The following is a 46,056-nucleotide window of genomic DNA, read 5'->3' on the forward strand; positions in this document are numbered from 1 at the left end:
GCCTCACCCCCGGCCCCGAGCCGCCCGATGACGACCCACGGACGGTCGCCGTCGGGCTGGTCACTCGGGCCGGCCGCGGGCTCTTAATCAGAGGTAGGCTGGTTCTCGGCCCGTTAGGTCTTCTCGAGCGGTAGCGTCATCGCAACTGGCTGCTGCGCACCGTCGGGCCCGAATGCGAGCTCGAGGAGCCGGTCCGCAACGAAGCGCGGCGAGCTGAAGCCGTCGCTGGCCTTGAGATCCAGGAACTTCTGCACCCGTGGGAATTGCTCCGGCGAGCAACTGCGGATCATCGCCTGCATATCGGTGTCGATGATGCCGGGTGCGACGGCATGGACGCGCAATCCGGTCTCGGCCTCCTCGAGCGCGATGGACTCGCTCATCCGGTCGACGGCGGCCTTGCCGGCGCAGTAGGCGGACCAACCGGCGTAGGCATTGCGGGCAGCGCCGGAGCTGATGTTGAGCAGCACGCCATCGCCGCCGCGCGCGTGCAGATGTCGGATGAAGGCTTGGCTGCCATGGAAGACGCCGAGGACGTTGACCTCGATATGGCGCGCGAATTCGGCCGGGTCGTTGTCGCGCAGCGGGCCGATCGGTGCCAGTAGGCCGGCGTTGTTGATCCAGAGATCGATGCGGCCGAAGCGCGCGACCGTCGCCTCGCAAAAGCGCATCACGGCCTCGGCATCGGTGACATCGGCGGCCTGGGCGAGGCCGTTCTCAGCGCCCTCGCCACCGGGCAGGCTCGGGCGCTGACGGGCACAGGCGGCGACCGCCAGCCCTTGCTCGAGGAAGCGCTCCGCCAGGCCGGCACCGAGCCCCCGGCTCGCGCCGGTGATGACGGCGACCTTACCGGTTAGATCATTCATCGGGGCCTCCATTTCACTGCGGGTCTTCGGCCAGCCAGCGCTGCAGGGCGTCGACCAGGGCCTGCGCCTGGGCGCGGCTCGAGATGTTGAATTTCGATTGCTGGCGGTATTCGCCACCGCGCTTCTGGTACCGGCGGATCGTGTAGCGCTCGGGTCCGTACGCATCTTTTGCTCGGTCCCAATCCTGGTAGCGGTAGAGCACGGTGGCCCAGCTGCCCTTGGAGAGGATGACCTTGTCGAGCTCTTTGGTCGTTTCCAGGTCACCCTCGGTGTAGGTGACGGTGAGGTCTTCTACTTTTTCGGTCATGCCTGACTCCTCGTCTTTGGAATTATCCCAGAAAGGGCCGTAGCGGAGTTCACCGTACGAGTGACGTCCCGAGCGAGTCTGAATCGCCGTCGCCGCCGGCATTGCCTGTGTTTCGGAGCGGCCAACTGCTCGTTCTGGGATTATTCGTCTCTTGATCCGGCTCCGCGTGTTCCGCCGTATTGCTCCAACAGGGTGATCATGGCTCGGTCATCCTGCTGAGCGGCGATCTCGAGCGGGGTCCTGCCGCTTGCGTCTGTGCCATTGACCTCGGCACCGGCATTGATCAGATGTTTTGCAAGCTTGACATCACCGGCCTCGACCAGGGTATGCACCGGTGGCTGGCCCTGTGGATTGCGGGCATTGATGTCGGCTCCGCGACTGGTCAGGAACTCGAGCGTATCCCGGTCCAGCGTCTGTTCCTCGGCGAGTGCGAACAGCAGCCTCTGCAGGTCATCATCGGCGCCGTGCTCGCGCAGCAGCTCGGCTGCCGGCACCTTGCCGTTGGCGAGCGCGACATGCAGCGGCGTACGTCCCTGTGCGTTGCGCACGTCGAGCTGGGCGCCGTGCTTCAGGAGCTCGCGGGCGATCGCGACCCGGCCCTGGCTGACGGCGACATGTAGCGGATAATTGCCATCCGGGCCCGGTCGATTGATGTCGGTCTTCCAGAACAGATGGCGCTTGATCTGATCGAGATCGCCGATCTGCACCGCGCGATGGAGGTTGACGGTTGGCTGCGGCGGATCATCGCAGGCGCTGAGCAGTCCGGCGGTGATCAGCGCAATGAGCAGGGCGCGAAACAGCGGCATCATGAAATCCCGGGACAGCGAATCGGCGCGACCGAGCGCCGGATGTTAAGCCGTGGAGTGGTCGACAGACAAGGATGCGCCCGGGCTGGGACGATACCAACCGTCGCGCATCCCGATGAATCATCCCAGAACGAGCAGTTGGACGGCCGTAGCGGAACTCACCATACGGGTGACACCCCGCAGCAGGCTGAATCGCAGTAGCCGCCATCTGCCTGCATTTCGGCGTGGCCAACTGCATTTTTTTGCATCGTCGCAGCGACCGCGAGGTGCAATCGGTCGCGCTGACGAAGACCCCGCCGGGGCAGGTGCCGCCAAGCGCAGACCGTCAGGCATGGTGACCGACGCTGGCACGTGATAGCTTAACGCGGCCATGTTGATGAAGATCCTCCTAACTGCCGCGGTGATCCTGGCGGGCTGGCTCGCCGTGCGCGAGCGTTGGCGCGCAGAGGATGATGCCGAGCGCCTTGCCGGTCAGGCCGGTCGGGACCGAGCGCAGGATCGCAATGTCCTGGTACCTCGCGGCGCGGTCCGGCTGGCGGCCTATGGGCTGGTCGTGATCATGCTGGCAGGAACCGGGGTCTATCTGTTCCAAGGCTGGCAACGTGATCGCGAGACCGTGGAAGTGCAGGTCGTCAACACCTACACTGGCAAGATCGAGCGCCATGAGGCGCGTCGTGGCGAGGTCGATCGTCGCAGCTTCGTCACCCTCGATGGACGCCGCGTGCGGATCGCCGAGATGGAGCGGCTGATCCTGCTGGAGCCCGAGCGCTAGCGCTTTTTTCTAGCGCTTCTAGTATCCCAGAGAGAGCAGTTGAACCGTCGTCAAGGTGCGTCCCGCGTGCCTGATCGCAAACAGGCCAGCAAGGCTCAGCGCGCGGCAGGCGCTGCACGTTACCTGCGCCTGATGCTGTCCCGGTTCTTTGTTCGAAGCCGCCGTTCGCGGTTCAGTCCGGACCGATGTTGAATGCGATCGACAGACGCTGCGTGCTGCTGCGGTTGGTCTCGACCGAGTGTTCGAGGGCAGGTGGGAACAGCAGCGTCATTCCGGGTTGCGGGCTGACTCGGGTCTCGAACGGCGGATCATGAAAGAGGATATCGCCGGCCTGCTCGGGCGCGCTGACGTAATAGACACCCGAGAAGAGCTCGTCATGCTCTTCGTGGTGATGGCGGCTCGTGGTCTGACCGGGCTGCATCGCGTTCAACCAGAAGCCGATGCGCAGTGCCTGTTCGCTGTCGGTCCCGGGGTCGAGCCAGTTGGCTTGATGGGTACGCAGTAGGTCCCGGACCTGCTCGAGCGCGAACTGCAGGATCTGCTCCACGCCGGGCAGACGTCCCGGTTTCAGGTAGAGGTTCTCGAAACGCCCGCCGATGAAGTGCGAGCGGCGCTCGAAATCCGCCTCCCCGAGCTGGTCGAAGGCGGCGATCAGCCTGGGGTTGATGGTCTCGGCATCCGGGTGTCGGCAGGCGATGATCGAACTGCTGAGGTGGGCTTGCATGCGGCAGGCTTGGGGAGACGCGGGAGGTTGCGCGGGGCTGTCGCCGCGCGCCTAGCCGGCTGCAGCAGAGAGCGCTGGGTTGGCTATCGGGCCGAACAGCCGTTCATGCTCGGTTCGGCTGCGGGTCACGCAGTCTTCGATCGAGACGCCAAGGAACCAGTTTCCGGTTACGGCGAGACGGGTGCCCCGGAGCGCGGCATCGAGTGCCTTGACCTTCTCCATATGACCGGCCCGTAACGCGGGTAGGCGGTTACGCACGTGGATGATCGCGGCGGCGTCATCCGGCCGCGCATCGATCGCCTGGCAGGCGGCCTGCTCGCGCTCGCGCTCATCGAGCTGCCCGGCGGGAAAGTGGAATGCGAACCCGCGATAATGCGCGTCCGCGAGGAAGTCGCGTGAGACGGCGGAGCGGAACGGCGCGTCCACACTGATCAAGCCGGCAATCTCGTCAACGCCGACCTTCGCGCGCTCGAAGACCATCACGAGCGTGTCGATCTCGGCGACACCGAGGTCGCGGATGGCATCCGCCGCGTCGGGTGCAACGCCAGAGAGCAGCTCATGCGCCGCGTCGGGCGGGACCGCCAGCGTCAGGCGCTCCGAGCGCAGCCTCGTCCCGTCCTGCAGAGCGATCTCGAAGCCGTCACCGTCGCGCGTGATGACTTCGGCCCGGGTGCCGAACCGGGTCGTCAGCCCCGGCTGTTCGGCGATCCCGCGTGGGATATCGGAGAGTCCGCCAGGCATCGTGAATGCCCGCAGCACGTCTTTACGGCGGGGCTTCTTCCGGAACAGGGCCTCGGCCGGGAAGTCATCCGCATCTTGGCAGACAACGGAGCGAAACGCCGGCCCGAACAGATCGCGATAGTTCTTGGACCCGAGCACCTTGCCGTAGTAATCGACGACCCGCTTGCCTTCCTTCTTGACCCGGAATAGGCCTGGCAGCGAGACCGCCAATTCGAGCGGGTGCAGCGCTGACAGGATGCCCCTGCGCTCGCCCTCGACCCAGAGCTTGTAGCTGCGCTTGGCCTTGGCCTGGGTCAGCCCGAGCAGTCCAAGCTGCTCCATGATGCCGAGGAGATTGCCATAGCTGTTGAAGCAGGTGTGTCCGCCGGCCTCGACCCAGAATCCATCGAGCTGATCGAAGGCCGTGCTCTGTATACAGCCGCCGGGACGCTCGGCAGCCTCGAGCAGGAGGGTGTCGATCCCCGCATGAACGGAGTAATGGGCGGCGCTGAGTCCGCTGATACCACCGCCGATGACGATGTGGGTATGGTCGGCCATGGAGTTCGGAACCTCTGGGCAGGGGGCAAATGGCGAATGCATACTGCGCGTCATTCTAACGATCTTGCCGCGCTTCCGGGTCAGCGGAAGCGGGGAGGAGGGGAGGTGGGGAGGCGGAGCTCAGGTTATCCTGAACGACTACAGCGATCTGGTCACTCTCCAGGCTGGCACGTCCTCCTGGTCGTGACCGTGAATCACGCGGGATTCATCGTCCGGGGTGGCACCGTGCGATGGGCGTTACAGTCACCCTCCCTGGTTTCCGGACAGGCTGAACCCATCGGTGCTGACTGTTCCGGCGCTGTCTGTTCGGCGCTGTCTGTTCGGCGATCAGGCGGAATGGCTATAGCGAGACGCTAGTGCTCAGCCTTCGCGGGTGCGCGGGGGCGGGCTGCCCGGCTCGTTCCGCTCGGTCGAGTCGGCATCGAGCGGCGCGAGCTCGTATCCATCCAGGTCCAGTTTCGGCGTATCCGGCGCCGGCGGTGCGCAGTCGGTCAGGTTCAGCCCCTCGCTGGGGGCGAGGCTGAGATTGCTTGTATCTGGCGGTGGGGGCGTCTCGGTGCTGACCTGCTCGCCGACCAATGCTCCAGCCGGTAGCAGCTGGAGTCTCGTGTCATCGTCTGGGTCTGCAGGCGATCGGGCCGGTTCTGCCTGCGCGGCGACGGTATCGGGGGGAGGGGACTGCGGTTCAGGGGGCGTCGGTGGGCGCAGCGGTCGGATCTCGGCAATCGCGCCGGCCTCGAGGAATGCCTGATGGTATCGCTCGGCAGCGGCCTGATCGAGATTGCGTTTGACGGTGACCGCTGAGCCCGTGAACAGCCGCTCGAGCTGACTGTCGGTCAGTTTGAACTGCGACTTGAGGCGCTGCCGTGCTTGCGCCTGCGAAACGCCCGATGCCAATCGGCCGGCAAAGACGAGCTGGAAGTGATCATCACTCATGCCCGTAGTCTGGGATGGGTTCAGACGCTCCGCAAGCGTTTAGGCCTGATGGCCCTCTTGCTTTGTAGCGGCTTCGCTTACAGTGGCTTCGACAGGGTGAAGGCGCCGCGGATATCGCCGGCCGAGTAGCCGGTGGCCTGGTCTTGTGGATAAGCGGCCTCGAGCGCCTCGACGACCGCGGGGTTGAGCTGCTTGCCGTGGCAGGCGAGGCAGACCTCCTGGGTCGGGATCGCTTTCATGTAGCGGTACTGCTTCTGGCCGTCCTCTTCGACCACAGCGGCGTAGCTCATCGGTTCAACCGGGTTGCCCGCGGCCTTGAGCCCCTCGAACTGTTTGAGGATCTTGGTCTCCCACGCGTCCGGGGCATTATCAGGGTTGCGTGTCTTCAGGCTGGTGCGGCCGATGGTCCAATCCGAGCTCTCGGAGAGGCTATTGGCGATCGCCGGTGCCCTGTCCTCACAGACCGCGATCGCATTGCTGGGACCGCCGGCCTTGATGGCGCTGACGAGCTCGCCCTTGAGCGACGTTGCAAATTGCTTGATCAGGATCTTCGCCTCGTCGTTCAAGTGGGCGGTGGTTTCAGCGATGACGAAGGCGGGGCTCGCGACCATTAACGTGGCCGCTAGCAGGATTCTCTTAGGCATGGTGGGAAGCTCCAAATCAGGGATTGCGTCGAGAAGCGGCAGGAGGTCGGCCACCGGATGCCGACTCGTGCTGCAGAAAAGTAGAGACAAAGACTATCGCTGAAGCCCAGGGTTCCGGGCGATGGCAAAGCGCAACGACGTGCGCTTCATTTGGCAGGTCTGCAGCGCCGGTTGGGCAACCCTGGTCGCCACGGGCTCAGAAGCAGCAGCGCTCTTGGGCAAACGCGGCTGGGGTCGAGCCGCTGCCGAAGTCGGGTCAGTCGGGCCAGACCCGACCGCGGCTGTGATAGTTGCCGGGAGGGTTTTGCGTGCCGCGGCCTGCACTCGGAGCAGGGTTCGCTGCGGTTGTCTGCACCGTTGCATGGTCTTTGGCATCGGGGGCGGCGGTGCCTGAGCCTGAGCCTGAGCCTGAGCCGAGGTCGGGGTCGGCGGCGGCTTCGGCGGGTTGAGCGTCGGCCGCATCGGCGTCGGCCGCTGTCGGATGCACATCGTCGGTTGACTTGGCCCGACGGATCGAATCGATCAATTGGCGTTCGGTTCGGGTCTTGTCAGTCATGATCGAGGATCTCGGTAATCAGCGAATCGATCTCAGCCGCCGCCGCTGAGCCGCGGCGACCGGCCTGGAAGACGGTGCGCCCTTCAAGGACGCAGTGGCGATGGATGGCGCGGCGCCGCAGTGCCGCGGTGGCAACGGGCAGGTCGAGCTCGGCAGCCGCCTCCGGCATGAGCCGGGAGAGCGTGGTGCGCGGCTCGATCTGGCTCATCACGATCAATGCGCGCAGCCTCGGATTGTCCGGCCGCAGGCGCTCCAATATGCGGGCGATGTGGGTCGTCGCCCAGAGATCCATCGGCGATGGCTGCACCGGGATCAACGCCTGCTCAGCCAAGCGTAACGCGACCTCTGTCTGCGGGGCCTTGATCGACGGTGGGCAGTCGATGACGACATGGCGATGGGTCTCGCGCAGGGCGGCGACCGTCTGCTCGAGCCCATGCGCGGCGGCGACCACGGCCGGTAGGTCTGCCCCGTCACCGCCGACCAGCCGCCACTGGTAGGCGGACTGCTGCGGATCAGCGTCGATGACGACCACGCTGTCGCGGCGTGACAGGCCGGCAGCGAGGTTCAGCGCGAGCGTTGTCTTGCCCGTGCCGCCCTTGTTTCCGACGACGGCAATGATGCTCATCCGAGGTCTCTGTTGCCAATCGGTGAAGGTGGTAGGTTGTGGTTTATCCCGCCCGTTGCCAGCCAGGCGCGCTACTCGGGGCGGTTCGGTGGGTCGAGGTCGTCAGGCGGCGTCGCCTCGTTTGCCGTCACTGCAGCGAGCAATGCGTCGAGCTCGGTGAGCTGCTGCTGTTGCTGCTCGACAATCCGTGCCAGGATGGCTCGGCTTGCGGCGATGTGCGCCTGTTGATGCGCATCCTGCAGCCGGGTAAGGGCGCAGTGCTCCCGTTGCAGGGCCAAGCGGATGAGCTCAGCGATGGCGAACGGATGATGACAGTCCTCTGGGCTGGACTGATCGAGCCTGGGGGCGAGCACGTCCGGGCATCGCCACAGGAAGTCCCAAGGGGCGATCCGCGGCAGCGCCTCGGCGGGCTGCAACCGGGCGACTGCGGCGGCTGTCGCGAGGCCGATTGCGGCGATGCGCCCGAAGAGCTCGGCGGCGGCCTCGTTGTTATGGGCGTTGAAACAGGACTGGAGCTGCTCATAACGGCTGACCGAGTCCTGGATCAGCTCGAGTGCCTGAGCGACGACCTCAGCGGGGGTCATCGCAGAGGGTGCGCCCGGCTGGGTCGGCATGTGGCTCATTGCGGTTAAACCTCCAGCTCCGCCTCGATCCGATCGATGGCCGCGGCGCGGTCGGCGTCAGCGAGCGTGTCCTTGGGGCCAGAATGGGCCTTGGGGTCGGCCTCGTGCAGGACACCGATGCCCATGCCGTCATCATCGACCCGCAGGGCCGGAACGGCCTCGGCATCGCAGCGGGCGCGGTCGGTGAAGGGGTGCACTCCCTGTTTCCAATCGGATTGATCGTCGGGACGGAAGGTCCGGCAGGGGCTGAGGACATGAACGAAAGCGAAGCCGGGATGCAGGATCGCCCGTGCAATCAGTTCGCTGAGTCCGTGCGGGTCGCCGCTGAAGCCGCGCGCGATGAAGCCGGCGCCTGCTGCCAGCGCAATCGCGGCGGGTCGAAAGACCGGGATGCCGGGGCCGTTCGGCGTGAGCGGGCTCCGGGTCCAGTCCGGTGGCGTCGTCGGTGAGGCCTGGCCCTTGGTCATGCCGTAGACCGCGTTGTCCATCACGATGTAGCAGAGGTCGATATTGCGGCGGCAGGCGTGCAGGAAGTGATTGCCGCCGATCGAGAAGCCATCGCCGTCACCACCGGCGACGATCACAGTCAGATCGGGGCGCGCGACCTTGAGCCCGGTTGCCAACGGCAGCGCGCGGCCATGCAGGCCGTGGAAGCCGTAGCAATCGAGGTAGGCCGGGAGCCGTGACGAACAGCCGATCCCGGAGATGACGGCGGTGTCCTCTTTGGGGCGCTCGAGATAGGCCAGCGCCTTCGTCAGCGCTGAGAGCACGCCGAAATGGCCGCAGCCGGGACACCAGATCGGTTTGATATCGGACAGATAGTCGCGCGCGCGCAGGGTTGGGGTCGTGGTTGCGCTCATTCAGGCTTGCCCTCCCAGCCGTCGGCTGCTGCCCGCGCCACTGATCGCGGCGGCTTCGGTCCGTTCCAGCTCTGGTGGTCCAAACAGCTCGCGCACACTGTTGAGGATCTCCGCCGGTCGCAGCGGCAGCGGACCGGGTCTCGCGAAGGAGCGGGCTGCACTCGGCAGTACCCGTTCGGCATGGAGGTAGCGAAACAGTTGTCCGCTCGCGTTGATCTCGACGACCAGCACCTCGCTATCTGCCAGCGCTCGGCGCATCGCCTCATGCTGCAGCGGTGCAAGCAAGCGCAGTGCGATGGTTTGGACCGCGACCCCCTGCTCGCGCAAGCGCATCGCGGCCTCCTGGACCGCCCCCCAGCTCGAGCCCCAGGTCACCAGGCTGATGGGCCTTGAGCCGTTACGGTGAGTATAGTCATCGCCGCGATCCCTGCGGGCCCAAGCGTCTCCATAGTCATGGCCGCTCAGTTTGTCGGCGAGCTTCGCGAGCTGGGCGCGGTGGTGAGCGGCGTTGCTCGATGGCGTTCCGCGCTCATCGTGGGCGAGGCCGTCTGCGGTGTAGGTCAGGCCGGCTTCGCCTGGGATCGACATTGGTGAGATGCCGTCGGCGCTCTGGCGATAGCGGGCGAACGCCGTCTTTGCTGGACTCTCTTCAGCGGTTCCAGCGGTTCCAGCGGTTCCAGCGGTTCCAGCGGTTCCAGCGGTTCCAGCGGTGCTGGGTGCCTGTTCGGCCCTGTCCTGGTCGATCCGTTTGCGGCCGGGAACAGGAGGGGCGGCGGCCGGTGGGTCGATCACCGCTCGGGTCTGCCCAAGTGCCTGATCAGAGAGAACGATTGCGGCTGTCTGTAGGCGCTCGGCCAACCGGCTCGCCCATTCGGTGGTGAAGGCACAGTCACCGACATCGAGTGGCGCGAGCACGAGATGGGGCGCCTCCCCGTGCAGCCCATACAGGGCCTGGTCGAGATCGGCCTGCTCGGACTTGGTCGGTAGACCGGTGCTCGGACCACCACGGGCGACATCGACGACGACGATCGGGGTTTCACTGGCGACGGCGAGGCCAATCCCTTCTGTCATCAAGCTCAAGCCTGGTCCGGAGGTAGCGGTCAGCGCGGGGACCCCGCCGAAGCTCGCGCCCACCAGCATCGAGACGGCAGCGAGCTCGTCTTCGGCCTGCACCAGGTTGCCCCCAATGCGCTCGAGCTGTGGCGCCAGCCATTCGAGCATCTCACTCGCCGGGGTGATCGGGTAGGCGGCAACGAAGTCGACGCCGGCCCGCAGGGCGCCGAGGCCGGCAGCGGCATTGCCGCTGAGGCGCCAGCGGCGCCTGGCCGGTCGGGTCGGAGCCGTTTCCGCCGCCAGCGCAGGCTTGGGATAGCCGGCGCTGATGCAGGCCTGCGTCGCGCGGACGGTCTCGACGGGCTTGTTCGCAAGGATCTCGCCGGCGGCCTCGGAGAGGGCGGTCAGTGAAAGCCCGATCGCGCTGCCGGCGACGCCCACTGCGACCATGTTCGCGCGTCCTTCCGGCTGTGCCTTGGCCTGATTGGCGAAGCGGACCCCGCGCTGCTCGGCGCCGCTGGCAGCGATGAGGTCGGGAATCGGACCGCTGTCTGGGTCGAACAAGATCAAGCTGTCTGAATCGAGCGGCAGCTCGTCGACGAAGCGCTCGATGTTGCGCCAGTCGAGCGCGGCGAGGAGGTCGACGCGATCCCCGATATTGGTGACCGGGGTTGGCCCGATGCGCAGGATAGCGACCGATTCGCCGCCCCGAACCTGGGGGCCGGCCGCGCGCATCATGAGCCCATACCGGTCGCAGCGCTGAGCAGCAGCGAGCAGGATCGAGCCGGCGGTCAGTGCGCCGCTGCCACCCGAGCCGCTGATGGCGACCGTGATCGGTTGTGAGTGGTCACTGGTTCGCCGCGTCATGCCTGTCTCCGCCGTTCGACTGCTCCGGCCGCCTCGGCCGGACGAGTGGCCGCCTTGCGCGACCTTGCCCGAAGCATAGGCGTCGAGCCGCGAGGCGCCCGCGACCTGGGCCGCACTTTGGAGACCGTCTCTTTCGGGGCGACCGTTTCTTTCGGGGCGACCGTCTCGTCAGGAGCGCCCGTCTTCTCAGGCCGGCAGATCGGCGCTGCGGAAGGGTTTGAGGCGCTCGAGCATCGCGCGGTGGACCTTGAGGCTGCCAGCGACGACATTGCAGGTGTCGAAGAAGCGATCGCCGCCGGCGAGGTCGGTCACGGTGCCGCCGGCTTCTGCGACCAAGAGCGCACCGGCCGCGAAGTCCCAGGGCGAGAGGTTCAGCTCCCAGAAGCCGTCGAGCCGGCCGGCGGCGACATAGGCGAAATCCAGCGCGGCAGAGCCGGGGCGGCGAATACCGGCGGTGTCGCGGATCATCGCCGCGAGCATGCCGAGGTAGGTGGTCAGGTGCGCCTGCTCCCGGAACGGGATGCCGGTGCCGATCAATGCGCCCTCGAGTCCGCGGCGATCGCTGACGCGGATGCGCCGATCGTTCAGCATTGCGCCGCTGCCGCGACTCGCGGTAAAGAGCTCTTCGCGCAGCGGGTCATAGACCACGGCCTGTACCATCAGGCCGCGATGCCGCAGGCCGATCGAGATCGACCATTGCGGGAAGCCGTGAAGATAGTTCGTGGTCCCATCAAGCGGGTCGATGATCCACTCGTACTCGCCACCGCTCTTGCGCCCCGCGCTGCTGCCGCTCTCTTCGGCGAGGATCGCGTGATCGGGGAATTTGCCGCGCAGCTCCTCGATGATGGCGGCCTCACAGGCGCGGTCGACCTCGCTGACGAAATCGTTGCGGCTCTTCTCGGTGATCCGCAGATCACCGCCGCGCTCGTATGAGCGCACCGCGATCCGGCCGGCCTTGCGCGCGGCGCGTACTGCAATGTTGAGCATGGCGTCCATGGCGTCAACGATAATGCATTCGCATCATCGAGAGAAGATTGACAAGGTAGTAAAACTCTGAAGAACTGATGTGGTGACTGTGATCGAGCCAATGCCTGCTGCTACGTCCGTTGATTCTCCGCCTTCGCTGGGACGGCTTGCGCGCGTGCGCGTCGTGCTGGTCGAGACCAGCCTGAGCGCGAACATGGGCGCCGTTGCGCGCGCGATGAAGACGATGGGGCTCTCGCAGCTGGTGCTGGTGCGGCCCCAACAGCAGCTCGATGCGGAGGCGCTCGCGCGTGCCGCCGGCGCGGATGATCTGCTCGCCCGTGCCCGGATCTGCGATACGCTGACCGATGCCTTGGCCGGCTGCCGGCTGGTGATCGGCTCGAGTGCGCGCGCGCGCGCCTTAGCCTGGCCCGAGGTCGACCCGGCAGGCTGTGCCGAGCGGCTCGTCGAGGAGGCCGCCGAGGGTGAGGTGGCGCTGCTGCTCGGCCGTGAGCGCTCCGGTCTGACCAACGACGAGCTGGCGAGCTGTCATTATCTGGCGCGAATTCCGGCCAACCCGGATTACAGCTCGCTGAACATCGCGGCGGCGGCGCAGGTCTTCGCCTATGAGCTGCGGCGCCGTGCGCTGACGATCGGCGCGCCGGCGAGCGGGGCAGGGGCGCCGGAGCAGGCGGCGCTGGGATCGACCCAGGCCGGGGTCCACTCGGGGGGCGATGGCTCGCCGCCGGAGGAGCTAGCGACGGCCGACGAGATGGCGGGCTTCTATGCCCATCTGGAGCAGACGCTGGTCGCGATCGGGTTCGCCGATCCGGACCAGTCGAGGACCTTGCGTCGGCGTCTACGCCGGCTCTTCAATCGGGCACGCCCGGATCGTACCGAGCTCAACATCCTGCGCGGCATCCTTTCGGCGGCAGCAGGACGCAAAGACCCCAATCGGTTTCGGCGATGAACACTGCCGAGCCATCACTGCTCAAGGAGACGGTTTGATGCTCAGCCGGTTGCGGGAGGACATCGAATGTGTATTCGAGCGCGACCCAGCGGCCCGGAATGCCTTTGAGGTCTTGACGACCTATCCGGGGCTGCATGCGGTGATGATGCATCGAGCCTCGCATGCGCTCTGGCGGCGCGGCTTCAAATGGCTCGCGCGCATGCTATCGAACGTGGCGCGGCTGCTCACCGGCATCGAGATCCATCCGGGGGCCGAGCTCGGCCGGCGTTTCTTCATCGATCACGGGATGGGTGTGGTGATCGGCGAGACGGCTGTCGTCGGCGATGACTGCACCCTCTACCATGGTGTGACGCTGGGCGGGACGAGCTGGCAGAAGGGCAAACGCCATCCGACCCTCGGCTGCGATGTCGTGGTCGGCGCCGGTGCCAAGGTGCTGGGCCCGATCACCGTGGGCGACGGCGCCCGGATCGGCTCGAACGCGGTGGTGCTGAAGCCGGTGCCGGCCGGTGGGACCATCGTGGGCGTGCCAGGGAGGATGATCGAGCAGGGGGGCGACGCCGCGGCACGCCGTCGTGCCGACACCGCCAAGCGGATCGGATTCGATGCCTACGGGGCGACCCGCGATGCCCCTGATCCGGTCGCCAATGCGGTCAATCGGATGCTCGATCATATCCACATCATGGATCGACGCATGGAGGCGATGTCGCGGGCGCTCGAGGAGCACGGCATCACGCGGCACTTCGAGCATCTCGGGGACCTCGAGGGATGCGTGCTCGATCCGGCGGCGGCGACGCCGGCGGTCGATGGCGATGACGGCGCATCGGGTCGGCAAGACCAGCATGGGCGTTGAAGCGCGGCAGTCGGGCCTCGCGCCGTTCGATCGCAGCGCCGATGCGGGTTTGCGTCTTGCAAACACAAAATTGATGGTATTCGTCGGTTATCATAGGATGACAGGTGAAGACGGTATCAGCGAGGAGGGGTCCAGGTGAGACTGACGACGAAGGGGCGCTACGCGGTCACCGCGGTGCTCGATCTTGCGATTCATCAGGGAAATGGTCCGATTGCGCTCGCGGATATCGCGCAGCGTCAGGGGATCTCCCTTTCGTATCTGGAGCAGTTGTTCGCGAAGCTGCGCAAGCGGGGGCTCGTGGTCAGCGTGCGCGGTCCCGGTGGCGGCTACAATCTGGCACGAGAGGCCGCGTCGATCTACATCGCCGAGGTGATCACTGCGGTGGACGAGAACGTCGATACCACCCGCTGCGGCGGCGCGCATAATTGCAAAGGGGATGGCCCCTGCCTAACCCATGATCTCTGGATGGACCTCAGCGATCGCATCTATGGCTACCTGAACAATATCAGTCTCCATGACCTGGTCGAGCGTGGGGCGGCGGAGCAGGCTGGGCGGAGACCGAAGCGTCCGCTCGAGGCGAAGCAAGGGGGCGGCACCAAGGTCCATCTCGATGCGTTTCGCTCGACCGATCAGGCGAATGCCTGAGGCGGGGCGTTGATCAGCACCTGAGCTCGATCGGTTCGTTACCTCTGTGAAGCCACGCCAAGGAGCTGTGCCGGTCTCGGGCAAGGCGTTTGCAACCTCCGCAGCCGGTCGTTCTCCGCGTCGCTGGTGGCAAGAGCGTGCCGCTCGGGGGTTGGTTCGCTTGCTGGCGCCGCTGCCGCTTGCGGTGCTGCATCGGCTCGGTGCTGCGATCGGCCAGCTGATCGTGCTGCTCCCAAACCGGCAGCGCCGCAATGCGCTGATCAATATTGCCCTGCATGCCCCGCAGCGGCCCGCAACGGAGCTGATACGCGCGCGCAATCGCAGCCTGCGCGAGCTGGGAAAGACCCTGTTCGAGACGGCGCTGCTCTGGATGCGGCCGCCTGAGGCGGCGGTCGGACTGATCCGCGAGGTGCGCGGCGGCGAGCTGCTGAAGCGACAGCCCGGGCGTGGGCTCATCGTGCTCTCGCCCCATCTCGGCGCTTGGGAGCTGGCCGGACTCTACCTCTCGACCCAAGGGCCGACCACGATCTTCTACAAGCCGCAGCGGCTGCTCGATGAGCTGATCGTCGATGCGCGCCGGCGCGCCGGCGCGACCCTGGCACCGACCACCGCGCGCGGTATTCGGGTGCTCCTCAACGCCCTGGAGCGCGGTGAATACGCGGGCATCCTGCCGGACCAGGAACCGCGCGAGGACAAAGGCGCGGTCTACGCGCCGCTGTTCGGGATACCCGCCTACACGATGCTGCTGGTCAATCGCCTGGCGCGCCGCAGCGCTGCGCCGGTGATCTTCATGATCGCGGAGCGGTTGCCGCGTGCACAGGGCTTCCGCATCCATTGCTTGAAGGCCCCGGACGGCATCGACAGCGACGACGACGTCGAAGCGGCGGCGGCGTTGAACCGGGGGATCGAGCAGTGCATCGCGATCTGTCCGGATCAATACCTCTGGAGCTATCGGCGCTTCCGACGCCGGCCCAGCGGCGGAAACAAGGTCTATACGGGCCCGCTGCGCGATCAGGCGGCGATCGACAGGGCCCGTCTGCTGCGCGCGGGCAACTGAGGGGTCGGCTGGATCGCTGAGGGAGGACGCCGGCATTGCGCAGACGGGCACAAAAAGGCCCCGCCGATGCGGGGCCGATTGTCTCAAGAGCGCTGCGTCTCATGAGCGCTCGTGCCATGAGCGCTGGGCCAGATTCATGCTGGCCAGATTCGTGCTGGGCCAGATTCGTGCTGGCCAGCGCGCGTGCCTGCTGATCGCAGGCGCGCGCGGCTTGCGATCAGCTGATCTCGGCCGTGCCGGTCTCGCTCTCGCCTTTGTTGTCGACCCAGGTGATCTCGATCTTGTCACCGGCAGCGCCGCCGTTGAACTTGAACGAGAGATAGGGGTTCTTCGAGACGCCGCCGCTCCAGAGTGCGGTCATCACGACCTGGTCGTTCCACTTGGCGGTGACTTCCTGGATGAAGTGAGCCGGGATCGGCTCACCGGTCTTCTTATCCTTGCGCAGACCGGTCTCCATCTCGTGGCTCATCAGCGACTTGACGGTCGTGACGCCGTTGCTGTTCTTGGCGCGGATCTTGATGTTGCCTGCCATGGTATTACCTCGGTTCGTTTGTCTGTGAAAGCTGCAACCAGTGTCAGGTCGGCATCAGCCGCCGCAGCCACCAATGGTGACCTTGACCGGCTTTGCGGCGCTAAGCAGGCCAGAATCGGTCTGCACGACCGCGATCACATCGGCGGTCTCGGCCATCTTGATCCGGGTTGAGACAAACGGGACTGCGTTCTCACCGAGCTCGAATGAGGCGATCAACGGGGTGCTGTTGCCAGCAGCCATGATCGAGATGGACTTGGCGCCCGAGACGCCGCTCTCGACGGTGACCGGCACAACAGCGCCGTTCTCGGCGATGTCGGGTGCCTTGATCTTGACCTCGTCGCTGGTTTCGGTGGCATTGCTGCCGAGCAGGTCGTTCAACGCGGCCTCGGTGTCCTTGGCCTCGAAGGCGGCCTTGGGCCAGTTGGCGAGCACCGCACTGGGGGTGAGCAGGCCGGCACCGACGGCAACGCCGACAGCGCTGACACCAAGGGAGCCCTTCAGCAGGGTTCTACGTTTTGCGTCGATCATGGACAATCTCCTCTATCGAACAGGGCTGTTAACCTTTGGGGGAGAGCGAAGAGACACACGGACCCGAGGAGGCTGCACGAGCCGTTCAGCCGGATCGAGCGGAGAGCCGATCAGGTGCGATCGGCGCGCTGGTCTCGGGAGGCGCCGGTAGACGGCCCCCTACTGACTGCCCGGGCGTGTTGAGCACGCCAGGCCGGCAGAGAACCAAGCACGTCGAGACCGATTGTCGCGGCCACGTCAAGCCTCCTGGTGTCGATCGTTCTTCTGCGTCGGTGGGCTCGCCCCTCTAGTCGAGGCGTTCGGATGTCACGGCCCTCTGCTCTCGGCAGTGGACCCGCCGATTCGTTGCGAGACGGCCTGGAAGCTGGCGCCGCGACAGTAACCCAACTCGACGATCGATGTAGCTTAGCCGATTCCTCAGGTACTGAAAACCGCGTTTATGCCTGGGCTTGCTGGTGAAAACCCGAAGTGTCGGCAGCCTGGCTTCGGTTGGGCCCGGCGCGCTCAATCACGCGCTTCGCGGGCCTTTTCCTGTGCCTGTAGCTCGCTCAGCCGCACCTGGATCTTCGAGGCGAGGTGGAAATCGATCTCGTTGAGACGCAGCGCGAGCTGCAGCTGACGGATGGCCGGCTCGAGCTCCCCGATCTGATAGAGATATTCGGCCCGATAGCGATAGTTCAGTGCGCGCTGACCGGACGTCCCGGCGGCGTCTGCCATCAACTCGTAGATCGAGGCGATGCCGGGTCGGATGGCGGCGAAGCGTTCGAGCGCGCTCAGGGCCTCAGCTGGGCGCGACGCGGACATCAATGCCTGCGCGTAGGCCTGATTGAGAGGCCAGTTGCCGGGGGCGAGCCCGACCGGTCCCTTGAGGTTGCGCACGGCACGCTCGGGCTGGCCGGCGCGGCGGTCGATCTCGGCCTGCAGCACCAGGAATTCGGTCTGAGTCGGATGCGCGTCGAGCAGGGGGGCGAGCTGTTGCCGCGCAGCGTCGAGGCGGCCGGCGCGCATCAGCGCGAGCGCGTAGCCATAGCGCTGGGCGGTCTCATCGCGGTAGCGCCCTTGCTCGAGGGTCTTCTCGAAGTGCTCGACCGCCCGTGTTGGGTTCGACTCTCGTTGCTGACGCAGGTTGGCGCGGGCCAGGTGGAAGCGGAGGCTATCGGGCCGCTGGCGCTGCCCATGCTGGCGGGCCCGGTTCAGTGCATCGGCGATGCGGCTGCTGGTCACCGGGTGCGTGCGCAGGAACTCGGGGGCCTCGCTCTTGGACACCCGGTTGGTTCTGGCCAGACGTTGAAAGAAGCCCGGCATCGCGTAGGGGTTATGACCGGCACGGGAGAGGGTGTCGATGCCGATCCGGTCGGCCTCTTCCTCGTTGGCGCGGGTGAAATTGATCTGTTTTTGAGCGGCGGCGCCCTGAACGCCCATCAGTCCGGCCGCGCCCAGGTTGGAGTCGACGGTCGCCCCCAGCACCGCGGCGGCGAGCAGCAGTGCTGTTGCCGGCAGTGCCATCTGTCGTTGCGCCTCGAAGCTGCGCATCAGGTGATCTTGACTGACGTGGGCGAGCTCGTGGGCGATCACCGCGGCCAGCTCGCCCTCGGTTTGGGCGGCGAGAATCAGCCCGGCGAAGATGCCGATGTGCCCGTCCGGTCCCGCAAAGGCGTTGACTGTCGGCTCGTCGATCAGGAAGAACTCGTAGTGGCCGGGATTGCCGCTGGCCGCAACGAGCTGTTGTCCGAGCGTCTGGAGATAGTCCGTCAGAACCGGGTCACTGGAGACCGGAAGCGCCTTGCGTACCCATTTCATGAACTCCTGTCCCAGATCGCGCTCTTCGGCGCGGGTCATCACCGTATCGGCCGAGCTGCCGAAGTCGGGTAGATCGAATGGGTCCGTAGCCGCTGGTGCAGGCAGCACCGAGAGCGTGATGGCCAGCGCCAGCCAACCGGCGCGGGTCAGGAATCGTGCGATGGGGTTGACTGCCGCCATGCGGGCGAATCGGGCCTCGTTCTGGGCCCTGGGGTCGGGGCCCGCTTAGGAGATAGGAGATCAGTTGAGCTGAACGCGTTGTCCCCAGGGCACCTCGGCGCGGCCCTTGACCAGCCAGATGACCGGGTAGGGCGGTTCGTGCTCGGGAAACGCGCCATTGGCGTCGGTGAAGTAGACCAGCAGATCGGGGCTGATCCCTTGCTGCTCGACCCATTGGAACACGGGTTTGAAACTGGTGCCACCACCCCCTTTGAGATCGCGGGGGCGTTGGAATTGTTCCCAAGGCTCGAAGCGGAACGGGGCTCCAGGGCAGAGCGCCGCATCACAGGGCAGGAGCGTCACCTGGGCCTGCACCTGCGCCTTGAGGGCATCGATCTCGTCGATGAACTCCTGCACCTCGCTGTCCTTGATCGAGCCTGAGGTGTCGAGCGCGACGACCAGGTCAATACGCTGGCTGCGCAGGCTGGGCAGGATGTGGGCGCCCTCGCGACGGGAGGGCCGCGACCAGCTGTAGTCGTGGCGCGACAATGCGTTCATGTAGCGCGCTAGCAGCATGCGCCACGGCAGCTGGGGCTGCAGCAGGTGGTCGATCATGCGCTTGAGCTCACCGCCGAGCCGGCCGGCCTGCATTGCCTGCTGGGCGGCGCCGGCCATGCGCTGCTGCCACTGCACCTGCAGCGTCTCTTGCTCGTCCGGTGTCAGCGGCTGCGGTCGAGCGCCGGCGCCGTCATCCGCCTCTGGCTCCGGCTGGGGCTCCGGCTGGGGCGCGTTGCTCGCCGGGCCCTGGGGCTCGCTATCACGCCGGGTCGCGCCCTGGGCACCACCCTGGCCTTGCTCGCTCTCCGCCGCTTGGCTGCTGCGCTGCTGCTGATCCTGGACGTCGCGCTCGTCCATGCCGGACTGCTGGCCTTGGCCCTCGCTGTCGCGGTCGTAGGCATGGGTGTCGAGGGTCTCGGACTGATCGTTGTCGTCGAGCAGCGGGTAGATCTCCTCGGCGGTCATGCCCTTGTACATCGGCATCGCCAGCGCGTTCGGCGGCGGCTTCAGGCCATCGTCGATCAGGAGCGGGTTGATCGCGTAGTCGCAGGCCAGGTCCCAGCGGTGCTTGACCCGGTGCTGGCGGCGCGCGAAGTGCGAGAGCGCGCAGTGTAGTGCCTCATGCGCGAGCATGAACTGGGTCTCGTCGAGCGACAGGGCCTCGATATAGCTCGGGTTGTAGTAGAACGCCCGCGCATCGGTGGCCGTGGTCGGGCACCAGTCGCTGCTCGCCGGGCGCATCGGCAGGCGCAACACCAGCGCGCCGAGGAAGGGTTTGTCCAGGATCAGACGGGTGCGCGCCGATGACAGTTTGGTCTCGATCGCGGCCAGGTCCTGCGCATCCAGCGGCGGCGCGGCGGTCTCGCTCGGGCATTCACCCTGCGCATGGTCCTGCAGGTCTCCGATGAAGTCAGCAGCCATAGGTCTCTATCGTCGCGGCGGTCATTCGTAGAGCATCACGTCGGCGATCGCGTTGGCCCAATCGGCGAAGGCCGGGACCTCGAACAGATCGCTGCCGATCGCGCGGTGCAGGTCCGAGACCAGCATCACGCCCATCTCGCGCTGCGGGAAGCGGCCGGCGTAGTGCAGGATGTTGCCGATGACCTCCTGCTGTTCGCCGCTCTCGCGCGCGCGGATCGCCTTGCCGACCAGCGCCGCCGCGACCGCGTATTGGAGATCGATCTCACTCGGCACCGGCACCGACTCGCCGCGGCAGATCGCGTCCAGATCCGGCATCTGGTCGATGCTGTTGACGAAGGCGGTCAGCTCGATGCCAGCGGCCGAGCCGACACAGGCCTGCAGCGTGCCCTGCAGCAGCTGCGGCTGGTCTTGGAACTTCTTGAGTGCGCGATGCGCGAACTCCCAGGAGCGCGGCGACGGGAAGGCAACCGGATTGTGGGCCGGGTCGAAGTCGAATAGCAGCTCGGGCCGGAAGCGCAGGAACGCGATCACGCGCTCGTCGATCCGGTTGCTGTAGGCCCAGGCGACCCAGTCGTCGAGGTGGGTCTCGACCTCGAAGTGCGAGAAGCGATTCGCCAGCGGCGCCGGCATACTGTAGGTGACGCCGCGATCGCCCTGGCGGTTGCCGGCGGCGAAGATCGCCCAGTGCTCGGGAACCTGGTACTCACCGAGCCGGCGGTCGAGGATCAGCTGGTAGGCGGCCGCTGAGACCGCCGGCGGCGCCGAGGTGATCTCATCGAGGAACAGGATGCCGGCCGGGCCGTGGCGCTCCGCGTTCGGCAGGATGGCCGGCGTTGCCCACTCGACATGCTGATCGACCCGGAACGGGATGCCGCGCAGATCGCTCGGCTCCATCTGCGACAGGCGGATGTCGATCGCCGGGACCTGATGACGTTCGGCGACCTGGGCGATCATCTGCGACTTGCCCACACCGGGTGGTCCCCAGAGCATCACCGGTGTGTGATGTCCATCGGCGGCACTACTGAGCTCGCGCTCGAGGACAGATAGCAGTTGGGCAGGTCGCATGATGGGCGGCTCTCCTCGACGGAATCGTCCGGGTTGAATGGGCCGGATCGCGATGAGTCCGGCGTCAGGCATCGGCCGGCCTGCGCGATGGCTGTTCATCGCCGGCCTTCACCTACTCTAGGTTGGGTTTCGTCGACGCGAATCCCAAGCTCCTGGGCGCGCGCTCGAGCGGCCGGCGCTGGCGCGTATTAGAAGGAAGCGGTATTCTTATCCGTTAAGCCAGATTCGGGTGAATGCGCGCTGTGGCGATCCCCTGCGTGCGAGGCGCATCGGCAACCGGTCCGCTGCGCTCCCGGCACGGGCTTCGATCTCGCGGTCGCCCGACGAGGCTTCCGCATCCCGATTATTTGCAACCGAATCACTAGCTAACCGGAGAGTGGATGATGAACCAGTTCTATTATGACGCTGTCACGAAGATGGAACAGCTCGGTGTCGACGACGAATACATCCAGGGCTGGCAATGCGGCTTCCTTCAGAATCCCAAGCGCGAGGAACAGCGGATCACCGAGGCCTATGAGGCCGGCTACAGTGACGGCGAGGAGAAGACGACCGATAACTTCTCCAAGTGGGTCAAGGGTTGAATCCGCAGGCTCACCCCGGCGAGCCGCGGCAGATCATGTCGGCGCGCCACCGGTGGTGGGGCTGACGGCCTGGTCGTCGAGGCGGGCTCTCCCCGCCTTTTTCTTTATGGGCACTGGATGGGGTGCCAGCGCACGTGCTGGCTCCCCTCGATTGTTCGGTAAACGCCATGGTTGCACGTTGACCGGGCCATGAGCGTGAATGGGAGGTGGCGGCCCGAAGCGGGCGGCACCTTCGGATGCGTCCATCACCTGCCCCCGGAAGCTTCTGCGACCGGGTCGCGGAATCCGTGCGGAACCTATATGGGATCTGCGCGCAGGCACTGTGTTTTGTCGAACAGCTGCTGCGATCCGTTCGTTTTGAGCCGGGATGGCGCACTCGGGATGGCGCGCCGCCATGATCGCCAGCCCAGTTGAGCGGGGTGCGTTGATGAGTGACAACAGCTATCTGAAGGACCTCGTGCTTCTTCGCAATGACCCGACCACGGTGCTCAAGGTGCGGGAGGCGGCGGCGCGCGGCGAGGTGGATGCGTTCTATGCACTAGGGCTGATCTACGCCGAAGGCCGTGGCGTGCCGATGGATCGTGCTCAGGCCCACTATTGGCTTTCGCTTGCGGTCAAGGAGGGCGATCAGGATGCCGAGCTGTTGCGCAATATCGTCGGCAGCCAAATGAGCGACGACGAGTACGAGGCCGCTAAGCGTTTGCGCGAGAAGCCGGTGCTCCAAGTGGTCGGCGCCCCGGTCGGGCCTCCCGTCAACTCGTCAACCCAGTGACGCGTCGACCCGTCCTTGATTCGGGTTGTCGGCGGCGGTGTTGTTTGGTCTCGCCGGCCCTTTGATGGTAGTTTCGTCCGTTTTCCCTGGTGCTGCTAGCGCCATGCCTGGAGGACAGCAATGCAAGTATCGGTCGAGACCGGGGACGGTCTCACGCGACGGCTGAGGGTTGATCTCCCTGCTGAGGAGATTGAGCAGGAGATCGAGAAGCGACTGCAGAACTATGCGCGCTCGGCGCGTCTGCCCGGTTTCAGGCCGGGAAAGGTTCCGCTGCGCATGTTGCGCCAGCGCTACGGCGACTCGGTGCGGATGGAGGTGTTCGGTGAGCGGGTCGAGGCGAGCTGGCCGCAGGCGATCGCCGAGTCCGAGCTGCGCCCTGCCGGCCGTCCGGAGATCGAGCCGGATCTGGATCAGGCTGCCGGGCGCTACGGCTATGTCGCCGAGTTTGAGGTGTTTCCCGATCTCGAGCTGCAGTCGCTCGACGGCCGCTCCGTCACCCGGCCGGTGGTCGAGGTCACCGAGGCCGATGTCGACGAGACCATCGAGCGGGTACGGCAGCAGCGCAAGCGCTGGGAGTCGGTGGAACGTGCGGCGGCTGAGGGTGACCGGGTGCTGATGGACTTCGAGGGCCGCGTCGATGACGAGCCTTTCGAGGGTGGCAGCGGCGAGGACATCCGGGTCGAGATCGGCGCCGGGCGTTTCATTCCGGGCTTCGAGGAGCAGCTGATCGGCGCTGTCGCCGGCGACGAACGCTCGGTCGAGGTCGAGTTTCCTGAGGACTATCAGGAATCGGCCTTGGCCGGGAAACCGGCGGTCTTTGCGGTCAAGGTGAAGGACGTTGAGGCACCTGTGCTGCCGGATGTCGATGCCGAGTTCGTCAAGGAGTTCGGTGTCGAGGATGGCGACCTCGAGCGCTTCCGCGCCGATGTGCGCAGCAATCTGGAACGGGAGCTGAAGCAACGGGTCAGGACGAGGGTCAAGGATCAGGTCATGGATGCGCTGCTCGAGGCCAATCCGTTGACCGTGCCGAGCGCGCTGATCGCCGAAGAGATCGAGTCCCTGCGGCAGCAGGCGAACCAAAACCTCAACCTCGGCGGGGCGCAGATCAGCCTTCCGGATGAGCTGTTCGCTGACAACGCCCGTCGCCGGGTCGCGCTCGGGCTGATCATCGCCGAGGTCGTCAAGCAGCACGAGCTCGAGGCGGATTCCGACCGGCTGCGTGCCGCGCTCGAAGAGATGGCAGCCAGTTACGATGATCCGCAGGCGGTGATCGACTACTATCAGGCCGATCGACAACGGCTGGCCGGGGTCGAGTCGATGGTGCTGGAGGATCTGGTGGTTGAGCACCTGCTCGAACAGCTCCAGGTTGTCGAGGAGCCGACGAGCTTCAGCGCGCTGACGTCGCAAGATTAGCTTCGGCGCGCACGCGTCATTTCCCGAGACTGAGGCGAAGACCTGATCACTATGAACATCGAAAACACTGGCACGCGCGTCGATCCGCAGGCGCTCGGTCTGGTTCCGGTCGTCGTCGAGCAAACCGCACGCGGCGAGCGCTCGTTCGACATCTTTTCGCGGCTGCTCAAGGAGCGAGTCGTCTTCCTGGTCGGTCCGGTGGACGACCATGTCGCCAACCTCGTGGTTGCGCAGCTGTTGTTCCTCGAATCCGAGAATCCGGACAAGGACATCCATCTCTATATCAACTCACCGGGCGGGTCCGTGACCGCCGGGCTGGCGATCTATGACACCATGCGCTTCATCCGCCCCGAGGTGAGCACGATGTGCGTGGGCCAGGCGGCCAGCATGGGTGCGCTGCTCCTCGCTGGCGGCGCGGCAGGCAAACGCTCCTGCCTGCCGCACTCGCGCATCATGATCCACCAGCCGCTCGGTGGCTTCCAGGGTCAGGCGAGCGATATTGATATCCACGCCCGCGAGATCCTGCACGCCCGAGATCAGCTCAACCGAATCCTTGCCCATCATACGGGCCAGCCGATCGAGCGGATCGCCGATGACACCGAGCGCGACCGTTTCATGGGCGGTGAGGATGCGGTCGAGTATGGGCTGATCGACAAGGTGCTCGATGCCCGTGACAAGCCGTCCACCTGAATCGGCGCCGATCCTGCCTATCGCGTGCGGCGCGTCACCGGGCGGGGCGCACGGATAGGCGCCCGGTGTTGGTAACGCCATTGCAATGACCTATATCGTGACCTGGGCCGCGCTGTCGATGGTGACAATCGGCCCTAAGAGGTTATGATCAGAAGGAAGTTTGCATGCATCTGACGCGCTTGACAGGCGACGCAACGCGGCGTCGCTCTGCGTCATGCGCGTCTCATGAATTCCCCCACCCCGCTTGGCCCGCAGCGCCTATCCCGGAGAGTCGACCTATGAGCGGAAACACCCATGGAAAGAGCGATGAAGGAAAGCTTCTCTACTGCTCGTTCTGCGGAAAGAGCCAGCACGAGGTTCGCAAGCTGATCGCGGGTCCATCGGTCTTTATCTGCGACGAGTGTGTCGAGCTGTGCAACGACATCATCCGCGAGGAGATGCAGGAGGGTATCGGGGAAGCGACCAGCCGGCTGCCGAAACCGCGGGAGATCAATGACTCCCTGGATCAATTTGTCATTGGTCAGGAGAAGGCCAAGAAGGTCCTGTCGGTCGCGGTCTATAACCATTACAAGCGCCTCGAGGTTGCCGATGCGAAAGAGGACATCGAGATCTCGAAGAGCAATATCCTGCTGATCGGCCCCACAGGCTCGGGCAAGACCCTGCTCGCCGAGACCCTCGCGCGCCTGCTCAATGTCCCGTTCACGATCGCCGATGCGACGACCCTCACCGAGGCGGGTTATGTCGGTGAGGATGTCGAGAACATCATCCAGAAGCTGTTGCAGAAATGCGACTACGACGTCGAGAAGGCGCAGAGCGGCATCGTCTATATCGACGAGATCGACAAGATCTCGCGTAAGTCGGACAACCCCTCGATCACCCGCGACGTCTCGGGTGAAGGCGTGCAGCAGGCATTGCTGAAGCTGATCGAGGGCACCATCGCCTCGGTCCCGCCCCAGGGCGGGCGCAAGCATCCGCAGCAGGAGTTCCTGCAAGTCGATACCTCGAACATCCTGTTCATCGTCGGCGGTGCCTTCGCCGGGCTGGACAAGGTCATCCGTGATCGCTCCAAGAAGACCGGGATCGGCTTCTCGGCCGAGGTCCATAGCCAGAGCGATGATCGGGCGATCGGCGAGCTGCTCAGTCATGTCGAGCCCGAAGACCTGATCCGCTACGGGCTGATCCCCGAGTTTGTCGGCCGGCTGCCGGTGATGGCGACCTTGGAGGAGCTCGACGAAGAGGCATTGATGCGGATCTTGACCGAGCCGAAGTATGCGCTGACCAAGCAGTACGCCCGGCTGTTCGAGATGGAAGGCTGTGAGCTCGATCTGCGCGAGGACGGGCTGCGCGCGATCGCGACCAAGGCGATGGAGCGCAAGACCGGTGCGCGCGGCTTGCGGACGATCATGGAACAGGTCCTGCTCGATATCATGTACGACCTGCCATCGATCGACGACGTCAGCAAGGTCGTCGTCGACTCCTCGGTCGTGCAGGGCGAGAATCCGCCGTTCATCATCTACGAGGGGGGCGAGCAGCCGCGTCTCGCATCGTCGGACTGACCGAACGGGCGGTTGTTTGCCCCCAGTCTGTTTGCTCCCAGTCTGTTTGCTCCCACTCTGGGCGTGTCGCCGACCTGCCCGGCTGGGGTGCCAGCCGGGGCATGTGCCGGGCTCGGGGCCGCAACAGTTCCCAAGTCCGCGCTCGCTGCTCGCAGGACTGATCTGAACTGCGACACAGGTCACTGATGATGCCACCCCTGTGGCTGAGCATGATCTCGGCGTTGTAGGCTGATCACTGGATGAATGCGCTTGCGTCGCGAGTTTGGGAGCGGGCGCGTCGTTTGCGGCGCGGTGAGGCATCGCTCGGGCTTGGGTTCTGTCGCTGGATCGCGAGGCGGTAGAACACGCGCGCCGCATTGGGCCCGCCTGGGGTCGTCAGGCCGCCCTTGACGGCGCCCCGACGCCGATTGAAGCGCTCAATCCCCGCCCTAACCTCTCTTTCAATAGGGCTCTCTCAATAGGGCGTTACTGCTTAAACAGACCCGCTGTCGCCTCGCTGTGGAGGCGCGATTCCTCCTTCGATGCGAGCGTGGCGGGCGCAAGCTTACGGGCACAGTTATATGGGTAATAGTGAGACGGGCCAATCCGGCGCTGAGATGATGACATCGGGCCAAGCCGTCCCGGTGCTGCCATTGCGCGACGTCGTCGTGTATCCACACATGGTGATCCCGCTGTTCGTGGGGCGAGACAAGTCGATCAAGGCGTTGGATGCGGCCATGACCAGCGACAAGCAGATCATGCTGGTCGCCCAACAGAACGCCGACGTCGATGATCCGACGATCAAGGATCTACACGAGGTCGGCACGCTCGCGAATGTGCTGCAGCTGCTGAAGCTGCCCGACGGCACTGTCAAGGTCTTGGTCGAGGGGCATCAGCGCGCGAAGGCGAGCCGTTTCGTCTCGACCGAGGACACCTTCAGCGCGACGGTCGCCCCGCTCGATGAGGTGCTCGAGGCCGACGAGCGCGAGCAAGAGGTGCTGATGCGCTCGGCGGTCGCGCTGTTCGATCAGTATGTCAAGCTCAACAAGAAGGTGCCACCGGAGGTGCTGACCTCGCTGTCGAGCATCGACGAGGCGAGCCGGCTGGCCGACACCATGGCCGCGCACATGTCGCTGAAGCTCGACGAGAAGCAGCGCGTGCTCGAGATGGTCGATGTGCAGCAGCGCCTCGAGCACCTGATGGGGCTGATGGAGTCGGAGAACGACATCCTGCAGATGGAGAAGCGCATCCGCGGGCGCGTCAAGCGCCAGATGGAGAAGAACCAGCGCGAGTACTATCTCAACGAGCAGATGAAGGCGATCCAGAAGGAGCTCGGCGAGCTCGAGGATGCGCCGAACGAGCTCGAGGACCTCGGCAAGCGCATCGAGGAGGCCGGGATGCCGAAGGAGGTCAAGGAGAAGGCCACCGCCGAGCTGAACAAGCTCAAGCTGATGTCGCCGATGTCGGCCGAGGCGACCGTGGTGCGCAACTACATCGACACCCTGGTCTCGGTGCCGTGGAAGAAGCGCACCCGCATCCGCAACGACGTGCGCGTCGCGCAGAAGGTGCTCGACACCGATCATTACGGACTCGAGAAGGTCAAGGAGCGCATCACCGAGTACCTGGCCGTGCAGCAGCGCGTGCGCAAGCTCAAGGGCCCGATCCTGTGTCTGGTCGGTCCGCCCGGGGTCGGCAAGACCTCACTCGGCCAATCGATCGCGCGCGCGACCAACCGCAAGTTCGTCCGGATGTCGCTCGGCGGCGTGCGCGACGAGGCCGAGATCCGCGGCCATCGGCGCACCTACATCGGCGCGCTGCCGGGCAAGATCATCCAGAACCTGTCCAAGGCCGGCTCGCGCAACGCCTTCTTCCTGCTCGACGAGATCGACAAGATGGCGATGGACTTCCGTGGCGACCCGGCCTCGGCGCTGCTCGAGGTGCTGGACCCGGAGCAGAACCACACCTTCAACGATCACTACCTGGAGGTCGACTTCGACCTGTCCGAGGTGATGTTCGTCGGCACCGCCAATACGCTGAACATCCCGCCGGCGCTGCTCGACCGGATGGAGGTGATCCGGCTCTCGGGCTACACCGAGGACGAGAAGGTCAATATCGCCGAGCGATACCTGATCCCGAAGCAGATGAAGAACAACGGGCTCAAGCGCGGTGAGCTGGTGCTTCGTGAGGCGACCATTCGCGACCTGATCCGCTACTACACGCGCGAGGCCGGGGTGCGCAACCTCGAGCGCGAGCTCTCCAAGATCTGCCGTAAGGTGGTCAAGGAGGTGCTGCTGAAGAAGCGCGAGAAGGCGATCACGGTCACGCCGAAGGCGCTCGACAAGTACCTCGGTGTGCGCCGCTTCCGCTTCGGCCTCGCCGATGAGCATGATCAGGTCGGGCAGGTCACCGGCCTGGCTTGGACCGAGGTCGGCGGTGAACTGCTGCGTATCGAGGCGGCGCTCGTGCCGGGCAAGGGCAAGTACACCTTCACCGGCTCGCTCGGCGACGTGATGCAGGAGTCGATCCAGGCGGCGATGACGGTGGTGCGCTCGCGCGCCGAGGCGCTCGGGATCGATAAGGATTTCCACCAGAAGCATGATCTGCACATTCATGTGCCCGAGGGCGCGACGCCGAAGGACGGCCCGAGCGCCGGTGTGGCGATGTGCACCGCGTTGGTCTCGGCGCTGACCCAGGTGCCGGTGCGCTCGAGCGTAGCGATGACCGGGGAGATCACGCTCCGCGGTGAGGTGCTGCCGATCGGTGGGCTGAAGGAGAAGCTGCTGGCGGCGCATCGGGGCGGGATCGATCAGGTGCTGATCCCGCATGAGAACGAGCGTGACCTGGTCGAGATCCCAAAGAATATCAAGCAGAGTCTCGATATTCGTCCGGTGCGCTGGATCGATGAGGTGCTGGAGCTGGCACTGGTGGCGCGTCCGGAGCCGCGTGCGGATGATGTTGATGCGGCACAGGAGGCAGCGCCGCCGGTTGACGAGTCCAAGAAGCCCGAGACCGGCGTCCGGACCCACCATTGAGTCGCCCACGCCGGCCCGGGTCTCGGGCCGGCTCATCCCCCGGTCTTGACGGGACGCCGCTACTAGGTGGCGTCCCGTTGCGGTATGCCGTTGCATGGTGTGAAGCCTGCGCCGACCGACGGCTTGCGGGTTGACACCTTCAGGGGGCTCCTTAACAATCCGGGGGCAATCGAGGGGACGGTCCCGTCATCATCAAGCGCCGCCGCGACGGGCGCGGAAAGTCCGATCTGCGGCGGCTCCGTGTTTAGCAACCGACCTATGGCTTCGGGTCATTCAGGGGGGAAAATGAATAAGTCAGAACTGGTGGACGCCATGGCCGACGCGGCCGATATCTCGAAGTCGTCAGCCTCTCGAGCACTCGACGCGCTCACCGATTCGATCGCCGCTACCCTGAAGAACGGCGAATCCGTCTCGATCATCGGTTTCGGCACCTTCAGCGTAAAGGAGCGCGCCGCCCGGACCGGCCGGAATCCGCAAACGGGTGAGACCATCCAGATTGCGGCCTCGAAGAATCCCTCTTTCAAGGCTGGTAAAGCGCTCAAAGACGCGATACAATGATCTCTTACTTCGGTCGACTTGAGTTAGATCGTGAAGCCCATCAGGTCTTAGCGATGGTGTGCTCCAGGGTTGAGTGTCGGCTGTGAGGCGTCGAGTACCCAGTGTGCGGTTGCTCATTGTTTGGGTGCGCCTGTTGCGGGTGCTTAGCTCAGCTGGGAGAGCATCGCCCTTACAAGGCGAGGGTCGCAGGTTCGATCCCTGCAGCACCCACCATTCGGCCGCTTGGGGCGCCTGACGCACCGTTTTGTTGGAGTGGTAGTTCAGTTGGTTAGAATACCGGCCTGTCACGCCGGGGGTCGCGGGTTCGAGTCCCGTCCACTCCGCCATTATTGATCGCTACGGGGTACCCGGTTCGGGTACCCCGTTTTTGTTTCCGCCCTTATTGCCGGCTGGGATGCGGGCGTCCGGCCCCTTGGATGCCCAACTGCTCAGCCCCTGCTGTATCGAGTCTTGACGAGCTATGTTGCAGGAGATCCGAGAACGCGCACAGGGTTGGGTGGCCTGGACCATCGTGATCCTGATTACCATCCCCTTCGCCTTCTGGGGGATCGATTCCTACTTCGGTGGAGGCGCTGAGCCGGTGGTTGCCAGTGTCAACGGCACCGAGATCACCGAGCGCGCCTTCAACCAGAACGTTAATCGGGCCCGTATCCAACTTCGAGATCGTCTAGGCGACGCCTATGATCCCGCCCTGTTCGGTGACGGGCGGCTGCGTGAAGAGGTGCTCGACCGCATGATCCGGGAGACCCTGCTGCTGGAGGCGTCCAGCGCGATGGGGCTGCGGACATCCGATCAGGCCATCCGGGCAGCGATACTCAGTGAGCCGGCATTCCAACGTGACGGTGTCTATTCCAAGGAGCAGTACGAGCGGGTGCTGCGCCTCCAGGGTCTCACCCCGGCGGCCTATGAGGATTCGCTGCGGCGACAGTTGCTGATCACCCAGCTGCCGCGAGCCATCCGTGAAACGGCCTTTGTGACCGATGCGCTGACCAAGCGCAGCGCGAGCCTGGTACGGCAGCAGCGCGAGCTCGCCTATGTCCAGATCCCGCGCGCAGCGTTTGAGGATGCCGTGCAGTCGCCTGACGAAGCCGCTATCCAAGCCTACTACGACGACCATGCCGAGGAGTTTGCGACGCCCGAGCAGGTCAAGGTCGCCTATCTGTTGCTGGATGCGGCGGAGCTCTCGGCGCCGGATGGGGAGATCGACGAGGCAACCCTTCGCCAGGAATATGAGAGTCGTCTCGATGAATTCACCGCGCCTGAAGAGCGGCAGGTGCGCCATATCCTGATCACGGTGCCAGCTGACGCCGAACAGGCTGAGCTGAAGGAGGCGCGCCAGCGCTTGCAGGCGGTCCGTGAGCGCATCCTCGCCGGGGAACCGTTCGATGCGGTCGCGGCCGAGGTCTCGCAGGACCCGGGTACTGCCAACAGCGGCGGTGAGCTCGGCTGGATCGGCCGTGGGGCGCTTGATCCGGCCTTCGAACAGGCAGTCTTCGCGCTCGAGCCCGACAGCCTGAGCGAGCCGGTGCGCAGCCGCTTCGGCTATCACCTGGTCGAGGTGCTCGATGTGCGCGGCGGGGAGCCCAGTCCGTTCGAGGACGTCCGCGATGAGCTGATCGCGGATCTCTCTACCGGCGGCGCTGAGGCCGTGTTCTTCGAACAGGCGGAGCAGCTCGCGACCCTGACCTACGAGTCCCCGGATAGTCTGATCCCGGCCGCTGAGGCCCTTGATCTCGAGGTCCAGACGACCGACTGGATCGATCGCAGTGGTGGCGAGGGGCTGTTCGCAAACCCGCGCGTGATCCAGGCGGCCTTTAGCGAGGACGTTCTTGAGCGTGGCAACAACAGCGAGCTGCTCGAGCCGGACCCGGATGGCATGCAAGCGCTGGTGCTACGTGTCGTCGAGCACAGAGAGCCCTCGGTTCGACCGCTCGACGCGGTCCGTGATGAGATCGTGAGCCGCGTCGAGGCGCAGCGCGCCGCCGAGGCGGCCCGGGCCAGAGCCGAGGCGATCGTCGCCCAGGTGCGCTCGGGGGAAGCACTCACCGCTGCGGCCGATGGCCTCGAGCTCATCGAGGCCGGTCAGGTCGGGCGGACAGCATCGGACGTTCCATCGGTCGTGCTCGGCCAGGCCTTCTCGATGCCGCGACCGACATCTGATGCCCCGGTGCAGGTCGCGAGCACTGAGGGTCCGGAGGGCGATGCCTTTGTGGTCTCGGTATCGGAGGTGATCGACGGTGATCCGGGCGCGTTGAGCGAGGATGAGCTCGCGATCGAGTCTCGGGTCTTGCGCCGCGCCCTTGCTCGCGCCGATGTCGACGAGGTCGTCAAGAGCATGGCGTCGCGTGCGAAGATCGAGCGCGAGCCGGTGGTCTCGGACGAGCCTTACTAGCAGGCCCGGGCAAAACGGCTGCTTTCCTCGCGCAACCTAACCGCCGCCCAGCCTGGACGGTCTGCCGGCTCGTCGGTAACAGCGTCGATCTTTCTGGGCGTCGCGTTCTCGACCCGGTAGCGGCCGACCGTCCTAGCGAGGACGCCCTCTCCGGGACGGGCGCCCGGAGGCATTGCTCGATCGGTTCGGGCCGATCGGTTCGGGCCGGGCCGTTGCCCGGTCCGCTCCGTAGGGCTCAGCAGGGCTCAGCCGAGCCCGAGGATGTGGTATCCGGTATCGCAGTAGAGCACGTCGCCGGTGATGCCGGAGGCGAGGTCGGAACAGAGGAACGCACCGGCGTTACCGACCTCCTCGATCGTCACATTGCGCCGCAATGGCGTGCGTTCCTCGACCTGCTTGAGCATCGAGCGGAAATCGGCGATCCCGGCCGCAGCCAAGGTCCGGATCGGCCCTGCTGAGACGGCATTGACCCGGGTCCCCTCGGGGCCGAGCGACGCCGCCAGGTAGCGCACATTGGCCTCCAGACTCGCCTTTGCGATCCCCATCACGTTGTAGTTCGGAACCGCCCGCACGGCCCCAAGGTAGCTCATCGTCAGGATCGCCCCGTTGCGGCCCCGCATCAGCTCACGACCGGCCTTGGCCAGTGCCGCGAGGCTGTAGGAGCTGATATCGTGCGCGGCCGCGAAGCCCTCGCGCGTCACGCAGTCGACGTAATCGCCCTCGAGTTCCTCCTTGGGCGCGAAAGCGATCGAGTGCACGATCCCGTCCAGCCCATCCCAGTGCTCGCCAAGCGCGGCGAAACAGCCGGTGATCTGGTCGTCATTGGTGACATCGAGCGGCAGCACGAACTCGGCGTCGCATTGGGAGGCGAGGTCCTCGACCCGACCCTTGAGCTTGTCGCCCTGGTAGATGAACGCCAGCGTGGCGCCTTCGCGGTGCATGGCCTGAGCGACCCCCCAAGCGATCGAGCGATTGCTGGCGACGCCGGTGATCAGGATACGTTTCTCCGATAGAAAGCCCATATGTTGCCCTCATGAGGATTCGGTGTAGGATGGCCGCGCGTCGCCTGTCGTGCTTTGGGTGAGCTGCATGCCGGCGCGTTGCCGCGGCGATGCGGTCCGGCGGCGAGCCGTCCATTCGCCAACCGCCGCTGAATCGGCCGATAACCTTACAGAAAGCCAGCCTGCGCGGAAAGCGTCTATGTCGCGAGCGTCCCGCTCACTACCCCTGCTGCTGCTTGTCGCTGCCGCGCTGCTGACCGCCTGCGGTGAGCCGCCCTGGAATAATCCCTACCCGGAAGACCAAGCGGGCGAGAACATCCTCTACGGCGCCTTCACCGAGCGTCCCAAGCACCTGGACCCGGCACGTTCGTACAGCTCCAACGAATACAGCTTCATCGCCCAGGTCTATGAGCCGCCGCTGCAGTACCACTTCCTCAAGCGCCCCTACGAGCTGGTGCCGCTGACCGCCCGTGCGCTGCCCGAGGTCACCTTCTTCGATGCCGATGGCAACGCGCTGCCGAGCGATGCCGCGCCCGATGAGATCGCCGTGAGCGAGTACCTGGTCGCGATCGAACCGGGCATCCGCTATCAGCCGCACCCGGCCTTCGCCCGGGACGCCGACGGCGCATACCGCTATCACGACCTCGATGCCAGCACCATCGCGCGCATCAATACCCTTGACGACCTGCCGGAGACCGGCACCCGCGAGCTGACCGCCGCGGACTATGTCTACCAGATCAAGCGTCTGGCGACACCCTGGCTGCACTCGCCGATCGCGGGCCTGATGGGCGAGCATATCCGTGGCTTCGCCGAGCTCGGCGACCGGATCGCGGCGCAGGCGCCGGCGCCGGTCGACGGCGAGCGGCCGTTCTTCGACCTGCGCCAGGTCCCATTCGCGGGCGCCGAGGTGGTCGACCGCTACCGTTATCGGATTCGCCTCGAAGGGCCGTACCCGCAGTTCGTCTACTGGCTCGCGATGCCCTTCTTCGCGCCGATGCCATGGGAGGCCGAGGCGCTCTACAACCAGCCCGGCATGAAGCAGAACAACCTGACGCTGGATTGGTATCCGGTCGGCACCGGCCCCTTCATGCTCAGTGAGAACAACCCGAACCTGCGCATGGTGCTGGCGCGCAATCCGAACTTCCACGGCGAGCGCTATCCGAGCGCGGGCATGCCCGGCGACCGGGAGGCCGGGCTGCTGGACGACGCCGGCGAGCCGATGCCGTTCGTCGATCAGGCGATCTACAGCCTCGAGCAGGAGAGCATCCCGTACTGGAACAAGTTCCTGCAGGGCTACTACGACAGCTCCGGGATCAGCTCCGATGCCTTCGATCAGGCGATCAAGTTCGACGCCGCCGGTGAGGCGGGACTGACCGCCGACATGCGCGAGCAGGGCATCGAGCTGGTCATCGCGGTCCAGACCTCGATCTGGTACATGGGCTTCAACATGCTCGATCCGCTGCTCGGCGGCGACTCGGAGCGCGCGCGCCTGTTGCGCCAGGCGATCAGCATCGCGGTCGACTTCGGCGAGTTCATCTCGATCTTCGCCAACGGCCGCGGCGTTCAGGGCCAAGGTCCGCTCCCGCCCGGGATCTTCGGTCACCGCGAGGGCGAGGCCGGGATCAACCCCTATGTCTTCGACTGGGAGGACGGCCGCGCGGTGCGCAAGCCGATCGCCGAGGCCCGGGCCCTGCTGGCCAAGGCTGGCTACCGGGATGGACGCGACCCGGAGACCGGCCGGCCGCTAACGATCTACTACGAGGCGATGGATGCAGGACCCGATGGCAAGGCGCGGCTCAACTGGATGCGCAAGCAGTTCGCCAAGCTCGGCATCGAGCTGGTCGTGCGCGCGACCGACTACAACCGCTTCCAGGAGAAGATGCGCAAGGGCACCGGGCAGGTCTTCATGTGGGGCTGGAACGCCGACTACCCGGACCCGGAGAATTTTTTCTTCCTGCTCTACGGCCCGAACCGCAAGGTCGATGGCGGCGAGAACGCGGCCAACTATCAGAACGAGGAGTTCGATGCGCTATTCGAACGGATGAAGAACATGGACGACGGCTCCGAGCGGCAGCAGGTGATCGACCGGATGAACGCGATCCTGCGTCATGACGCGCCCTGGTCGTTCGGCTTTTATCCCAAGTCCTTCAGTCTCCATCATCAGTGGCTCGAGAACGTCAAGCCGAACCTGATGGCCAACAACACCCTCAAATACCGCCGACTCGAGCCCGCGATCCGCGAGCAGTTGCGCGCGCAGTGGAATCCACCGGTGCTCTGGCCGATCGGCGCGCTGATCGCGATCCTGGTCGTCGGCGCGATCCCGGCGGTGCTGGTCGCGCGCCGGCGTGAGCGGGGGCGCGCGCTGTGACCGCCTATATCCTGCGCCGGCTGCTGTATGCGATCCCGATCCTGATCGGCGTCAACCTGATCACCTTCACGCTGTTCTTCGTCGTCAACTCGCCGGACGACATGGCGCGGATGCAGCTCGGCGACAAGCGTGTGACCCAGGAGGCGATCGACACCTGGAAGGCCGAGCACGGCTACGACCGCCCGCTGCTCTACAACGCCGACGCGCCGCGCCTGCAACGCCTGACCGACACCATCTTCTTCGAGAAATCGCTGAAGCTGTTCGCGTTCGATTTCGGGCGCTCGGACAGCGGCCGCGATATCGGCTATGACATCCGTCAGCGCATGTGGCCGAGCCTCGCGATCGCGTTGCCGACCCTGCTGGTTGGGCTCGCGATCGCGATCAGCTATGCATTGATGATCGTGTTCTTCCGCGCCACCTACATCGACTTCGGCAGCGTCGTGCTCTTGGTCGCGATGATGTCGATCTCCGGACTCTTCTACATCATCGGCGGCCAGTTCCTGATCGGGAAGCTGTTCCACCTGGTACCGATCTCGGGTTACGACACCGGGCTCGAGGCGCTGAAGTTCCTGATCCTGCCGGTCGTGGTCGGGGTCGCGGCCGGCATCGGCAGCAGCACCCGGCTGTATCGCACCTTCTTCCTCGAGGAGATCAACCGCGACTATGTGCGCACCGCCCGCGCCAAGGGGTTGCGCGAGCGGGTAGTGCTGTTCCGCCACGTGCTGCGCAACGCGCTGATCCCGATCCTGACCGGCGTCGTCGCGGTGCTGCCGCTGTTGTTCATGGGCGCGCTGATCATCGAGTCGTTCTTCGGCGTGCCCGGCCTCGGCAGCTATACCATCGATGCGATCAACCGCCAGGACTTCTCGATCGTGCGCGCGATGGTCTTTCTGGGCTCGGTCCTCTATATCCTGGGGCTGATCCTGACCGACATCTCCTACACCCTGGTCGATCCCAGGGTGCGGCTGTCTTGAGGGCTTGCCCGTGCCGGTCATCCTGATCACCGATGCCCTAATCTTCTTGCTGATCGCGGTCGGCATCGTGTTCGGCCTTTATGCCGCCCGCCATGAGCATCTGCGCGGACCCTGGCGGCAGGTCGGGCGCTCGCCGGTGGCCGTCGCGGCGCTGGTCGTGATGCTGTTCTATGTCGGCATCGGTGTGCTCGATTCGCTGCACTTCCATCCGCGCATCGAGCCGCTTGCCGAGGTCGGCTCGCCAGCTGCGACCGTCAATGAAGCGGACGCAGTGACTGGCCCTGACGGCAAGACAACCCCGGACGAACAGGGGACCGATGCCTCAGGCTCGCAACGCAGTGCGGAGCAAGCGCAAGAGATCACCCAGGCGAAAGACACGATCAGCGCGGCGGAGCCCGGGGCCTCAGCGCCAACCTATTCGACACAGATCATCTCGGTGCTCGATCTGCTGCTCAGTGGCCTGCGCGAGCGCCAGGAGAAGACCTTCTCGGCACCGTTTGCGACCCACCTGTTCGTCAAGGAGGCGATCGAGCAGCCGGACGGGAGCGTGGTGCGCGCCTACCCGCGCCTGGAACACGGTGGCGCTCACCTCGAGGACCCGAGCCAGCGATCCTTCGATCTGCTGTTCCGCGGGCTGTTCGGCGCGATCAAAGGGCTGATGGTCTGGACCGCGATCATGGCCGGTCTGATTGCGTTGCTCGGGTGGCGGCGGCGCCAGTCGTTCAATGACACCGCGACGGCGCTTTGGCGCGGCGAGACCGCGGTGCCTTGGCGCGTGGTCCTGATCACGCTCGCGATCATGCTGGTACTGAGCTTCACGGCCGCTGAGCTCGGGGCGAAGTACCATATCCTCGGCACCGATAAGGTGGGAGAGGACGTCTTCTATCAGAGCCTGAAGAGCATCCGTACCGGCCTCGTGATCGGGACCCTGACCACGCTGGTGATGCTGCCAGCGGCGATCCTGCTCGGGATCATGGCCGGCTATCTCGGCGGGCGCACCGATGACGTCATCCAGTATCTGTACACGACCCTGAACTCGATCCCGGGCGTGCTGCTGATCGCAGCGGCGATCCTGATGCTGCAGGTCTACATGACCAACAACGCCGACCAGTTTGAGAGCCTGGTCGAACGCGCCGATCTGCGCCTGCTGTTCCTCTGTATCATCCTTGGCGTCACCAGCTGGACTGGACTCTGCCGGCTATTGCGCGGCGAGTCGCTGAAATTGCGCGAGGTCGACTATGTGCAGGCGGCCCGCGCTCTCGGCGTCCGCCATTCGACCGTGATCGCTCGCCATATCCTGCCGAACGTCCTCCATATCGTGATGATCACCGTGGTGCTGGACTTCAGCGGCCTGGTGCTGGCCGAGGCGGTGCTCTCCTATGTCAACATTGGCGTTGATCCAACGATGAACAGCTGGGGCAACATGATCAACAGCGCTCGACTGGAGCTGGCCCGCGACCCGATCGTCTGGTGGTCGCTAGCCGCGGCCTTCCTGTTCATGTTTACCTTGGTGCTGGCTGCCAATCTGCTCGCGGACGTGGTGCGGGATGCCTTCGATCCGCGGCTCCGGAGTGCCTCGTGAGCCGGCCTCGCGGCAGGCTGACTGCCGCCGATCCGTGCGCCTCGGGCAGGCGAGAACGGCTATGGTCCTCGTCATTCCCAATGAGTGGAGCGGCTGCTGCGATGCGTGACGCCCTGCTGCAGGTCTCGAACCTGACCGCCGAGCTCGGCGGCGATGAGCGGCCGGTGCGCGTCTGCGACGGCGTGGGCTTCGCGATCCGGCGCGGGGAGACCATGGCGTTGCTCGGCGAGTCCGGCTGCGGCAAGTCGATGACCGCGCTCGCATTGATGCGGCTGCTGCCGCTCGGCGGGCGTATCGTCTCGGGGTCGGTGCAGCTTGCCGGACGCGAGCTGCTGACGTTGACGGAGCGCGAGATGCGCACTGTGCGCGGCGGCGGCATGGGGATGATCTTCCAAGAGCCGCAGACCTCGCTGAATCCGGTGCTCCGAGTGGGCGATCAGATCGCCGAGGCGGTGCGGCTGCACGGGCGGCTGCCGCGTCGGCGCGTGACCGAGCGGGTAGTTGAACTGCTGCGCGCGGTCGGGATTCCGGACCCTGCCCGGCGCGCGAGCGAATACCCGCATCAGCTTTCGGGCGGGATGAAGCAGCGCGTGATGATCGCGATGGCGTTGGCCGGCGACCCGCAGCTGTTGATCGCCGACGAGCCGACGACGGCGCTGGATGTGACGATTCAGGCTCAGGTGCTGCAGCTGCTCAAGGGCTTGCAGCGCGAGACCGGCATGGCGGTGCTGCTGATCACGCATGACCTCGGCGTCGTCGCCGAGACCGCGGACCGGTTGGCCGTGATGTATGCCGGCCAGATCGTCGAACAGGCCAGCGTCGACGCCTTCTTTGCCCAACCGGCGCACCCCTATAGCCGCAAACTGCTCGAGAGCGTGCCCAGCGCGGGCAAGCGCCGCGGCGAGCTGGCGGTGATCCCGGGGCGGGTGCCGCCGCTGGATCAAGCATTCGAGGGCTGCCGCTTCGCCGACCGCTGTCCGTTCGTGATGGAGACCTGCCGCAGTGGCCGGATCGAGTGGTATCAACCGAACACCGAGCAATGGGTGCGCTGCCTGCTCTGGGCCGATCCGCGCTCGCGCTTCCTGCCCGATGAGCCGGGGGCCAGCCCGGCTGCTGTTGGCTCGGATCAGGTCAGCGAGGATGCGCGCACAGACGCTGACGCACTCCTCGTGATCGAGGGGCTCAAGGTCCATTTCCCGATTCAGAAGGGACTGTTTCGGCGCACGGTGGGTCATGTCAAGGCGGTCGACGGGGTCGATCTGCACATCAAGCCCGGCCAAACCCTGGCCCTGGTCGGAGAATCCGGCTGCGGCAAGACGACCGTCGGCAAGGGCATCCTGCAGCTCGAGCCACCGACCGGCGGTCAAGTCCGTTATACTGGGGTCGATCTAACGCGGATCGCCGCTCGGCAGATGCGGCCCTACCGGAAGGACCTGCAGATCATCTTCCAGGACCCCTTCGCGTCGATGAACCCGCGCATGCTGGTGGGCGACATCGTCGGTGAGGGGATGCAGTCACTCGGCATCGAGAGGGGCCGAGTGCCTCGGCGTCGGCGTGTGGCCGAGCTGTTGGAGCAGGTGGGTATCGGAGCCCAAGCGATGGACCGTTATCCACACGAATTCTCCGGCGGGCAGCGACAGCGCATCTGCATTGCAAGGGCGCTCGCGGTCGAGCCCAAAGTGATCGTCTGCGATGAGCCGACCAGCGCGCTCGATGTCTCGGTGCAGGCGCAGATCCTGAATCTGCTGAAGCGCCTGCAGCAGGAGCTTGGACTCAGTTACCTGTTCATCACCCACGATATCTCGGTGGTCTCGTACCTAGCACAGGAGGTTGCGGTGATGTACCTGGGTCGTGTCGTCGAGCAGGGCACCGCTGCCGAGGTCCTCGATGATCCGCGCCACCCCTACACCAAGGCCCTGCTCTCAGCGGTGCCGAGCATGGACAAGGCCGGACGTCGCGAGATCATCCGCCTCGAAGGCGACATGCCGTCGCCGTCCGCGCCGCCTGTAGGCTGCCACTTCCATCCGCGCTGCCCAGAGGCGTTGCCGGAGTGTCGTCAAGCCTATCCGGCCTCGGTGCCGATCACCGAGACGCATCGCGCACATTGTATTCGCGTTGACGATCAGCGTTGACCGGCGGTCTCGACAGGCACCAAGCTTTTCACGGGACAGCCAACCGTCGTCAGGCCTTGATCTCAGCAGACATCGTTATGCAGCTGTGGCAGGATGTGGGCTACCGATAGGCTGCCTGATCGGCCATCCCGGCCAGCTCGGAATCCACAAGAGTTGAAGATTATGATGGGGCATCTAACAAACTGGTTGCTCGGGTTGGGGACATTCGTGGCACTCGCCATCTTCTTGTATTCGGTATTCGATCTGATGCGCCGACTGCTAGCCCGGTTGGCGCTGCGTCTCTGCCAGATGCGGGAAGCGCCCGAAGGCGGCTTCATCTGTGACCTCAAGCACAGGCTTGCTGGCTATGCAGAGAAATCGCTGCTGCCCAGAGTGGCCGTCATGGTCGGCGCGTTCGCAGTACTGGCCTTTATCGTGATCGAGCATTCGCCGAAGCTCTAAGCGAATCCGTTCCGGACCGCACACCTCCAGGCTTTGGCTAGGATGCTGACGGGCCTGTAGCCATGTTGCGTGCCTAATTCGCTTTTCAGGGCCCCTGAGACCGAGACCTCGACAAGGTATTTCCCTTCATGTCTATTGCGATGTCGCAATTCCTGAAGTCACATGGACTTCTACGCAACCCCTTCATCGAGGAGGAGGCGCAGAACGATAAGGTCTTCGAGGACTTGGTCAACGAGGCAGGCTATACCTTCAACCACCAAGCCTGGGACAAATTCTTTGGTGACCCGCCCGGCCGCGGCACCTCGATGATCTTCGGTGTCAAGGGCAGCGGCAAATCCGCGCTGCGCTTGGCGCTCGAGAAGAATATCGAGCACTTCAATCGCGGCCACCGTGAGCGCATCCTGCTGCTCAGCTACGACGACTTCAATGGCTTTCTGGAAGCCTTCAAGCGCAAGCGCGAGCAGGATCGCAACCGCGAAGGGCCTGTGACGCTCGATGACTTCCGTCTCGCCCAGCACCTCGACGCGATCCTGGTCTGCGGCATGGAGGCCCTTATGGCGGAGCTGAAGGCGGCTGATCTGCCGTTGGAGAGCCTCGAGCGCTATCAGCGCCACGACCTGATGATGCTGATGGCCTTCTATGTCAGCGGGCCGCCGGATCGGTACAACCGAATCATGTCTGGGCTGGGTCGCCAGCTATTGCCGCGAGGGGTCTTCGGTGGCATGGGGCGCGGGATCAAAGGCGTGCTGACCGGGCTGTTGACGCTCGGTATCGCGCCAATCAGCTCGCAGATGTTCTACCGCGGCGTCGCCCGTTCCGCCGAGCGCGAGATCCTGGTTCGCGACCGCAATGCGCGCGATGTCGAGCGGGCATTGAAGAGCATCACCCGCGGCTACCTCAAGGATCAGGACGTCAAGCGCAAAGGTTGGCGGGACGATGACGATGTCCGGCGCCTGTTCATGACCAAGTTCATCGATTGCGTGCGCAGCCTGGGCTATCAGCAGATCGTCGTCGTGATGGACAAGGTCGACGAGCCATCGTTGATCAATGGCGATCGCGACAAGATGGAGTCCTTCGTCTGGCCGCTCTGGAACAATCGTATCCTGCAGTTGCATCCCAACCTGAGCTTCAAGATGCTGCTGCCACGTCAGCTCTATGAGTCGGTGCGCAAGGCCAGTTCCGAGAAGGCCAACGTCGCGCGTTTCGACAAACAGAAGATCATCTATCCGTTCCGTTGGGGTGACAAACAGCTGTTCGACATGATGTCCGATCGGCTGCGCATCTGCCGCGCTGATCCGAGCGAGCCCTATCCGCTCGATCAGCTCTTTGACGACAGCATCCAGCGTCGCGAGGTGCTCGGCGCGCTCGACAAGCTGCGCCAGCCCCGATTCGTGCTCAACTACCTCTATCGGCTGATCTCCGAGACCTGCGCCCACGCCGATGCGCATGACGACCAGCCGATCCGGATCTCGCATGACATCTTCTATCAGGTGACGGCGACGATCGGCGAGGACATCCGGCAGTACTACCAGACGCTTGGCGAGAGTCCGGAGTAAAGCTCGGGGCCTGATTCTGCGCGGTCGGCGAGTCGAGAGTCCCCGACCTTTGCGTGTACCTCCTTAGGGAGTGGGTCGACACTTGCTCCCGTCTCCACACTTCGAGATACCGCTCCCGCCTGTGGGGTGTCCGGGCCTGCGTTGCGTCGACGGCTTGCGGGCAAAACCTTCGCTTGTATCCAGACGGGCGCAGCGTGCATGCCTTGCAGGCACCCGATACTGTGCTAGCTTGCCTATAGGGTAGCACCCCATACACAGTCTGCTGCATAGTTAACTGTCATGTGTGAAAACGTCCCGGAGAGTAGATGGGCCGTGATCTAACCTTGTATCCGAAGGAGGCCACGCGCGAACAGCTCAAGGAATATGTCGAAGGGCTGGGTTTTAGTAAGTGTCAGCACTTTTGGGACTGGCCGGCAGGAACATTGAATTATTCTTGGTTCGACGACGCCGACTTCAAGTCGATAGATGGAGTGTCAGCAGACATCTACCCAGTATCTGGCGACGAACTTGATATCACAGGAAATGAGTGGGCGCTTCATGTCCGTAACCTTTACAGCGCAAGCTGGCACGATGTGAAGATGCTAAATGAGGTTCTTAGGGGCGCTCGAAAGCGCTTTGGAGGAACGATAAAGGGGGACTATGGGACGAATCGCTATGCCCCGCTTTGGGACGACGACAGCACCCCAATCAGCAGAGGCATTACGAAAGTTTACCAACATGTTTCGCAAGAAATTCGAGCGGTAAAGTTTGCGTTGCCCGATCCGATACATCAGCAAACACTTCCTGACGACAAGAAGATTGCTGATTTCATAGAATTCACAAATAGCATGGACCCCCGTCGCACTATCTATAACGGTCTTGTTCCCTTTGCTGTTGCTATGTTCGAGTATTTCTTTTCGCAGGTATTCAAAGTTCTTATCGCCTACGATCACACCGCGCTAAAAAAGCGAGCCGAACATAAGCAAAAACTCGATTTTGCAGTGTTGCTCGAAATCGCTGGGAACGAGCGGACTATAGAAGACGTTATCGCGTCCAACTACACTTTCCAGAATATATCGCAGTTAAACAAGGCCTATAAGGATTGGCTTGGCATCGACGTGCGTGCACTCCTGTACCGAAAGCGCAAGATCGGCAACACCATTTCCTTTCTTGAGACTCGGGTATCCGACATAATTCAGTACCGACACGGTATCGTGCATCGATTCGAGATTGACAGATCGCTCACTAAAGAGAAGTTCACACACATCCTCGAAGCGATCGAGAAAACAATGGCTGAGTTCGTGTCGCACCTTGAGCTACGGTATTCTATGAAGATCGAAATTGACTGACGCACTGCGAACATAACAATCGCACAAACTCCGACCGCCTGTTGGCTAGCCGTCGCTTCGCTTCGGCTAGCCAACAGGCGGCGGGTTGTGCTTTACGTTATGTGCAGCAGGTGAAATGAGCCCTACAGTATTCAAAGAAAGTGGATATAGATTTTTCTTCTTCTCAAGAGAAGAGGAAAGGATGCACGTCCATGTAGTGTCAGGCGATGGAGAAGCGAAATTTTGGCTTGAGCCTGAAATTGAGCTTGCCAAGAACCATAAGTATTCAAGAAAACAACTGAAGCAAATAGAGTCACTCGTTGAGGTTCATTACAATGAGGTCGTTAGCGCATGGCAACAGCATTTCAGAAGTGGAAGTAACTAATATTTCTACGCATGGGGTATGGCTGTTCGCCCATGGAGAAGAATTGTTCATGTCATATGATGATTTTCCATGGTTTAGAGAAATGGCCGTCAAGTCAATTGTAAATGTAGAAGAACAATCGCCAGATCATTTTTACTGGCCTGATTTAGATGTTGACTTGACTAGAGAAATTATTAAGCATCCAGAACGTTTTCCGCTTAAGTCAAGAAGCACATAACAAGCGCCTAAAGCCGAGCCTGTACTGCGCCGTCGAGCTCAGCGTATTGTATTCGGCGTCATCATAGGCGCAGTACAGCCCGGCTTAGGCGTAACGTTAGCACCCAAGACATGAAACAACAAAATCTTGCCATCACGCTTCCGAACTATCAGCGCATTTTCCAGACAGTACTTGCAATATTAAAAGCAGAAAATGTAGAACCAACCAAAGCTTGTTTACATTTTGGATTTATAGGTGCCAAATTGTTGCGCCATCATTTCAATATGAACGCAGAACCTGTAACAGGAATCGCAGCTTTTCGCTTTGGAGCAGCGAACGACACTATGGGCCTTGATCATAACCACGTCCACCCTGCTCACGCGGCCATCGGCGAGAGGTAGGGTACCTTCGGCGCGCGCGCTCGTCGTCGGCGAGGCCGAGGCGGCAAAGGCACGCGCTCGAGCAGTTGCTCGAACAAGGGCGGCGGCGCCCGGCCAAAGAAGCGCTCAGCGGCGGTGGTTTGGTCCGCACGGCGGATGGAGAAGTTGTGCACCGCCGTCAGGGCGGAGAGCTGACGCGCACTGAGGCGATGACAGCCGTGGTGGAAGAGCGAGAGCTGACCGTTGCGCCCCTCCACCGCAGAGCTTGAGCGCTGGAACAGGTCGGCGCAGTCGCTGGCGACCTGCTCAATCTCCGCACGCTGAGTCGCCTCCAGGGCTTGGATGGGGTGATCTGCCGCGCGCAGCGGTGCGAGCCGCTGTGCGCTCAGTGCCGCGAGGCGTTGACGCTCCTCGGCTCCCGAGCACTTTGTGGCGACGCGTTCAAGATAGATCGCCGGGATCAGTTGCTCGAGCACAGCGAGCTCAAGGTCGGGTGTCAGGTTGAGCGCCTCGACACGCTGCTGCACGGTGGCAAAGAAGAAGGCGATCGTGGCCCGCAGGGCCGTGTTCAAGCGCTTGGCCTTCGCGAGGTGGGCGCGAGCGCGTGCCGGCAAGTCGGCCGCCTCGGCGAGGGCCTCCAACCGCTGCCAGATCGTACCGAGCCGTTCTCCCAAGCGCTCAGGTGGTTGCGCCTCACCGCGCTCCAGCTCAAAGGGATGGTAGGCTTCGCCGAGGGCGCGGATCAACGTCGTGGCCTCCTCCTGACGCGCCTGCGTCTGATCCCGCGTGACGGCCGCGGCGGCCCACCGCTGCAGGGCACCTTGGATGCGCTGCGCAAAGGCCGGCGGACGCCCCGGGCCATGGCGCTGCTGGCGGTACGCCTGTTCGGCCTCGCGCTCGGCCTGCAGTTGTACCTCAGCCGTGGCCACCTCAGCGTCGGCCGCGCGCACCGCCCGCGCCAGTGACAGACCGGTGCCCTTAGCCACCTCATGCTGGAGATGGAACAGGTCCGGGGACTGGTGGGCCTGATGATCGTGCTCGATGTGCCGGCGCAGCGCCGTGGCCTCATCCGAGGTCCCTTGCACCAGGGTGACCGGCAAGCCCGCACAGGCGGCGGCCAGCGCCTGCGTCCAGGTCGCGGCGGTGCGATCCTCAGCGTACTGCTCCAACAGGATGACGTTCGACACCGGCTCAAGCGCCACCAAGCAGATCGCCGGGTGGAAGGTCTCGTCTTCGCAGACGCTTATCGGCCGAGGGGCCATGCCGGCGGCCAGCGCCTGGCGCTGTTCGGCGGCGACGTCGACCACCGCCTGCTCGAGCGCGGCATTCAACGCCTGCTGGCTGCCGTAGGAGGCACCGACGAAGGCCGATAAGCCGCTCAGCTCTAAGACCTCAGTGACCAAGCGCACGCCGCCACCGGCGCGCAGGGTGATGACGAAGTGGATCGCGAGCACCAACCGATGCAGCCAGTGCACACCGGCTTCGGTGGCCACGAACGCGGCCAACGCCGCCGGCGCGTCGTCGGGGGCCAGCGCCGAACGCGACCCGTCGCGCAAGGTGCTGCGTGGGCAGCCAATCGCGGCGGCCGCTTGGCGTTCGCTCCGACCGGCAGCGCGCGCGCTGGCTGCCGCAGTGAGCGTCTGCGCCCGCTCCAGACGGGTCGCGGGCTTCATCGCCGCGCCTCTGGCGAAGCCGCCAGGACTGGACTAAAGTCATCAGTGGCAGAGCCTTCGGACATCGCTCTTGACCCTCGGTGAGCTTCCACTTCCAAGGGTAAGAGATTTCGGGGGTTCTGCCAT

43 protein-coding genes and 2 tRNA genes are annotated in these 46,056 nt (G+C 64.5%); 25 read left to right on the forward strand and 20 right to left on the reverse strand.

Going from position 1 to position 46,056, the window contains the following annotated elements; all coding sequences use genetic code 11:
* Window positions 1-113: 113 nt before the first annotated feature.
* From CKO40_RS18735 to CKO40_RS18745, 3 genes are all read right to left on the reverse strand, one after another.
* A complete protein-coding gene (locus tag CKO40_RS18735) occupies window positions 114-863 on the reverse strand; it encodes an SDR family oxidoreductase (protein ID WP_200347975.1) in 750 nt (249 codons plus the stop codon).
* A gap of 13 nt (window positions 864-876) precedes the next feature.
* A complete protein-coding gene (locus CKO40_RS18740) occupies window positions 877-1,170 on the reverse strand; it encodes a hypothetical protein (protein WP_200347976.1) in 294 nt (97 codons plus the stop codon).
* A gap of 140 nt (window positions 1,171-1,310) precedes the next feature.
* Window positions 1,311-1,976, reverse strand: coding sequence for an ankyrin repeat domain-containing protein (locus CKO40_RS18745; protein ID WP_200347977.1), 666 nt, complete (start codon window positions 1,974-1,976; stop codon window positions 1,311-1,313).
* A gap of 376 nt (window positions 1,977-2,352) precedes the next feature.
* On the opposite strand from CKO40_RS18745, the gene CKO40_RS18750 reads away from it, so the two are divergent.
* Window positions 2,353-2,748, forward strand: coding sequence for a hypothetical protein (locus CKO40_RS18750; RefSeq protein WP_200347978.1), 396 nt, complete (start codon window positions 2,353-2,355; stop codon window positions 2,746-2,748).
* 172 nt (window positions 2,749-2,920) lie between these two features.
* On the opposite strand, the gene CKO40_RS18755 is transcribed toward CKO40_RS18750, so the two are convergent.
* The 10 genes from CKO40_RS18755 to CKO40_RS18800 all read right to left on the reverse strand — a co-directional run bounded on the left by CKO40_RS18755 (window position 2,921) and on the right by CKO40_RS18800 (window position 11,910).
* Complete coding sequence (locus CKO40_RS18755; protein ID WP_200347979.1) at window positions 2,921-3,472, reverse strand: putative 2OG-Fe(II) oxygenase; 552 nt, start codon at window positions 3,470-3,472, stop codon at window positions 2,921-2,923.
* Window positions 3,473-3,523: 51 nt separating this feature from the next.
* A complete protein-coding gene (locus CKO40_RS18760) occupies window positions 3,524-4,750 on the reverse strand; it encodes a protoporphyrinogen/coproporphyrinogen oxidase (protein WP_200347980.1) in 1,227 nt (408 codons plus the stop codon).
* Between the two features lie 360 nt (window positions 4,751-5,110).
* On the reverse strand, window positions 5,111-5,686 hold the full coding sequence (locus tag CKO40_RS18765) for a hypothetical protein (protein WP_200347981.1): 576 nt from the start codon (window positions 5,684-5,686) through the stop codon (window positions 5,111-5,113).
* Between the two features lie 77 nt (window positions 5,687-5,763).
* The gene (locus CKO40_RS18770) at window positions 5,764-6,384 is read right to left on the reverse strand and encodes a Tll0287-like domain-containing protein (RefSeq protein ID WP_338074221.1); all 621 of its coding nucleotides are present in this window, start codon (window positions 6,382-6,384) and stop codon (window positions 5,764-5,766) included.
* 202 nt (window positions 6,385-6,586) lie between these two features.
* The gene (locus CKO40_RS18775) at window positions 6,587-6,886 is read right to left on the reverse strand and encodes a hypothetical protein (protein ID WP_200347982.1); all 300 of its coding nucleotides are present in this window, start codon (window positions 6,884-6,886) and stop codon (window positions 6,587-6,589) included.
* The gene (gene parA / locus CKO40_RS18780) at window positions 6,879-7,511 is read right to left on the reverse strand and encodes a ParA family partition ATPase (protein ID WP_200347983.1); all 633 of its coding nucleotides are present in this window, start codon (window positions 7,509-7,511) and stop codon (window positions 6,879-6,881) included. Before parA ends, CKO40_RS18775 begins: the two co-directional genes overlap by 8 nt.
* A 71-nt stretch (window positions 7,512-7,582) precedes the next feature.
* Complete coding sequence (locus CKO40_RS18785) at window positions 7,583-8,134, reverse strand: hypothetical protein (RefSeq protein WP_200347984.1); 552 nt, start codon at window positions 8,132-8,134, stop codon at window positions 7,583-7,585.
* A 5-nt stretch (window positions 8,135-8,139) separates the two neighbouring features.
* A complete protein-coding gene (locus CKO40_RS18790) occupies window positions 8,140-8,994 on the reverse strand; it encodes a thiamine pyrophosphate-dependent enzyme (protein WP_200347985.1) in 855 nt (284 codons plus the stop codon).
* Window positions 8,995-10,914 carry a 2-oxoacid:acceptor oxidoreductase family protein gene (locus CKO40_RS18795; RefSeq protein WP_200347986.1) on the reverse strand — a complete coding sequence of 640 codons (1,920 nt, stop codon included), beginning with the start codon at window positions 10,912-10,914 and terminating at the stop codon, window positions 8,995-8,997.
* 186 nt (window positions 10,915-11,100) lie between these two features.
* Window positions 11,101-11,910, reverse strand: coding sequence for an inositol monophosphatase family protein (locus CKO40_RS18800; protein WP_200347987.1), 810 nt, complete (start codon window positions 11,908-11,910; stop codon window positions 11,101-11,103).
* 91 nt (window positions 11,911-12,001) lie between these two features.
* Here CKO40_RS18800 and CKO40_RS18805 point away from each other — a divergent pair, with 91 nt between their 5' ends.
* The 4 genes from CKO40_RS18805 (at window position 12,002) to CKO40_RS18820 (ending at window position 15,399) form a co-directional block, all read left to right on the forward strand.
* Window positions 12,002-12,847: an RNA methyltransferase gene (locus tag CKO40_RS18805; RefSeq protein WP_200347988.1), complete on the forward strand. Its 846-nt coding sequence runs from the start codon at window positions 12,002-12,004 to the stop codon at window positions 12,845-12,847.
* A gap of 37 nt (window positions 12,848-12,884) precedes the next feature.
* A complete protein-coding gene (gene cysE, locus CKO40_RS18810; RefSeq protein ID WP_200347989.1) occupies window positions 12,885-13,697 on the forward strand; it encodes a serine O-acetyltransferase in 813 nt (270 codons plus the stop codon).
* Window positions 13,698-13,832: 135 nt separating this feature from the next.
* Entirely contained in the window at window positions 13,833-14,342 is a 510-nt protein-coding gene (gene iscR, locus CKO40_RS18815) for a Fe-S cluster assembly transcriptional regulator IscR (RefSeq protein WP_200347990.1), read from the forward strand.
* A gap of 67 nt (window positions 14,343-14,409) precedes the next feature.
* Window positions 14,410-15,399: an LpxL/LpxP family acyltransferase gene (locus CKO40_RS18820; RefSeq protein WP_200348014.1), complete on the forward strand. Its 990-nt coding sequence runs from the start codon at window positions 14,410-14,412 to the stop codon at window positions 15,397-15,399.
* A 217-nt stretch (window positions 15,400-15,616) separates the two neighbouring features.
* Here CKO40_RS18820 and soxZ read toward each other — a convergent pair whose 3' ends face one another.
* From soxZ to CKO40_RS18845, 5 genes are all read right to left on the reverse strand, one after another.
* The gene (gene soxZ, locus CKO40_RS18825) at window positions 15,617-15,931 is read right to left on the reverse strand and encodes a thiosulfate oxidation carrier complex protein SoxZ (protein WP_200347991.1); all 315 of its coding nucleotides are present in this window, start codon (window positions 15,929-15,931) and stop codon (window positions 15,617-15,619) included.
* A gap of 54 nt (window positions 15,932-15,985) precedes the next feature.
* Window positions 15,986-16,459: a thiosulfate oxidation carrier protein SoxY gene (gene soxY, locus CKO40_RS18830; RefSeq protein ID WP_200347992.1), complete on the reverse strand. Its 474-nt coding sequence runs from the start codon at window positions 16,457-16,459 to the stop codon at window positions 15,986-15,988.
* A gap of 504 nt (window positions 16,460-16,963) precedes the next feature.
* Window positions 16,964-18,439, reverse strand: a complete 1,476-nt coding sequence (locus CKO40_RS18835) for a M48 family metalloprotease (protein ID WP_200347993.1) — start codon at window positions 18,437-18,439, stop codon at window positions 16,964-16,966.
* A 60-nt stretch (window positions 18,440-18,499) separates the two neighbouring features.
* Window positions 18,500-19,897, reverse strand: a complete 1,398-nt coding sequence (locus CKO40_RS18840) for a vWA domain-containing protein (RefSeq protein WP_200347994.1) — start codon at window positions 19,895-19,897, stop codon at window positions 18,500-18,502.
* 21 nt (window positions 19,898-19,918) lie between these two features.
* A complete protein-coding gene (locus tag CKO40_RS18845) occupies window positions 19,919-20,962 on the reverse strand; it encodes an AAA family ATPase (RefSeq protein WP_200347995.1) in 1,044 nt (347 codons plus the stop codon).
* 383 nt (window positions 20,963-21,345) lie between these two features.
* Here CKO40_RS18845 and CKO40_RS18850 point away from each other — a divergent pair, with 383 nt between their 5' ends.
* The 10 genes from CKO40_RS18850 (at window position 21,346) to CKO40_RS18895 (ending at window position 31,935) form a co-directional block, all read left to right on the forward strand.
* Complete coding sequence (locus CKO40_RS18850) at window positions 21,346-21,543, forward strand: Alvin_2107 family globule sulfur oxidation protein (protein ID WP_200347996.1); 198 nt, start codon at window positions 21,346-21,348, stop codon at window positions 21,541-21,543.
* Window positions 21,544-21,970: 427 nt separating this feature from the next.
* Window positions 21,971-22,315: a tetratricopeptide repeat protein gene (locus CKO40_RS18855; RefSeq protein WP_200347997.1), complete on the forward strand. Its 345-nt coding sequence runs from the start codon at window positions 21,971-21,973 to the stop codon at window positions 22,313-22,315.
* A gap of 120 nt (window positions 22,316-22,435) precedes the next feature.
* Window positions 22,436-23,728: a trigger factor gene (gene tig / locus CKO40_RS18860; protein ID WP_200347998.1), complete on the forward strand. Its 1,293-nt coding sequence runs from the start codon at window positions 22,436-22,438 to the stop codon at window positions 23,726-23,728.
* Between the two features lie 51 nt (window positions 23,729-23,779).
* On the forward strand, window positions 23,780-24,418 hold the full coding sequence (clpP, locus tag CKO40_RS18865) for an ATP-dependent Clp endopeptidase proteolytic subunit ClpP (RefSeq protein ID WP_200347999.1): 639 nt from the start codon (window positions 23,780-23,782) through the stop codon (window positions 24,416-24,418).
* A gap of 278 nt (window positions 24,419-24,696) precedes the next feature.
* Window positions 24,697-25,974 (forward strand): ATP-dependent Clp protease ATP-binding subunit ClpX, encoded by a 1,278-nt coding sequence (gene clpX, locus CKO40_RS18870; RefSeq protein ID WP_200348000.1) that lies wholly within the window; start codon window positions 24,697-24,699, stop codon window positions 25,972-25,974.
* 599 nt (window positions 25,975-26,573) lie between these two features.
* The gene (gene lon / locus CKO40_RS18875; RefSeq protein ID WP_242477174.1) at window positions 26,574-28,985 is read left to right on the forward strand and encodes an endopeptidase La; all 2,412 of its coding nucleotides are present in this window, start codon (window positions 26,574-26,576) and stop codon (window positions 28,983-28,985) included.
* Between the two features lie 258 nt (window positions 28,986-29,243).
* A complete protein-coding gene (locus tag CKO40_RS18880) occupies window positions 29,244-29,543 on the forward strand; it encodes an HU family DNA-binding protein (protein ID WP_200348016.1) in 300 nt (99 codons plus the stop codon).
* A 137-nt stretch (window positions 29,544-29,680) separates the two neighbouring features.
* A tRNA-Val gene (locus CKO40_RS18885) sits at window positions 29,681-29,756 on the forward strand.
* Between the two features lie 36 nt (window positions 29,757-29,792).
* A tRNA-Asp gene (locus CKO40_RS18890) sits at window positions 29,793-29,869 on the forward strand.
* 134 nt (window positions 29,870-30,003) lie between these two features.
* The gene (locus tag CKO40_RS18895; protein WP_200348001.1) at window positions 30,004-31,935 is read left to right on the forward strand and encodes a SurA N-terminal domain-containing protein; all 1,932 of its coding nucleotides are present in this window, start codon (window positions 30,004-30,006) and stop codon (window positions 31,933-31,935) included.
* Window positions 31,936-32,180: 245 nt separating this feature from the next.
* Here the strand turns inward: CKO40_RS18895 and CKO40_RS18900 are convergent, their stop codons facing one another.
* Window positions 32,181-32,957 (reverse strand): enoyl-ACP reductase FabI, encoded by a 777-nt coding sequence (locus CKO40_RS18900; protein WP_200348002.1) that lies wholly within the window; start codon window positions 32,955-32,957, stop codon window positions 32,181-32,183.
* 178 nt (window positions 32,958-33,135) lie between these two features.
* Here CKO40_RS18900 and CKO40_RS18905 point away from each other — a divergent pair, with 178 nt between their 5' ends.
* From CKO40_RS18905 to CKO40_RS18950, 10 genes are all read left to right on the forward strand, one after another.
* The gene (locus CKO40_RS18905; protein ID WP_200348003.1) at window positions 33,136-35,304 is read left to right on the forward strand and encodes an ABC transporter substrate-binding protein; all 2,169 of its coding nucleotides are present in this window, start codon (window positions 33,136-33,138) and stop codon (window positions 35,302-35,304) included.
* A complete protein-coding gene (locus tag CKO40_RS18910) occupies window positions 35,301-36,278 on the forward strand; it encodes an ABC transporter permease subunit (protein ID WP_200348004.1) in 978 nt (325 codons plus the stop codon). The genes CKO40_RS18905 and CKO40_RS18910 overlap by 4 nt, the downstream gene beginning before the upstream one ends.
* A 4-nt stretch (window positions 36,279-36,282) precedes the next feature.
* Window positions 36,283-37,860 carry an ABC transporter permease gene (locus CKO40_RS18915; protein ID WP_242477175.1) on the forward strand — a complete coding sequence of 526 codons (1,578 nt, stop codon included), beginning with the start codon at window positions 36,283-36,285 and terminating at the stop codon, window positions 37,858-37,860.
* A 101-nt stretch (window positions 37,861-37,961) separates the two neighbouring features.
* Window positions 37,962-39,992 (forward strand): ABC transporter ATP-binding protein, encoded by a 2,031-nt coding sequence (locus tag CKO40_RS18920; RefSeq protein WP_200348005.1) that lies wholly within the window; start codon window positions 37,962-37,964, stop codon window positions 39,990-39,992.
* Window positions 39,993-40,199: 207 nt separating this feature from the next.
* Complete coding sequence (locus CKO40_RS18925; RefSeq protein ID WP_200348006.1) at window positions 40,200-40,433, forward strand: hypothetical protein; 234 nt, start codon at window positions 40,200-40,202, stop codon at window positions 40,431-40,433.
* Window positions 40,434-40,573: 140 nt separating this feature from the next.
* Window positions 40,574-41,989 carry a hypothetical protein gene (locus CKO40_RS18930; protein WP_200348007.1) on the forward strand — a complete coding sequence of 472 codons (1,416 nt, stop codon included), beginning with the start codon at window positions 40,574-40,576 and terminating at the stop codon, window positions 41,987-41,989.
* Between the two features lie 305 nt (window positions 41,990-42,294).
* Window positions 42,295-43,317 carry a hypothetical protein gene (locus tag CKO40_RS18935; RefSeq protein WP_200348008.1) on the forward strand — a complete coding sequence of 341 codons (1,023 nt, stop codon included), beginning with the start codon at window positions 42,295-42,297 and terminating at the stop codon, window positions 43,315-43,317.
* Window positions 43,318-43,498: 181 nt separating this feature from the next.
* A complete protein-coding gene (locus tag CKO40_RS18940; protein WP_242477178.1) occupies window positions 43,499-43,681 on the forward strand; it encodes a DUF4160 domain-containing protein in 183 nt (60 codons plus the stop codon).
* On the forward strand, window positions 43,632-43,898 hold the full coding sequence (locus CKO40_RS18945; RefSeq protein WP_200348010.1) for a DUF2442 domain-containing protein: 267 nt from the start codon (window positions 43,632-43,634) through the stop codon (window positions 43,896-43,898). Before CKO40_RS18940 ends, CKO40_RS18945 begins: the two co-directional genes overlap by 50 nt.
* Window positions 43,899-44,008: 110 nt before the next feature.
* Window positions 44,009-44,278, forward strand: coding sequence for a DUF2026 family protein (locus CKO40_RS18950; protein WP_200348011.1), 270 nt, complete (start codon window positions 44,009-44,011; stop codon window positions 44,276-44,278).
* Here the strand turns inward: CKO40_RS18950 and CKO40_RS18955 are convergent.
* Window positions 44,254-45,930: a DUF6399 domain-containing protein gene (locus CKO40_RS18955; RefSeq protein WP_200348012.1), complete on the reverse strand. Its 1,677-nt coding sequence runs from the start codon at window positions 45,928-45,930 to the stop codon at window positions 44,254-44,256. The two genes, CKO40_RS18950 and CKO40_RS18955, sit on opposite strands and share 25 nt — an antisense overlap.
* Window positions 45,931-46,056 lie beyond the last annotated feature (126 nt).

The sequence above is a fragment of the Halochromatium glycolicum genome (genome assembly GCF_016584085.1).
In the GTDB taxonomy this organism is placed as follows: Bacteria; Pseudomonadota; Gammaproteobacteria; order Chromatiales; family Chromatiaceae; genus Lamprobacter; species Lamprobacter glycolicus.

Bases quoted from the DNA above. Each gene is read 5' to 3' on its own strand.
- CKO40_RS18735 (WP_200347975.1), bottom strand. From the start codon at position 863: ATGAATGATCTAACCGGTAAGGTCGCCGTCATCACCGGCGCGAGCCGG.
- CKO40_RS18920 (WP_200348005.1), top strand. From the start codon at position 37,962: ATGCGTGACGCCCTGCTGCAGGTCTCGAACCTGACCGCCGAGCTCGGC.
- CKO40_RS18800 (WP_200347987.1), bottom strand. From the start codon at position 11,910: ATGGACGCCATGCTCAACATTGCAGTACGCGCCGCGCGCAAGGCCGGC.
- CKO40_RS18795 (WP_200347986.1), bottom strand. From the start codon at position 10,914: ATGACGCGGCGAACCAGTGACCACTCACAACCGATCACGGTCGCCATC.
- CKO40_RS18940 (WP_242477178.1), top strand. From the start codon at position 43,499: ATGCACGTCCATGTAGTGTCAGGCGATGGAGAAGCGAAATTTTGGCTT.
- CKO40_RS18745 (WP_200347977.1), bottom strand. From the start codon at position 1,976: ATGCCGCTGTTTCGCGCCCTGCTCATTGCGCTGATCACCGCCGGACTG.
- clpP (WP_200347999.1), top strand. From the start codon at position 23,780: ATGAACATCGAAAACACTGGCACGCGCGTCGATCCGCAGGCGCTCGGT.
- CKO40_RS18895 (WP_200348001.1), top strand. From the start codon at position 30,004: ATGTTGCAGGAGATCCGAGAACGCGCACAGGGTTGGGTGGCCTGGACC.
- CKO40_RS18945 (WP_200348010.1), top strand. From the start codon at position 43,632: ATGAGGTCGTTAGCGCATGGCAACAGCATTTCAGAAGTGGAAGTAACT.
- CKO40_RS18900 (WP_200348002.1), bottom strand. From the start codon at position 32,957: ATGGGCTTTCTATCGGAGAAACGTATCCTGATCACCGGCGTCGCCAGC.
- CKO40_RS18855 (WP_200347997.1), top strand. From the start codon at position 21,971: ATGAGTGACAACAGCTATCTGAAGGACCTCGTGCTTCTTCGCAATGAC.
- CKO40_RS18850 (WP_200347996.1), top strand. From the start codon at position 21,346: ATGAACCAGTTCTATTATGACGCTGTCACGAAGATGGAACAGCTCGGT.
- soxZ (WP_200347991.1), bottom strand. From the start codon at position 15,931: ATGGCAGGCAACATCAAGATCCGCGCCAAGAACAGCAACGGCGTCACG.
- CKO40_RS18880 (WP_200348016.1), top strand. From the start codon at position 29,244: ATGGCTTCGGGTCATTCAGGGGGGAAAATGAATAAGTCAGAACTGGTG.
- CKO40_RS18755 (WP_200347979.1), bottom strand. From the start codon at position 3,472: ATGCAAGCCCACCTCAGCAGTTCGATCATCGCCTGCCGACACCCGGAT.
- CKO40_RS18740 (WP_200347976.1), bottom strand. From the start codon at position 1,170: ATGACCGAAAAAGTAGAAGACCTCACCGTCACCTACACCGAGGGTGAC.
- lon (WP_242477174.1), top strand. From the start codon at position 26,574: ATGACATCGGGCCAAGCCGTCCCGGTGCTGCCATTGCGCGACGTCGTC.
- CKO40_RS18955 (WP_200348012.1), bottom strand. From the start codon at position 45,930: ATGAAGCCCGCGACCCGTCTGGAGCGGGCGCAGACGCTCACTGCGGCA.
- CKO40_RS18750 (WP_200347978.1), top strand. From the start codon at position 2,353: ATGAAGATCCTCCTAACTGCCGCGGTGATCCTGGCGGGCTGGCTCGCC.
- CKO40_RS18765 (WP_200347981.1), bottom strand. From the start codon at position 5,686: ATGAGTGATGATCACTTCCAGCTCGTCTTTGCCGGCCGATTGGCATCG.
- CKO40_RS18805 (WP_200347988.1), top strand. From the start codon at position 12,002: ATGCCTGCTGCTACGTCCGTTGATTCTCCGCCTTCGCTGGGACGGCTT.
- CKO40_RS18835 (WP_200347993.1), bottom strand. From the start codon at position 18,439: ATGGCGGCAGTCAACCCCATCGCACGATTCCTGACCCGCGCCGGTTGG.
- soxY (WP_200347992.1), bottom strand. From the start codon at position 16,459: ATGATCGACGCAAAACGTAGAACCCTGCTGAAGGGCTCCCTTGGTGTC.
- CKO40_RS18840 (WP_200347994.1), bottom strand. From the start codon at position 19,897: ATGGCTGCTGACTTCATCGGAGACCTGCAGGACCATGCGCAGGGTGAA.
- CKO40_RS18935 (WP_200348008.1), top strand. From the start codon at position 42,295: ATGGGCCGTGATCTAACCTTGTATCCGAAGGAGGCCACGCGCGAACAG.
- cysE (WP_200347989.1), top strand. From the start codon at position 12,885: ATGCTCAGCCGGTTGCGGGAGGACATCGAATGTGTATTCGAGCGCGAC.
- CKO40_RS18790 (WP_200347985.1), bottom strand. From the start codon at position 8,994: ATGAGCGCAACCACGACCCCAACCCTGCGCGCGCGCGACTATCTGTCC.
- CKO40_RS18775 (WP_200347982.1), bottom strand. From the start codon at position 6,886: ATGACTGACAAGACCCGAACCGAACGCCAATTGATCGATTCGATCCGT.
- CKO40_RS18930 (WP_200348007.1), top strand. From the start codon at position 40,574: ATGTCGCAATTCCTGAAGTCACATGGACTTCTACGCAACCCCTTCATC.
- parA (WP_200347983.1), bottom strand. From the start codon at position 7,511: ATGAGCATCATTGCCGTCGTCGGAAACAAGGGCGGCACGGGCAAGACA.
- CKO40_RS18845 (WP_200347995.1), bottom strand. From the start codon at position 20,962: ATGCGACCTGCCCAACTGCTATCTGTCCTCGAGCGCGAGCTCAGTAGT.
- tig (WP_200347998.1), top strand. From the start codon at position 22,436: ATGCAAGTATCGGTCGAGACCGGGGACGGTCTCACGCGACGGCTGAGG.
- clpX (WP_200348000.1), top strand. From the start codon at position 24,697: ATGAGCGGAAACACCCATGGAAAGAGCGATGAAGGAAAGCTTCTCTAC.
- CKO40_RS18905 (WP_200348003.1), top strand. From the start codon at position 33,136: ATGTCGCGAGCGTCCCGCTCACTACCCCTGCTGCTGCTTGTCGCTGCC.
- CKO40_RS18785 (WP_200347984.1), bottom strand. From the start codon at position 8,134: ATGAGCCACATGCCGACCCAGCCGGGCGCACCCTCTGCGATGACCCCC.
- CKO40_RS18950 (WP_200348011.1), top strand. From the start codon at position 44,009: ATGAAACAACAAAATCTTGCCATCACGCTTCCGAACTATCAGCGCATT.
- CKO40_RS18760 (WP_200347980.1), bottom strand. From the start codon at position 4,750: ATGGCCGACCATACCCACATCGTCATCGGCGGTGGTATCAGCGGACTC.